44 protein-coding genes (2 of these 44 cut by a window edge) are annotated in these 57671 nt (G+C 73.0%); 19 read left to right on the forward strand and 25 right to left on the reverse strand.

The window, feature by feature from the left end; genetic code table 11:
* Nucleotides 1–438: the 3' end of a serine/threonine-protein kinase gene (locus ACWCO8_RS07900; protein ID WP_451031487.1), read on the forward strand. It extends 1203 nt beyond the left edge of the window; the window shows 438 of its 1641 coding nt (coding positions 1204–1641); the start codon falls outside the window, past its left edge; its stop codon occupies nt 436–438.
* Nucleotides 435–1067: a hypothetical protein gene (locus ACWCO8_RS07905; RefSeq protein ID WP_451031488.1), complete on the forward strand. Its 633-nt coding sequence runs from the start codon at nt 435–437 to the stop codon at nt 1065–1067. The genes ACWCO8_RS07900 and ACWCO8_RS07905 overlap by 4 nt, the downstream gene beginning before the upstream one ends.
* On the opposite strand, the gene ACWCO8_RS07910 is transcribed toward ACWCO8_RS07905, so the two are convergent.
* Both ACWCO8_RS07910 and ACWCO8_RS07915 read right to left on the reverse strand, forming a co-directional pair.
* On the reverse strand, nt 1064–2452 hold the full coding sequence (locus ACWCO8_RS07910) for a DEAD/DEAH box helicase (RefSeq protein WP_451031489.1): 1389 nt from the start codon (nt 2450–2452) through the stop codon (nt 1064–1066). The two genes, ACWCO8_RS07905 and ACWCO8_RS07910, sit on opposite strands and share 4 nt — an antisense overlap.
* A gap of 81 nt (nt 2453–2533) precedes the next feature.
* Nucleotides 2534–2737 carry a cold-shock protein gene (locus ACWCO8_RS07915; RefSeq protein ID WP_033201600.1) on the reverse strand — a complete coding sequence of 68 codons (204 nt, stop codon included), beginning with the start codon at nt 2735–2737 and terminating at the stop codon, nt 2534–2536.
* Nucleotides 2738–3161: 424 nt separating this feature from the next.
* On the opposite strand from ACWCO8_RS07915, the gene ACWCO8_RS07920 reads away from it, so the two are divergent.
* On the forward strand, nt 3162–4361 hold the full coding sequence (locus ACWCO8_RS07920; protein ID WP_451031490.1) for an MFS transporter: 1200 nt from the start codon (nt 3162–3164) through the stop codon (nt 4359–4361).
* A 49-nt stretch (nt 4362–4410) separates the two neighbouring features.
* Nucleotides 4411–5331 (forward strand): LysR family transcriptional regulator, encoded by a 921-nt coding sequence (locus ACWCO8_RS07925; RefSeq protein ID WP_451031491.1) that lies wholly within the window; start codon nt 4411–4413, stop codon nt 5329–5331.
* Between the two features lie 6 nt (nt 5332–5337).
* Here the strand turns inward: ACWCO8_RS07925 and ACWCO8_RS07930 are convergent, their stop codons facing one another.
* From ACWCO8_RS07930 to ACWCO8_RS07950, 5 genes are read right to left on the reverse strand one after another with little or no spacing between them, the layout of a single operon-like run.
* Nucleotides 5338–5988, reverse strand: coding sequence for a DUF1345 domain-containing protein (locus ACWCO8_RS07930; RefSeq protein WP_451031492.1), 651 nt, complete (start codon nt 5986–5988; stop codon nt 5338–5340).
* Entirely contained in the window at nt 5985–6803 is an 819-nt protein-coding gene (locus ACWCO8_RS07935) for a family 1 encapsulin nanocompartment shell protein (protein ID WP_451031493.1), read from the reverse strand. Before ACWCO8_RS07935 ends, ACWCO8_RS07930 begins: the two co-directional genes overlap by 4 nt.
* Nucleotides 6800–7804, reverse strand: a complete 1005-nt coding sequence (locus ACWCO8_RS07940) for a Dyp-type peroxidase (RefSeq protein ID WP_451031494.1) — start codon at nt 7802–7804, stop codon at nt 6800–6802. The genes ACWCO8_RS07935 and ACWCO8_RS07940 overlap by 4 nt, the downstream gene beginning before the upstream one ends.
* Before the next feature lie 38 nt (nt 7805–7842).
* A complete protein-coding gene (locus tag ACWCO8_RS07945; protein WP_451031495.1) occupies nt 7843–10155 on the reverse strand; it encodes an FdhF/YdeP family oxidoreductase in 2313 nt (770 codons plus the stop codon).
* Nucleotides 10152–10622, reverse strand: coding sequence for an SRPBCC family protein (locus tag ACWCO8_RS07950; RefSeq protein WP_451031496.1), 471 nt, complete (start codon nt 10620–10622; stop codon nt 10152–10154). The genes ACWCO8_RS07945 and ACWCO8_RS07950 overlap by 4 nt, the downstream gene beginning before the upstream one ends.
* 270 nt (nt 10623–10892) lie before the next feature.
* Between ACWCO8_RS07950 and ACWCO8_RS07955 the strand changes: the two genes are divergently transcribed.
* Nucleotides 10893–11987: a baeRF3 domain-containing protein gene (locus ACWCO8_RS07955; RefSeq protein ID WP_451031497.1), complete on the forward strand. Its 1095-nt coding sequence runs from the start codon at nt 10893–10895 to the stop codon at nt 11985–11987.
* A 116-nt stretch (nt 11988–12103) separates the two neighbouring features.
* Here ACWCO8_RS07955 and ACWCO8_RS07960 read toward each other — a convergent pair whose 3' ends face one another.
* Nucleotides 12104–12595 carry a DUF1269 domain-containing protein gene (locus ACWCO8_RS07960; protein ID WP_451031498.1) on the reverse strand — a complete coding sequence of 164 codons (492 nt, stop codon included), beginning with the start codon at nt 12593–12595 and terminating at the stop codon, nt 12104–12106.
* A 161-nt stretch (nt 12596–12756) separates the two neighbouring features.
* Between ACWCO8_RS07960 and glsA the strand changes: the two genes are divergently transcribed.
* Entirely contained in the window at nt 12757–13872 is a 1116-nt protein-coding gene (gene glsA / locus ACWCO8_RS07965) for a glutaminase A (protein ID WP_451031499.1), read from the forward strand.
* Nucleotides 13873–13879: 7 nt separating this feature from the next.
* Here glsA and ACWCO8_RS07970 read toward each other — a convergent pair whose 3' ends face one another.
* A complete protein-coding gene (locus ACWCO8_RS07970) occupies nt 13880–14611 on the reverse strand; it encodes a DUF6215 domain-containing protein (protein WP_451031500.1) in 732 nt (243 codons plus the stop codon).
* Nucleotides 14612–14806: 195 nt separating this feature from the next.
* Between ACWCO8_RS07970 and ACWCO8_RS07975 the strand changes: the two genes are divergently transcribed.
* On the forward strand, nt 14807–15280 hold the full coding sequence (locus ACWCO8_RS07975) for a VOC family protein (RefSeq protein WP_451031501.1): 474 nt from the start codon (nt 14807–14809) through the stop codon (nt 15278–15280).
* A 62-nt stretch (nt 15281–15342) separates the two neighbouring features.
* On the opposite strand, the gene ACWCO8_RS07980 is transcribed toward ACWCO8_RS07975, so the two are convergent.
* Nucleotides 15343–15720, reverse strand: a complete 378-nt coding sequence (locus ACWCO8_RS07980; protein WP_451031502.1) for a winged helix-turn-helix transcriptional regulator — start codon at nt 15718–15720, stop codon at nt 15343–15345.
* Nucleotides 15721–15826: 106 nt separating this feature from the next.
* On the opposite strand from ACWCO8_RS07980, the gene ACWCO8_RS07985 reads away from it, so the two are divergent.
* Nucleotides 15827–16192 (forward strand): DoxX family protein, encoded by a 366-nt coding sequence (locus ACWCO8_RS07985; protein ID WP_451031503.1) that lies wholly within the window; start codon nt 15827–15829, stop codon nt 16190–16192.
* Between the two features lie 25 nt (nt 16193–16217).
* Here the strand turns inward: ACWCO8_RS07985 and ACWCO8_RS07990 are convergent, their stop codons facing one another.
* Nucleotides 16218–16598: a winged helix-turn-helix transcriptional regulator gene (locus tag ACWCO8_RS07990; protein WP_362008362.1), complete on the reverse strand. Its 381-nt coding sequence runs from the start codon at nt 16596–16598 to the stop codon at nt 16218–16220.
* A 96-nt stretch (nt 16599–16694) separates the two neighbouring features.
* On the opposite strand from ACWCO8_RS07990, the gene ACWCO8_RS07995 reads away from it, so the two are divergent.
* Entirely contained in the window at nt 16695–17102 is a 408-nt protein-coding gene (locus tag ACWCO8_RS07995) for a RidA family protein (RefSeq protein ID WP_451031504.1), read from the forward strand.
* 55 nt (nt 17103–17157) lie between these two features.
* Here the strand turns inward: ACWCO8_RS07995 and ACWCO8_RS08000 are convergent, their stop codons facing one another.
* Complete coding sequence (locus ACWCO8_RS08000) at nt 17158–17559, reverse strand: DUF4232 domain-containing protein (protein ID WP_451031907.1); 402 nt, start codon at nt 17557–17559, stop codon at nt 17158–17160.
* Between ACWCO8_RS08000 and ACWCO8_RS08005 the strand changes: the two genes are divergently transcribed.
* The 7 genes from ACWCO8_RS08005 to ACWCO8_RS08035 all read left to right on the forward strand — a co-directional run bounded on the left by ACWCO8_RS08005 (nt 17507) and on the right by ACWCO8_RS08035 (nt 24294).
* Complete coding sequence (locus ACWCO8_RS08005) at nt 17507–17815, forward strand: hypothetical protein (RefSeq protein WP_451031505.1); 309 nt, start codon at nt 17507–17509, stop codon at nt 17813–17815. The genes ACWCO8_RS08000 and ACWCO8_RS08005 overlap by 53 nt on opposite strands.
* A 501-nt stretch (nt 17816–18316) precedes the next feature.
* Nucleotides 18317–19069 (forward strand): DUF2470 domain-containing protein, encoded by a 753-nt coding sequence (locus tag ACWCO8_RS08010; protein WP_451031506.1) that lies wholly within the window; start codon nt 18317–18319, stop codon nt 19067–19069.
* Nucleotides 19070–19226: 157 nt separating this feature from the next.
* A complete protein-coding gene (locus tag ACWCO8_RS08015; protein ID WP_362008372.1) occupies nt 19227–19895 on the forward strand; it encodes an isochorismatase family protein in 669 nt (222 codons plus the stop codon).
* Between the two features lie 76 nt (nt 19896–19971).
* Nucleotides 19972–21009: an N-acetyl-gamma-glutamyl-phosphate reductase gene (gene argC, locus ACWCO8_RS08020; protein WP_451031507.1), complete on the forward strand. Its 1038-nt coding sequence runs from the start codon at nt 19972–19974 to the stop codon at nt 21007–21009.
* Nucleotides 21006–22157, forward strand: a complete 1152-nt coding sequence (argJ, locus tag ACWCO8_RS08025; RefSeq protein WP_451031508.1) for a bifunctional glutamate N-acetyltransferase/amino-acid acetyltransferase ArgJ — start codon at nt 21006–21008, stop codon at nt 22155–22157. The genes argC and argJ overlap by 4 nt, the downstream gene beginning before the upstream one ends.
* 146 nt (nt 22158–22303) lie before the next feature.
* A complete protein-coding gene (gene argB, locus ACWCO8_RS08030; RefSeq protein WP_451031908.1) occupies nt 22304–23107 on the forward strand; it encodes an acetylglutamate kinase in 804 nt (267 codons plus the stop codon).
* The gene (locus ACWCO8_RS08035; RefSeq protein WP_451031509.1) at nt 23104–24294 is read left to right on the forward strand and encodes an acetylornithine transaminase; all 1191 of its coding nucleotides are present in this window, start codon (nt 23104–23106) and stop codon (nt 24292–24294) included. The genes argB and ACWCO8_RS08035 overlap by 4 nt, the downstream gene beginning before the upstream one ends.
* A 139-nt stretch (nt 24295–24433) precedes the next feature.
* Here the strand turns inward: ACWCO8_RS08035 and ACWCO8_RS08040 are convergent, their stop codons facing one another.
* The 7 genes from ACWCO8_RS08040 to ACWCO8_RS08070 all read right to left on the reverse strand — a co-directional run bounded on the left by ACWCO8_RS08040 (nt 24434) and on the right by ACWCO8_RS08070 (nt 30597).
* Nucleotides 24434–24931 carry a MarR family winged helix-turn-helix transcriptional regulator gene (locus tag ACWCO8_RS08040; RefSeq protein ID WP_451031510.1) on the reverse strand — a complete coding sequence of 166 codons (498 nt, stop codon included), beginning with the start codon at nt 24929–24931 and terminating at the stop codon, nt 24434–24436.
* A gap of 37 nt (nt 24932–24968) precedes the next feature.
* Nucleotides 24969–25562, reverse strand: a complete 594-nt coding sequence (locus tag ACWCO8_RS08045) for a GNAT family N-acetyltransferase (protein WP_451031511.1) — start codon at nt 25560–25562, stop codon at nt 24969–24971.
* Nucleotides 25563–25681: 119 nt separating this feature from the next.
* Nucleotides 25682–25912: a hypothetical protein gene (locus ACWCO8_RS08050; protein ID WP_451031512.1), complete on the reverse strand. Its 231-nt coding sequence runs from the start codon at nt 25910–25912 to the stop codon at nt 25682–25684.
* Nucleotides 25909–27489 (reverse strand): amidohydrolase, encoded by a 1581-nt coding sequence (locus ACWCO8_RS08055; protein WP_451031909.1) that lies wholly within the window; start codon nt 27487–27489, stop codon nt 25909–25911. The genes ACWCO8_RS08050 and ACWCO8_RS08055 overlap by 4 nt, the downstream gene beginning before the upstream one ends.
* Before the next feature lie 23 nt (nt 27490–27512).
* Nucleotides 27513–28418, reverse strand: a complete 906-nt coding sequence (locus tag ACWCO8_RS08060) for an ABC transporter ATP-binding protein (protein WP_451031513.1) — start codon at nt 28416–28418, stop codon at nt 27513–27515.
* Nucleotides 28415–29524, reverse strand: coding sequence for a FecCD family ABC transporter permease (locus ACWCO8_RS08065; RefSeq protein ID WP_451031514.1), 1110 nt, complete (start codon nt 29522–29524; stop codon nt 28415–28417). The genes ACWCO8_RS08060 and ACWCO8_RS08065 overlap by 4 nt, the downstream gene beginning before the upstream one ends.
* Nucleotides 29521–30597 carry a FecCD family ABC transporter permease gene (locus tag ACWCO8_RS08070; protein ID WP_451031515.1) on the reverse strand — a complete coding sequence of 359 codons (1077 nt, stop codon included), beginning with the start codon at nt 30595–30597 and terminating at the stop codon, nt 29521–29523. The genes ACWCO8_RS08065 and ACWCO8_RS08070 overlap by 4 nt, the downstream gene beginning before the upstream one ends.
* Nucleotides 30598–30863: 266 nt before the next feature.
* Between ACWCO8_RS08070 and ACWCO8_RS08075 the strand changes: the two genes are divergently transcribed.
* Nucleotides 30864–32561: an ABC transporter ATP-binding protein gene (locus ACWCO8_RS08075; RefSeq protein ID WP_451031516.1), complete on the forward strand. Its 1698-nt coding sequence runs from the start codon at nt 30864–30866 to the stop codon at nt 32559–32561.
* Nucleotides 32558–34426, forward strand: coding sequence for an ABC transporter ATP-binding protein (locus tag ACWCO8_RS08080; protein ID WP_451031517.1), 1869 nt, complete (start codon nt 32558–32560; stop codon nt 34424–34426). Before ACWCO8_RS08075 ends, ACWCO8_RS08080 begins: the two co-directional genes overlap by 4 nt.
* Before the next feature lie 105 nt (nt 34427–34531).
* Here ACWCO8_RS08080 and ACWCO8_RS08085 read toward each other — a convergent pair whose 3' ends face one another.
* The 3 genes from ACWCO8_RS08085 to ACWCO8_RS08095 all read right to left on the reverse strand — a co-directional run bounded on the left by ACWCO8_RS08085 (nt 34532) and on the right by ACWCO8_RS08095 (nt 41271).
* Nucleotides 34532–35176, reverse strand: a complete 645-nt coding sequence (locus tag ACWCO8_RS08085) for a LysE family translocator (RefSeq protein ID WP_451031518.1) — start codon at nt 35174–35176, stop codon at nt 34532–34534.
* A gap of 175 nt (nt 35177–35351) precedes the next feature.
* Nucleotides 35352–37067, reverse strand: a complete 1716-nt coding sequence (locus ACWCO8_RS08090) for an ABC transporter ATP-binding protein (RefSeq protein ID WP_451031910.1) — start codon at nt 37065–37067, stop codon at nt 35352–35354.
* Between the two features lie 133 nt (nt 37068–37200).
* Nucleotides 37201–41271, reverse strand: coding sequence for a hypothetical protein (locus ACWCO8_RS08095; RefSeq protein ID WP_451031519.1), 4071 nt, complete (start codon nt 41269–41271; stop codon nt 37201–37203).
* 212 nt (nt 41272–41483) lie between these two features.
* Here ACWCO8_RS08095 and ACWCO8_RS08100 point away from each other — a divergent pair, with 212 nt between their 5' ends.
* Nucleotides 41484–42020: a hypothetical protein gene (locus ACWCO8_RS08100; RefSeq protein WP_451031520.1), complete on the forward strand. Its 537-nt coding sequence runs from the start codon at nt 41484–41486 to the stop codon at nt 42018–42020.
* Nucleotides 42021–42146: 126 nt separating this feature from the next.
* Here ACWCO8_RS08100 and ACWCO8_RS08105 read toward each other — a convergent pair whose 3' ends face one another.
* From ACWCO8_RS08105 to ACWCO8_RS08115, 3 genes are all read right to left on the reverse strand, one after another.
* Nucleotides 42147–42359 (reverse strand): MbtH family protein, encoded by a 213-nt coding sequence (locus ACWCO8_RS08105; protein WP_451031521.1) that lies wholly within the window; start codon nt 42357–42359, stop codon nt 42147–42149.
* Nucleotides 42356–56620, reverse strand: coding sequence for an amino acid adenylation domain-containing protein (locus ACWCO8_RS08110; protein ID WP_451031522.1), 14265 nt, complete (start codon nt 56618–56620; stop codon nt 42356–42358). Before ACWCO8_RS08110 ends, ACWCO8_RS08105 begins: the two co-directional genes overlap by 4 nt.
* 92 nt (nt 56621–56712) lie before the next feature.
* Nucleotides 56713–57671: the 3' portion of an iron-siderophore ABC transporter substrate-binding protein gene (locus tag ACWCO8_RS08115; RefSeq protein ID WP_451031523.1), read on the reverse strand. The gene runs 88 nt beyond the window's last position; the window shows 959 of its 1047 coding nt (coding positions 89–1047); the start codon falls outside the window, past its right edge — the gene reads right to left on this strand; it ends in the stop codon at nt 56713–56715.

A 57671-nucleotide genomic window follows, 5' to 3' on the forward strand; every position in this document is an offset into this window, starting at 1 on the left:
ACACTGGTGCCCACGCCCACGCTCACCCCGACGGCCACCCTGCCGACGACGGACCCTCCGACCACACCTCCGACCACCCCGCCCACCACGCCCCCGACCACCCCGCCCACGACGCGTCCGGTCGGCGTGAAGTCGGTCGCCGTCACGGGGCTGCGTCAGACGGGCTCGAGCACGGCCGAGGCCACGTTCGAGGTCGTGGCGGACGGGACAGGACCCGTGGTTCTCGACCTCTCCTGGTTCACGACCGACGGCAAGGGCGAGGTGTCCGACGGCTCCGTGCGCGTGGAGCGGAGCGGGGCGACGCGGTACACGATCACGCTGACGCACGCCTTCCGGGGCGGCGGCTGCTACTGGGGCGTCCGGGCGACCACGGCCCCGGCCGCCGCGAGCGGCGGTTCCACCCGACAGATCCTCACCAGGCGGTGCACGATCTCATGAGCGATCGCGACACGAACGACGACTACAGCGCCACGGTCCTCGGCAGTCACTGGTTCGAAGGACCGGCGCGGGACGTGCCGCCGGACCGGGTGGAGGGCGAGGTCCTCCGCTTCGGGCCCGGGGTCACCGCCGCGCTCGGCCATCGCCCGGCCGGCGGACCGACCACCGCGCAGCTCTGGCACGCGGCTCCGCCCGAGACCCTGCCGCGCCGCCGCAGGACACTGCGCCGCTACGCGCTGCCCGCCGTGGTCCTGCTGGCCGTCCTGGCCTTTCTGGCCTGGCAGCGGCTCGGGCCCGAAGTCGCGGTACGCGGCGTTACCGTGGCCGCCCCCGCACGGCCGCCCGGCTGCGACGGCACCGCCGACGTCGTGGCCGTCCTGGAGACCGACGGGCGGCCGGGCACCGTCACGTACCGCTGGGAGCGGAGCGACGGCACCGCGTCCGGGCTGCTGACGGAACGGCTCGCCCGGCACCAGACGCAGGCACGCCTGCATCTGCTCTGGACCTTCCACGGCCCCGGCGAACACCGGGCGACGGCCCGGCTCGTCGTCGTCTCCCCCACGCGGCACACCGCCGAGACCCACTTCACGTACCGCTGCGGTGAGGCCGCGACAGGCTCTACGCCCTAGCGGCCCTTGCGGATCCGGGCGGCCTGACGGGCCTCGGCGGTCTTGCGGGCCTCGGCGGAACGACGGGACTCGTTCTTGGCGCGGCCGGGCTTCCCCGGGACCGTGCCGATCCCCCGGAAGGCCGCGCCGCCGCGCTTGGCGCGTTCGGTGCTCGGCGCGCTGCCCTCGACGGGGACGCCGGACGGCTTCCTGGCGCCGGTGATCCGGCTCAACTCGGCCTCGCCGGAACGGACCTGGGTCACCCGGACCCGGATCCCCGCGTCGGCCATGAGCCGGACGACGTCCTTGCGCTGGTCCGGTACGACCAGGGTGACGACGCTGCCGGACTCGCCCGCGCGGGCGGTCCGGCCGCCCCGGTGCAGGTAGTCCTTGTGGTCGGCGGGCGGGTCGACGTTGACGACGAGGTCCACCTGGTCGACGTGGATGCCGCGCGCGGCCACGTTGGTGGCGACGAGGACGGTGATCTCACCGCTCCTGAAACGCTCCAGGGTCCGGTTGCGCAGCGGCTGCGACTTGCCGCCGTGCAGCGCCTCGGCGCGGACGCCGCTGCCGCGCAGATGGGCGGTGAAGCGGTCGACGGAGGCCTTGGTGTCCAGGAACATGATCACGCGCCCGTCCCGGGCGGCGATCTCCGTGGCCGTGGCGTACTTGTCGGCGCCGTGCACCTGGAGGACGTGGTGCTCCATATTGGTGACGGTGGCGGCCGAGGGGTCGACCGAGTGCGTGACGGGGTCGTGCAGATAGCGCTCGACCAGCTGGTCGACGTTGTGGTCGAGGGTGGCGGAGAACAGCATCCGCTGGCCGTCGGAGTGGACGAGGTCGAGCACCTCCGTCACCTGGTCCAGGAAGCCCAGGTCGGCCATCTGGTCGGCCTCGTCCAGAACGGTGATCTCCACCCGCTCAAGGCGGATGTCCTTGCGCGCCACGAGGTCGTTCAGGCGGCCCGGCGTCGCGACGACGACCTCGGCGCCCTCGCGCAGCGCGGCGGCCTGCCGGCCTATGGAGAGGCCTCCGACGACGGTGGCCAGGCGCAGCTTCAGGACGCCGGCGTACGGCGTCAGGGCGTCGGTGACCTGCTGGGCCAACTCACGGGTGGGGACGAGGATCAGGGCGCGCGGCTTGCGCGCCTCGGCGCGGCGGCCGGCCAGGCGCACGAGCAGCGGCAGGCCGAAGGCGAGGGTCTTGCCCGATCCGGTGCGCCCGCGCCCGAGGACGTCACGTCCCGCGAGGGCGTTCGGCAGGGTCGCGGCCTGGATGGGGAAGGGCGTGTCGACACCGAGCTCGGTGAGCAGCTCCCGTACCGCGACGGGCAGATCCAGCTCGTCGAAGGCGGCGACCGGGGGAAGCGCGGGGGTGTGGGCGGCCGGCGATGCGAATTCGTTCATGAGAGACCTCGTCCGAAAATGCGACGAGCTGGGGTCCTCACCTGGTGGGTGGGGACCCCAGCTGCGTCTGAAGGCTCGGCGTCAGGCGGGGAGGATGTTCTCCGCCTGCGGGCCCTTCTGACCCTGGGTGACGTCGAAGGTCACCTTCTGGCCCTCCTGAAGCTCACGGAAGCCCGAGGTCGCGATGTTGGAGTAGTGGGCGAACACGTCCGGGCCGCCACCCTCCTGCTCGATGAAGCCGAAGCCCTTTTCCGAGTTGAACCACTTCACGGTGCCAGTAGCCATGTCATATCTCCTTCGAGGCACTACCCGAGGTCCGCACTGTGCGAATCCCGGCGTCGCCGCGATGATTGCCCCGTCCGGAAACAGCACCGAAAATACAAAAAGTGCCCGACGAAATGGATTCGTCTAAGGCACTTGAAGTCTATGGGAACCACAACTGCAACTGGTCCCGACTGTAGCACGGTGTGGTCGGCTGTGCACGGAATCTTTCGCGCGGCGCGCCCGGGGCCGTCGGCGCAGGCGGGCGGGGCTGTCGGCGCAGGCGGGCGGGGTCGCCGGCGGGGTGACGGGCGGAGGCGGGCGGGGTCCCCCGGCGGGGTGACAAGCAGCGCCTATCAGGCCATCGGAAAGTCCTCTTTGACGCGCCCCCCGGAATTGTCGGAGGCTCATTTCCCAAGCCCCCCTCGACCGAAAGGCCCGTTCCGCCATGCCCGTTTCCCGTTCCGTGCATGGCTGGATTCCGGCGGCGGCCGCGCTGTTCGCCGCCGGGTGGGGTGCGAACCAGTTCGCCCCGCTCTCGGTCGTCTACCGGACGCAGGAGCGCTGGCCCGCCGTCCCGGTCGCCGCCATGTTCACCACGTACCTCCTCGGGCTCCTGCCCGGCCTGCTGCTCGGCGGCCCGGCCGCGCGCCGGGCGGGGCGGCGGCGCGTGGTGCGCTCGGCGCTGGCGCTGTCCGCCGCAGCCAGCGTCGTCCTCGCGGCGGCGGCCGTGTCCCAGGCGGCCGTGTACGTGAGCCGGCTCGCCACGGGCCTCGCGGCCGGTCTCGTGCTGACCGCGGGGACCGCCTGGCTGCGGGAGCTGTCCGCCGGGGCGGGCCGGCCCGACGCCGGGGCGGTCCGCGCCGCGTACGCCACCGGGGGCGGCTTCGCCGCCGGGGCGCTCACGGCGGGCTCGCTCGCCGAGTGGCTGCCGGGGCCGACGGTGCTGCCCGGTCTCGTCCATGCCGCCGTGGTCCTGCTGGTGCTCGCCGCGACCGCCCGGGTGCCCGGGACCACGCCGTCGGAGACGGGCGGCGGGTGGGAGCCGCGGGTCGCGAGCCTCGGCCGGGCGGTGCTCGCGCACCCCCGCTTCCTCTGGGTCGTGCTTCCGGCGAGCCCGGCGGTGTTCGGCGCCTCCACCGTCGCGTACGTCGTCCTTCCGCCGCTGGTGGCCGACCGGATACCCGGGTACGAGCCGGTGTTCAGCGGCCTCGTCACGGCGCTGACGTTCGCCGTGGGCCTCGCCGTCCGGCCGGTGGCGGACTGGCTCGACCACGCGCACAGCGCGCGGGCCACGCTCGTGTCGATGGTCACCGTGATCGCCGGGCTGCTGGTCGGCGCCTGCGCCGCGTACGGGGACTCCGTCGTCCTCGTGGTGGTCGCCGCGGTCCTCCTGGGCGCCGGGTACGGCCTCACGCTCGCGTCGGGGCTGCGGGAGATCGAGCGGCTCGCGCCACCCGCCTCGCGGCCGTCGACCGCCTTCGTCCACCAGGGCGCCGCCTACAGCGGCTTCCTGACCCCGCTGCTGCTCGCCGTGACCGCCGGGGCCGCCCCCTACCCGGCCCTGCTGGCGGGCCTCGCCGCCGGAGGCCTGCTCTGCCTGATGGTCACGGCGCGCTTCAGCCGCCGGAACCTGCCCAGAGGGTGAGCCGGGCGCTCGATTGGCGTGGCCGAGAACCGTCGGGTAGACCCGTGACGTGCTGTTCCGCCAACTCGAGTACCTCGTCGCCCTCGCCCGTGAGCGTCATTTCGCCCGGGCCGCCCAGTCCTGCCACGTCTCCCAGCCCGCCCTTTCGGAGGCGGTCAGGAAGCTGGAGGAGGAGCTGGACGTGCCTCTGGTCCGGCGCGGCCGTACCTACGAGGGGCTGACGCCCGAGGGCGAGCGGATCGTGGTGTGGGCGCAGCGGATCCTGGCCGACCGCGACGCGCTCAAGGACGAGATCGGCGCGCTGCGCACGGGCCTGAGCGGACGGATGCGGATCGGCACGGTCCCGAACGCGTCCGGCGCCGTCTCCCTGCTGACCGCCCCGTTCTGCGCCGCGCACCCGCTGGTGACCGTCGAGGTCCTCGCGGACCTGCGGTCGGAGGAGATCCTGCGCCGGCTGCGGGACTTCGAGATCGACGCCGGGCTCATGTATCTGGGCGCGGAGCTCCCGGAGGGCTTCTCGGTCCTCCCGCTGTACGAGGAGCGGTACGTGCTGCTCACCGGTGTCGCCGACCGGACCGCGCACGGCACGACCGCGACCTGGGCCGAGGCGTCGCGGCTGCCGCTCTGTCTGCTGAGCGGTGCGATGCAGGGCCGGCGGGTGCTCGACGAGGTGTTCGACGAGGTGGGGGCGCGGCCCTCGCCCCGGGTGGAGACCGATTCGGTGGGCGCCCTCTTCTCCCATGTCCGTACGGGCCGGTGGGCCAGCGTCGTGCCGCACACCTGGCTCCATGTCTTCGGCGTCCCGCACGAGATGCGCGCGGTGCCGCTGGTCGCGCCGGAACGGACCGTTCCGGTGGGTCTCGTGGTCGCCTCGCGGGAGCCGGGCTCGGTCATGGCCCGCGCCCTGACGGCCGTGGCTCGGGAGACCGACGTGGCGGCCGCCCTGGAGCGGGTCCCGGGGGACCCGTGACCGGGGTCAGTCCGTGACGAGGCCGACGACGAGGTTGATGGCGGTGGCGAGGATGCTGGTGCCGAAGACGTACGACAGCAGGGAGTGGCGCAGGACCACGGCGCGGACGCGTGGACTGGACACGTCGGTGTCGGAGACCTGATAGGTCATGCCCAGGTTGTAGCTGAAGTAGAGGAAGTCCCGGTACGCGGGCGGCTCCTGGGAGTTGAAGTCGATCCCGCCCTCGGCGCTCGCGCCCTCGGCCGCCCCGCAGTAGAGGTACGCGTACCGCGTGGCGTACATCAGGTGGAGCGCCGCCCACGCCATGAAGACTCCGCTCAGCGCGGTCGCGGCGGCGGCGTGACCGGTGTCGGTGCCGCCGCGCAGCAGCAGGACGACGATGCTGGCGAGCCCGCACAGGGCCACGGCGACGATGACGATCTCGTCGACCGCGGGCCGGAAGTCCTCGCGGCGGGCGTCGCGCCGGGTGGTGGCCGCGTCCATGGGCCAGAGGACGAGCCACCCGGTCACCACGAACACGGTCTCGGTCGCTGCGATACCGGCGAGCGTTCCCATCCGCGGGTCGGCGAGGACGGCGACGACCACCGCGACCACCGCTCCGGCGACGAGCGACCCGGCGAGCCGGGCGACGGCGGACTGTGGCAACCACCGCGTCATGGCGTCCTGAGGGCGACGACCGCCTCGTCCGTGTACGTCAGGAACGTCAGCGTCTCCTGGAAGTACAGCTCGATGCCCTTCGCGTCGTGCCCGGTGTAGCCGATCGCCAGGTCCTGGCCGAGCAGCAGCTCGAAGTCCCCGCCCCGGGTGGAGAGGACGAACGCGCCGGTCAGCGCGGGCGCCCAGATCGGGTCGCCGCCGAGGATGCGGCCCAGGTGCGCGGCGATCGGGTAGCCGTGGTCGGAGGTCTCGCTGACCGCCGTGTACGCGTCGGCGCCGAGCAGCAGCGCGTACGGACCGTCGACCCCGGCCAGGCGCAGGGCGGTCAGGGCCCGGCTGATCGCGTCGGGGTAGTCGCGCGGCTCGGCCGGCAGGCTCAGTTCCGGGTTGGAGGAGCGGGCCCGCAGCCCCTCGATGCCGGCCGCCGCGTACCCGTCGAAGACGGCCCGGTCCTCCGCGAACGCCATGGCGCGCGCCGCGTCCTTGACCGGCTGCCAGTCGGAGTCGTGCGAGCCGCGCTCGACGTCGTCCACGGCGGAGCGGCTCACGGTGAACGGGACACGGAGGTCGACCAAGGGGCGGGCCTCGCGGAGGTGGGCGGTGACGCCGGGGGCGGGCGGGTCGATGGCGGAGAGGTGCCCGGTGCCGGTGGCGGCGAGCCCGGGACCGCCCGGGTCCGGCACGTCGACGACCCGGCGTCCGGCGACGTGCCGCCGGAAGGTGCGGCGGGCCTCCTCCTCGATCTCGGCCCAGGCGGCGGGGGTGATCGGGGCGAGTTCGCGGTGCAGGTTGCCGGTGTCGGCGGGGATCGTCATGACGCTCGGGCTCCTTTGAGGCTGCCGATGCGCAGCGAGTCGTCCCACTGGACGGCGGCGGCCGCTGCAGGCGGGGCGGGGAGGTCGTCGAGGAGATCGGCACTGGGGACGAAGAAGAGGCCCCCGGTGACGGCCGTGGAGAAGTCGAGGATGCGGTCGGTGCGGCCGGGCGGGTCGCCGAGGAACATGTTGCGCAGCATCCGCTCGGTCACCTCGGGGGTCCGTGCGTAGCCGATGAAGTACGTGCCGAACTCGCCCCGGCCGATCGTGCCGAAGGGCATGTTCTCGCGCAGGATCTGCCGTTCGGTGCCGTCCTCGTCGACGATCGTGTTGAGCGCGACGTGCGAGTCGGGCGGCTTGACGTCGTCGGGCAGTTCGACGTTGGCGGCCTTGGTGCGGCCGATGACGTGTTCCTGCTGCTCGACGGTGAGCGACTGCCAGGCCGCCATGTCGTGGACGTACTTCTGGACGACGACGTAACTGCCGCCGTGGAAGGGCGGATCGTCGTCGTCCGCGGTGACGAAGACGGCTTCGCCGGCCGCGTCGCCCTCGGGGTTCTCGCTGCCGTCGACGAAGCCGAGGAGGTCGCGCTCGTCGAAGTACGTGAAGCCGTGGGTCTCGTCGACGACGGTCACGGCGGGGCCGAGGGCCTCGACGAGGAGCCGGGCGAGTTCGAAGCAGAGGTCCATGCGCCGGGCGCGCAGATGGAAGAGGAGGTCGCCCGGTGTGGCCGGGGCCCGGTGCCGGGGCCCGGTGAGCGGCGGGAAGGGGTGGAGCTCGCGGGGGCGCGGCCCGCCGACGAGCCGGTCCCAGGCCGTGGAGCCGATGCCGACGACGCAGGTGAGTCGGTCGTCCGGCGCGCGGAAGGCCACGGACCGCGTCAGCCCGGCCAGATCGGCGAGCGCGTCCCGTACGGCGGTCTCGCCGCCGGGGTTCACCGTGACCACGAGGAACACGGCGGCCTTCGACGGCGGTACGACGACGGGCTGCGGGGTGACCATGGAACTCCCGGCGGAGGGTGGGGTGGACGGGGGCGCGGTCAGGCGGCCGGGGCGATGGTCACCCGGACGTGCTTCATGATCGGCTGGTCGCTCTGTGTGCTGTAGTCGCCGAGCGCGCACAGGACGTTCATCTCGGGCATGTATCCGGCCGCGCAGCCGCGCGGGATGTCGTACGGGATCGCCAGGTAGCCGCGCAGGTGTCGCCGGCTGCCGTCCCTTGCCGTGCTGGTGATGTCGACGGGGTCGAACTTCTCGACGCCGCGTTCGCGCATGTCGTCCTCGTTCATGAAGACGAGGGTGCGCAGGTTCTTGACCCCGCGGTAGCGGTCGTTGTCGGAGTAGATCGTGGTGTTCCACTGGTCGTGGGAGCGCATGGTGCCGAGCGCCAGGGTGCCGGGAGGCGGGACGACGTCGGGGAGTTCGGCGGTGGAGAACTCGGCGCGTCCGGACGGGGTGAGGAAGACCAGCTCGCGAGCGGGCTGCTTGATGCGGAAGCCCAGCGGCAGCCGTACCCGGCGGTTGAAGTCCTCGAAGCCGTCGAGGGCGCGGGCCATCGTGTCGCGGATGCGGTCGTAGTCCTCGACGTACCACTCCCACGGCGTCTCGCTGTCGGGCAGGGCCGCGCGGGCCATGCCGGCGACGATCGCGGGCTCGGAGAGGAGGTGCGCCGAGGCCGGGCGCTTCATCCCGGCCGAGAGGTGCACCATGCTCATCGAGTCCTCGACGGAGGTGCTCTGGAGACCCTTGCGCTGCTGGTCCTTCTCGGTGCGGCCGAGGCAGGGCAGGATCAGCGCCTGCTTGCCGTGGACGACGTGGCTGCGGTTGAGCTTGGTGCTCACCTGGACGGTCAGTTCGCAGGCGCGCAGCGCCTCGTACGTGACGGGGGTGTCGGGCGCCGCGAGGGCGAAGTTGCCGCCCATGCCGACGAAGACCTTCACCTCGCCGCGGAGCATCGCCTCGATGGTCCGTACGGTGTCCAGGCCGTGCTCGCGCGGCGGGTCGATCTTGCAGACCTCCGCGAGCCGGTCCAGGAACTCCGTGCTGGGCCGGTGGTCGATGCCGCAGGTGCGGTTGCCCTGGACGTTACTGTGGCCACGCACCGGGGAGGGCCCGGCGCCCTCCCGGCCCAGATTGCCGCGCAGCAGCAGGAGGTTGACGATCTCCCGTACGGTGTCGACGCCGTGCTCGTGCTGGGTGACGCCGAGGCACCAGCTGACGATGGAGCGGTCCGCCTCGCGGTAGACGCGGGCCGCCTTGAGGATGTCGGCGCGGCCGATCCCCGACTGGTGCTCAAGGTCCTCCCAGGACGTGGCCTCGCACAGGGCGCGGTACTCCTCGAACCCGGCGGTGTGACGCTCGATGAACTCCCGGTCCAGCGCCTTGGGGTCGGCGGAGGACTGCTCCAGGATCGCCTTGGCCATCCCCCGTACGAGCGCCATGTCGCCGCCGATGCGCGGCTGGAGGTTCAGCGTGCTCGTCCGGGTCGCGTGGAAGGTGGCCATGTCCTTGAAGTCGTGCGGGATGATCGTGCGGGTGGCGGCCGCCTCCACGAGCGGGTTGATGTGCACGACCTGGGCCCCCCGGTGGTACGCCTCCGCGAGGGCGGTCAACATCCGGGGCGCGTTGGAGGCGGCGTTGACGCCGAGGATGAACAGGGCGTCGGTCGTCTCCCAGTCCTTGAGATCGACGGTCCCCTTCCCCGTTCCCAGGGACGCCTTGAGGGCCCGGCCGCTGGCCTCGTGGCACATGTTGGAGCAGTCGGGCAGGTTGTTGGTGCCCAGCTCCCTGGCCATGAGCTGGTAGAGGAAGGTGGCCTCGTTCCCGAGCCGGCCCGAGGTGTAGTACGCGGCCCGGTGCGGGGAGTCCAGTGCGCGCAGGGTGCGTCCGACGAGCTCGAAGGCGTCCTTCCAGCTGATCGGGGTGTAGTGGTCCGTGTCGGGGTCGTAGACCATCGGTTCGGTCAGCCGGCCCTGGTTCTCCAGCTCGTAGTCGCTCCAGCCGGCCAGCTCGGTCACCGAGTGGGCGGCGAAGAAGGCGCGGTCGACGCGCTTGCGGGTCATCTCCCAGGTGACGTGCTTGATGCCGTTCTCGCAGATGTCCAGGTGCAGGCCCTTGGTGTCGTCGGGCCAGGCGCAGCCGGGGCAGTCGAAGCCGGTGTTCTCGTGGTTCATCCGCATGATCGCCCGGGGACCGTCCACGAGCGCGCCCTCGCGCATCATGAACCGGGTCACGCTGTTGGCCGCGCCCCACCCGGCGGCCGGGTGGTGATAGGGCTGGAACTCGGGCTCCGCGGTGGGCTCGGGGCCCACCCGCGCCTCGACCTGTTCCTTCTCCTCGGGAGTGGCGCTCATGCTTCCGCCCTTTCGCCGGCCGGGCTCGCGACGGTGTGTTCACGTACCGCGATCCGGGCCAGCTTCGTCAGCATCATGCCGTTGCGGACGGCCATGACGTAGTCCACGGGGAGGCCGTGCATCCGGGTGCCGGGGCCTCGGAGGGGGTGCCAGTCGAGTGTGAAGAGGGTGTTCTCGCCCCAGGGCTTCAGGTTCATGGCGATCCGGGCCGCGCCGAAGGGGTCGGCCTTCGCCTCCAGCTCGAGGCGGCGCTCCGGTTCGCAGACGCGGACGACGCAGGTGTCGTCGAGGGTCAGCGGGCCCGCGCCGACGCGCACCCGCAGCCGGGCACCGACGGCCGGCCAGTGCGGGTCCGCGGAGAGGATCTCCTGCGTCCCCGTCACCCACTCTCCGTAACGGTGACCGTCGGCCAGCAGGCGCCAGACCTCGGACGGCGAGCTGAGGATCAGACGGCGGTTCCGGGCCACGCCGATCACGCTCCTTCGGGAGGGGTCGGGCCCAGCCTCGTGCCCTACGGCCGTCCGCGCAGTCCGGCAGGACCGAACGGATGGCTCCTGGCGCGCGACGCGCCGACCCGCGAACTCGGACATATCGTTCGTAAGGATCGTGGTCTCACGGATCGCGTTCTCACGGGTCGTTTCCTCACGGTTCGTGTTCACAAGGATCGGCCGCTCCCCTTCCGCGCGCCCCCGCGATTCCCTCGCGCCCCCGCGACCGCCCCCGAAAGGTCGGCTCTCATGCATCCCGCGCTCAGCACCGAACTGCTCGCCAAACTGCGTCAGCCCCGCCCGTATCCGGCCGTGTCGCTGCTCATGCCGACGCACCGCAGGGAGCCCGACAACACCCAGGACCCCGTCCGGCTCCGCAACCTCGTGGCCAGGGCCGGGGAGGCTCTTGAGCAGGACCCCGCGGTGACCCGCGAGCGGCGCCTCGACGTGCTGAGCCAGCTGGAGCTCGCCCTCGGCGAGGTCGACCTCGTCCACGCCGAGGACGGCCTCGTGATCTACGCGGCCCCCGGCGAGCACCACGTCTGGTCCGTGGCCCGGACGGTGCCCGAGCGGGTCGTCCTCGCGGACACGTTCCTCACTCGCAACCTGGTCGCCGCGCAGGCAGCCGAGCAGCCGTTCTGGGCGCTGGCCGTGGCGGCCGACCGGGTCTCCCTCTGGGACGGCGAGGCCGAGCGGGTCGTCGAGCGCACCGGGGACGGTTTTCCGCTGACGCGGAGCCTGGAGGACCCCGACGCCGAGCGGAAGGAGCAGATCGGCGACATGCCGAGCACCTTCCAGGACGAGCAGACCCGCCAGTTCCTGCGGGAGGCGCACGAGGCGATGCGCGTCGTCCTGAGCTCCTCGCCCCGGCCGCTGTACCTGGTCGGGGACGCGCCCGCGCTCGCCCTCCTGGAGGAGCAGGGCGCGCTCGGCAAGGACGTCACCGCCGTCCCGGCCGGCGGTCTGGCCGCGGGCCCGGCGGCGGAGGTGTGGCGGACGCTCCAGCCGCTGCGGGCGGCACGCGAGCAGGCCGACACGGCGGCCGTCGTCTCCGAGCTGGACGCCGCGCAGGGCCGGCGCGAGTTCGCGGGCGGCCTCGACGAGGTCTGGGAGGCCGCGAAGGAGGGCCGGGTCCGCCTCCTTGCCGTCGAGGAGCACTACCGGGCGGTCGTCCGCGACTACGGCGACCACCTCGAACCCGCCGCGCCGGCCGACCTCGACGCGCGCGACGACATCGTGGACGAGGTCGTGGAGCAGGCCCTGGGCACGGGCGCGGGCGTGCGCTTCGTCCCCGACGACACCCTGGCCGGCTCGCGGCGCATCGCGGCAGTACTGCGGTACTGAGGCTGAGGCGCGGGGGCGGAGGCGGAGGCGCGAGAGCGGTACGGAGTCGGGGGCGGTACGGAGAGTCTCCGTACCGCCCCCGTCGTCGCCGGGCCCGCTCCGCGCCTACTCCGTGCCTACTCCGTGCCCGCGAGCTGCTCGGCGAGGGCCTTCTCGTCCTGCTCGGTGAGGGAGGTCTTCAGGAGGGTGCCGCCGAAGGGCTGCATCGCGGCGGCGAACTTGTCCTCGGTAACCTTCGAGGCCATGATCACCACGGCGGCGGAGCCGGGCTTGAGGAGCGAGTCGACCTTGCTCCGGAAGTCCTTGTCGATGCCCATCTGGCTGAGCTTGCCGATGAGGCCTCCCACCGCCGCTCCGACGACGCCGATGGCCGGGGTGAGGATGATGATCCCCAGGAACATGCCCCACAGGGCGCCGGCCGTGGCCGAGACGGCCACCTTCTCGCTCTTGGCGGGGGTGTCCACATGGGTCTCGCCGTCCGCGTCGACCGAGACGACGGCGAGTCCGTTGAGATCGACCACATGGCCGTTCTGGAGCTCCTGCACCGCCTTGAAGGCCTTCTTCGCCACGGATGTGTCCTCGTAGCCGATCACGATGAGCTCGGACATCTCATGTCTCCTTTGTCATCAAACCAGTCACTTCGTACCCTATGCGGGCCACCGGGGGTGGGGCATCAGAGGCACGGGCGGCCGGGGCGCGCCCGCTCCCGCTTCACCTGCCTGGTCTCGCGCACGTGCGGGCGGCGGGGCGCGCGGGGAGAGTGACGTTCATGCGCACCAGCGAGCCGGGCGACGGGCCGGACGACCCGCACGGACCTCCCGGCCGGGCCGTACCTCCCGAGCTGGAGCGGGGGGACACCGAGTTCGGCGACGAGCTGGGCCGCGGGGCGATCTCGACCGGCTCCCTGCCCGAGGCGGGCGCGGTGGACGCGCTGCTGCGCGAGACGCACGCCCGCTATCTGCCGTCGGTCGAGGGCCGGGTCGCCGACTACGTACCGGCGCTCGCTGCGGCGGACCCCTCCTGGTTCGCCCTGAGCCTCGCCGACACGCGCGGGCGGGTGCACGCCGTCGGCTGCGCGGACCGGTCCTTCTCCATCCAGTCGATCTCCAAGGTCTTCGTCTTCGCGCTCGTCTGCGAGCGGCTCGGCCATCGCGCCGCTTGGGAGGCCGTCGGGGTGAACAACACGGGGCTGCCCTACGACTCGGTCATGGCGCTCGAGCTGAACGGCGGCTCCCCGATGAATCCGATGTGCAACGCGGGGGCGCTGGTGACCACCAGTCTGGTGCCCGGGGACAGCGAGACGGCCAAGTGGACGTTCGTCCAGGACGGCCTGTCCGCGTTCGCGGGACGGCGGCTCGAACTCGACGTGGAGGTCTACGAGTCCGAGGCCGCGACCAACCAGCGCAACCGCGGCATCGCCCGGCTCCTGGAGAGCTACGGACGGCTGCCCTTCGATCCGCTGGAGAGCACGGACGTCTACACCCGGCAGTGCGCCCTGACCGTGACCACCCGGGATCTCGCGGTCATGGGCGCAACCTTGGCCGACGGCGGGATGAATCCGCTCACGGGTGTCCAGGTCGTGAAGCCGGGCACCTGCCGCCGCGTGCTCGCCGCCATGGCGGCCTCGGGGCTCTACGAGCGGTCCGGGGACTGGCTGTACGACATCGGGCTGCCCGGCAAGAGCGGTGTGTCGGGCGGGATCGTCGCGGTGGCGCCCGGCAAGTGCGCCCTGGCCTCCTTCTCCCCGCCGCTCGACGCGGCGGGCAACAGCGTGCGCGGGCAGCGCGCGGCGCGCCGCCTGTCCCGGACGCTCGGCCTCAACCTCTTCGCCTCCGCACCCGTGACCGGCGCACCCCGTACACCGAAGGAGCGCAAAACGCCCTGAAGGCGGGCTACCAGCCCGGGATCGTCGGCAGCACCTGCTCCGCGACCCGGAGCAGGACCGCGTCGTCGGGCACGGTGCCGTCCTCGCGCCACATCGCGAGCTCGAAGGAGCCGCCGCTGTCCTTGGCGTCCTTGGCCACGGACAGGACACGGGCCGGGGCGCCCTTGCCCGTGTGCGCGTCGCTCCCGTCGAGGCGGAAGCTGATGGCGACGGTGGACTGCGAGTACACGACCGCCGGGCGGCCGAGCACGGTCCGCGGCCGCGCGCCGTCCCAGAGGAGCCCGGCGTCGGAGCCCTTCACGGGGAGCCCGTCGTAGGTGGCCGCCAGGGACACCGTGTACGTCTCGAACTCCACCTGGGACGTGGGCGTGAAGAGGTCCCGGACGCTGCCGCCGCCCAGACTGATGGAGCCGTCGCTCCCATTGGCGGACGTCGCCATCTCCCCGGGGGTGCCGAGGAGTTGGGCGAGGTCGGGGCGGTTCAGCGCCCGGCACAGCTGCTCGCCGCTCACGCGCGGGCCCGCGTCGTCCGCCGCATCCGCGGGCGGCGGCGTCGGCGGCTTGCCGCTGTCGCCTCCCGAACAGGCGGCAGGCCGCCGTTCGGCGCCGGTGACGGGGGTGTCCGCCACCTCGCCGTAGGCCCAGAGCGCGGCGCCGAGCGCGGGTATCAGCATCAGCCCCATGATGGTCTGCCCCCACACGCCCGCGCCCTTCGGAAGCGCGTCGATGTCCTCGGCCATATCAAGATCCCCCCTGTGCGACGGGGCACCGTAACCCGTGATCAGCGGGCGGACAAGACCCGGCCGCCGCCCTTCGGGGTATCCGGGTGGGCGGCTGCCGCGCGGCGGGGGCGGTCGGCCCACCCGTACGGGATATCAGTGGTCGCAGGCGGCGGTCGGCGGCGATCGTCCCGTTCCCGGAAAGGCCGAAGCCCAGTGAGCGTCAAGCCCGTTCCCGAGGGATACCCGAACCTCACGCCGTACCTCAGTGTCGACGGGGCCGCGGCCGCGATCGACTTCTACGTCGCCGTGCTCGGCGCGACCGAGCGGATGCGGATGCCCGCGCCCGGCGGCACCATCGGCCACGCCGAGTTGGAGGTCGGCGACTCGCTCCTCATGCTCGCGGACGAGTACCCGGACATCGACTTCCGCTCCCCCAAGGCGCTGGGCGGCACGCCCCTCACGCTGCACCTGTACGTGGAGGACGTCGACGCGGTCTTCGCCAAGGCGCTCGCGCACGGCGCGCGGGAACTGAAGCCGGTCACGGACGAGTTCTACGGCGATCGCATCGGCCAGTTCATGGACCCCTTCGGCCACCGCTGGAGCGTCGCCACGCATGTGGAGGACGTGTCGGAGGAGGAGATGACCAAGCGCGCCGAGAAGGCGATGGGCTCCCCGAACGCCGGCTGATCCAGCCGGCGGGCGGTGCGCGGGGTCAGGCGGGTGGGGCGGGCGGCGTCAGGCGGACGGGGTCAGGCGGGCGGGTCTCCGTAGGCGGCCCTGCTGGCCTCGATCTCCTCGATGTGCTCGATCGCCCAGCCGGCGAGGGCGAGCGCCGGGCCGATCAGGCTCCGCCCGGTGGCGGTCAGGGCGTACTCGACCCGCGGCGGGACCTCCGGATACGACGTCCGCGACACCAGGCCGTCGCGCTCCAGGTTCCGGAGGGTCAGCGTCAGCATCCGCTGCGAGATGCCCGGGATCTGCCGGTGCAGGTCGGTGAAGCGGAGGGCGCCCCGGTCGAGCGTCGTCACCACCAGCAGCGTCCAGGTGGCGGAGATCCGGTCGAGCACGGCGCGGACCGTCCGCCCGCCGTCGCCCCGGATCAGGCACGTGTGTTCGTACGCCGTCATACCGGCTCCCTCTCCTCACGCACACCCGTGTGCCTTTTGTACGCCCCTCGACGGTCCCCCATCATGAGGCCACTTCCGTCCGGGAACCATGTGCGAGGGGGCACTCGTGAACGTCGCCTACTGGATCGTCGCCGCGCTGCTGGCGGTCTTCTACCTGTACGCCGGATCCATCAAGGTCCTCCGGAGCAGGGAGCGGCTCCAGCCCATGATGGGGTGGGTCGACCGCGTCCCCATGCCGGCCGTCAGGGCCATCGGCACGCTGGAGGTCCTCGGCGCGGTGGGCCTGATCCTGCCGCCGCTGACCGGGATAGCACCCTGGCTCGCCGTCGCCGCCGCGATCGGCTTCGTCCTGATCCAGGTCGGGGGCATCGTCGTCCATCTGTCCCGCGGCGAGGCCCGGCAGATCGGCCTCAACATCGCCCTGCTGCTGACCGCCACAGCGGCCACCTGGCTGGGCCTCGCCCGGCTCTGAACCAGGCCGCACGACCACAGCCGGGTCAGGTGCCGAAGCGGCGACGGGAGTCCTCGATGGCGCCGAGATACGTATGCGTCCAGGCGCACAGGCCGTCGATCGTCACGCGGAGGGCGAGGCCCGGCTCGGTGAGGGCGTATTCGACGCGTGGCGGGACCGTGGGGTGCACGGTGCGCTCGACCAGGCCGTTGCGCTCCAGCATGCGCAGGTTCTGCGTGAGCATCTTGTGGCTGATGCCCTCGATCCCGTCCCGCAGGGCGCTGAAGCGCAGGGTGTCCTCACCCAGGATCTCGATGATCAGGAGCGCCCATTTGTTGGCGACGTCGGAGAAGATCTCCCGGCCCAGTGAGTCCGCGCGTCGCACGTCCGCGTCCTCGGGCAGGCCGCTGAACTGCTTGGTCACCATCGGGTTCCCCAGTCACTGGAAAGTGCGTTCTTCCATGTCACGGACCACTCTCCTACGGTTCCTGGGTAACCACAAGAGAGCACGAGAGGCACCATCATGGCCATCACCTTTGTGAACCCCGCCGGCCTGCCCGAGGTCCCCGTCTACCGGCAGGTCGCGGTGGCGACGGGGTCGAAGCTGGTGTTCATCGCCGGACAGGTCGCCTGGACCCCCGACGGGGTCACCGTCGGCAAGGACGACCTGCCCGCCCAGGTCGAGCAGTGCTACGTCAACATCGCCACCGCCCTGGCCGAGGTCGGCGCGTCCTTCCAGAACGTGGCGAAGCTGACCGTCTACGTCGTCGACTGGACCCCCGACAAGATGCCGCTGCTGATGGAAGGCCTCGAGCGGGCCTCCGCACGACTGGGCTTCACCCCGGTGCCGCCGGCGACGATGATCGGCGTCGCGGCCCTCGACGTACCGGAGCACCTGGTCGAGGTGGAGGCGACCGCGGTCATCGACTGATCCGCGGAGGCGGACGACGAGCCGAGGGTGCGGCCTCGGCTCCGTCGACTGTCGGCTACTTGCCGAAGCCGTCGAACTTCACTTCCGGACCGCAGACGTTGAAGGTACCGGCCGAGCCGTTGGCCTTGGTCACCTTGACGGTGCGGCCCTCGTCGTCCGGCAGCGCGATCTCGACCGTGGAGGCCTGGATCGCGCACACCTCGCGGGCGGAGGCGCTGCCCTCGAGGTTGAGGTCGACGTAGAGGACCGTCGCCGTGGCGGAGGCGCCGGGCTTGATGTCGACGGCGTCGGTGCCGTTCGCGGAGGTGTCGGCGCTGATCGGCTCGGCCTTGCCCTGGTCGTCCTTGGCCACCAGGGTGCTGGCGCCGACGAGGGTGCAGGTCGCCTGGGAGGTGTTGGTGACCTTGACGGTCGCCGCGGCCGGCTCCTGCTCGCTTGCGTGGTGGGCGGAGGCGATGAACGCGACCGAGGTGTTCTTCGTCGTGCACGCGGACGTGGCGCCACCCGTTCCACCGCCGGTCGAGGTGCCCTTGGAGGGCGACGCGGAGGTGGTGGCGCTCGCCGAGGCGGAAGCGGAGGCCGAGGCCGAGGCCGAGGCGGAAGCCGGTCCCCGCGCCTCCCCTGTACACCTGGCCCTCGGCGTAGTACGTCGCCTTGACGTCCGCCTTCGTGTTGACGGACGTACGGGGTCAGCCCGTCGCCCCAGACGTTGAGGTCCGAGCCGCTCGGGTGGTAGTCGTCGACGCCGACGACGTCGACCCGGTCGGCAGATCGGCGAGGAGGGCCCGGTACTCAGGGGTGTTCGCCTCCCGGTCGACGACTCGGTCGAACCACGCCTGGTCGGTGGTGAGCGTCGCGACGGGGGCGGACGGGGAGCCGCCCAAGCGCTGCCCCTCGACCTGGGTGAGGACGCGGCTGAAGTCCTTCAACGCCGAGCCGGGGTACGGCTGGTGGAAGCTCGCCCCCACGATCCCCGCGGCCGCCCCGCCGTTGACGAGAGTCGCGCCCGGAGGCCCTTCATGCGCAGGCGTACGTTCATGGCCGATCGAGGAGCGAGCCAACGAACCGACTGACGGGTGAACAAGCGAGCGGGCAGATCGTAGGGGAGCCGCCACCGCGCGGCGGGGTGGACAGGACCTTCAGGAGTGACTTAGGTTAGCCTTACCTAAGCCGCATCGGATGCTCCGATGTCCGTCGCCACGCGAGGAGTTGCCTTGAGCGCCGTCACCGACACCGCCCCGTCCGACCAGGTCGCCGCGGAGCGCGTCCGCTCCATCCTGGCCCAGGCGGTCTCGCTCTCGCTCACCACCGACGGGCAGTGTTACGACCTCATCGGCATGCACACCGTGGGGCGGACCGGGCGGATCACCCTCACCACCCAGGCCGACAGCCCGCTGACCGCCCAGGTCGCCGCGGCGCCGCACGGCAGCCTGGCCGTCCTCCTCGAGTTCACCGACATCGCGCCGACCCCCCTGCGGGACCGGGTGCGTGCCCGGGTGACGATCTCGGGCTGGCTCGCCCCCGCAGGCCCGGCGGACGTGGTCGAGGAGGCGGACGGGAACGGCGGCGGCGAGGGGCTCCGGCTCGACCTCGCGCGCGTCACGCTGCGGACCGCCGCCGGGACGCAGGAGGTGAGCCTGGACGCGTACACCCTCGCGCGCCCCGACGCGCTCGCCGTGGAGGAGGCCGCGATGCTCACACATCTCGCCGACGCCCACGCGGACATGGTGGCCGACCTCGTCGTCCTCGCCGGGTCGCGTCTGCCGTACGGGGTGGTCCGGGCGCTGCCGCTGGCCGTGGACCGGTACGGCATCACGCTCCGGTGCGAGTACCGCGAGGGCCACTGCGACCTGCGCATCCCCTTCCCCGTCGAGGCCAGGGACGCGGCCGAGGCCGGTGAGCAGGTCCGGCGGATCCTCACGACGCCCTCCTGCTCCCACCGCCGGCACCCTTCGCCCCGCGCGTGACGGTAGCCCCGTCACCCCGTCGTCCCGGGCAACTCGTCGGCCCCGATGAGGGGTTGACCTGCCCGGACAGGCGTCACTTAGGTTAGGCTAAGCTAAATCACACGTCAGGGGTGGTCGGCGCGGACCCGTGCCCGCCACCCGGGGGGAGGAACCACCCATGGGCCTGCCGACCGTCGGCCCCTACCCCCTGCCCGACCGCGCCGCCCTCCCCCGCTCCTGCGTCTCCTGGTCCATCGACCCCGCGCGCGCCGCGCTCCTGGTCCTCGACATGCAGAACCACTTCGTGGAGGCGTTCCCGGCCGGGCAGAGCCCGGTCGTCGAACTCGTCGACAACATCACGGCCCTGCGCGAGCTCGCCGGCACTCTCGGGATGCCCGTCGTCTTCAGCGCCGAGCCGGCCGCCCAGCGGCCCGGCCAGCGCGGCCTGGTCGCCGACGTCTGGGGCCCCGGTATAGGGGACGAGCCCGACGCGGCCGCGATCGTCGCGCCGCTCACGCCGCGCACCGGCGAGCACCTGCTCGCCAACGTGCGACACAACGCCTTCCTCCGCAGCCATCTCGGCCGGCTGCTGCGCTCCGAGGGCCGCGACCAGCTGATCATCTGCGGGGTCTACGCCCACCTCGGCGTCCTCCTGACGGCGGCCGACGCCTTCATGAACGACATCCAGCCCTTCGTCGTCGCGGACGCCGTGGCGGACTTCTCCCCCGAGGAACACGCGATGGCGCTGCGCTGGGCCGCCCGCAGCGGCGTGGTGTGCACGACCGAATCCCTGCTGCGGGACCTCTTGCTCAGCAGGGCGCAACCTGCCGTTCGCCGGGACGCGTGACCTAGTCCCCCTGACGGCGACCTGCGGCGCCGATCCTGTGACCGCAGCCCCCCACGGACAGGGAGAAACGAAGAAGATGACCGTACGGGTCGCGGTGGCCGGTGCCAGCGGCTACGCGGGCGGGGAACTCCTGCGCCTGCTGGATTCGCATCCCGGCGTGGAGCTCGGCGCGCTCACCGGGCACAGCAGCGCGGGCCGCCCGCTCGGGTCCGTGCAGCCGCAGCTGCCCGGGCTCGCGGACCGGGTCCTGACGGAGACCTCCGCGGCCGCCCTGCGCGGCCACGACGTGGTCTTCCTCGCCCTGCCGCACGGGCAGTCGGCCGCGCTCGCGCGGGAGCTCGACGCCGACACGGTGGTCGTGGACTGCGGGGCGGACTTCCGGCTCCGCGACCCGGAGGCCTGGGAGCGGTTCTACGGCTCCGGGCACGCCGGGACCTGGCCGTACGGCCTCCCCGAACTTCCCGGCACCCGGGACGAGTTGAAGGGCGCCACCCGGATCGCGGTGCCCGGCTGCTATCCGACGGCGGTCACGCTCGCGCTGTTCCCCGCGTACGCGGCGCGGCTGGTCGAGCCGGACGCGGTGATCGTCGCGGCCAGCGGGACCTCGGGGGCCGGGCGGGCGCTCAAGCCGCACCTGCTCGGCGCCGAGGTGATGGGCTCCATGACGCCGTACGGCGTGGGCGGCGGCCACCGGCACACCCCCGAGCTGACGCAGAACCTCTCCCTGGTGGCGGGCGAGCACGTGACGGTCTCCTTCACGCCGACGCTGGCTCCCATGTCCCGGGGCATCCTCGCCACCTGCTCGGCCCGGCTGCGCCCGGAGGTCGCGAGCGGCGGCGAGGCCGCGGTGCGGTCCGTGTACGAGGCCGCCTACGCCGACGAGCCGTTCGTACGGCTCCTGCCGCCCGGGCGGTGGCCGTCGACCGCCGCCGTCCTCGGCTCCAACACCGCCCAGGTGCAGCTCGCCGTCGACCCGGAGGCCGACCGGCTGATCTGTGTGAGCGCCATCGACAACCTGGTCAAGGGCACCGCGGGTGGCGCGGTGCAGTGCATGAACCTCGCCCTCGGCCTGCCCGAGGGCCTGGGCCTGCCCACGAATGGAGTGGCTCCTTGAGCGTGACCGCTGCCCGTGGATTCCTCGCCTGCGGTGTCGCCGCCGGCATCAAGGAGTCCGGCGATCGTGACCTCGCGCTGGTGGTGAACCGGGGCCCGTCCCGCGCGGCCGCCGGCGTCTTCACCTCCAACCGCGTGCAGGCCGCGCCCGTACGCTGGACCCGTCGCGCCCTCGCCGACGGCCGGCTCGCGGCCGTCGTCCTCAACTCCGGTGGCGCCAACGCCTGTACGGGGCAGCCCGGCGCGGTCGACGCGCTGCTCATGGCCGAGCGGACGGCGCGGGCCCTGGACACCGAGCCGCACGAGGTCGCGGTGTGCTCCACCGGACTCATCGGCGTCATGCTGCCGATGGACCGGGTCACGGCCGGCATCGACACCGCCGCCGAACTGCTCCGCGAGGACGGCGGGGAGGACGCGGCCCGCGCCATCAAGACGACGGACTCGGTGCACAAGACCGCCGCCGTCACCCGGGACGGCTGGACGGTCGGCGGCATGGCCAAGGGCGCGGGGATGCTCGCCCCCGGCCTCGCCACCATGCTGGTCGTCCTCACCACCGACGCCGACGTCGACGCCGGCGCGCTCGACGCGGCGCTCCGCCGGGCGGTGCGCACCACCTTCGACCGGGTCGACTCCGACGGCTGCATGTCCACCAACGACACCGTCCTGCTGCTCGCTTCGGGCGCCTCGGGGATCGTCCCGGACGCCACGGCCTTCGACGAGGCCGTGCACGCGGTCTGTCTCGACCTGGCCGGGCAGCTGGTCGCGGACGCCGAGGGCGCGTCCAAGGAGATAGCGGTGACGGTCGTCGGCGCGGCCTCCGAGGAGGACGCCGTCGAGGTGGGCCGCTCCATCGCCCGGAACAACCTGCTCAAGTGCGCGCTGCACGGCGAGGACCCGAACTGGGGCCGGGTGCTCTCCGCGATCGGTACGACGGCGGCGGCCTTCGATCCGGACCGCCTGGACGTGGCCATCAACGACGTCTGGGTCTGCCGGAACGGCGCGGCGGGCGAGTCCAGGGAGAAGGTCGATCTGTCGGGGCGCCGGATCACCATCACGGTGGACCTGTGCGCGGGCGAGTCCTCCGCGGTGATCTGGACGAACGACCTCACCGCCGAGTACGTCCACGAGAACAGCGCGTACAGCTCATGAGCGGACAGGGAACGGTGACGGGACCGACCGCCGGGGAGGCGGCCGGGGTGACCGAGGGCCTGACCGCCGGGCTGACCGCCGCAGATCTGCCGTGGCTGGAGGAGCTCCAGGGCCGCACGGTCGTCGTCAAGTTCGGCGGCAACGCCATGGTCGACCCCGCGCTGCACCGGACGTTCGCCCAGGACGTCGTGGAGCTGTGGCACGCGGGCCTGCGCCCGGTCGTCGTGCACGGCGGCGGGCCGCAGATCAGCGCGATGCTCGACCGCCTCGATCTGGAGGTCAGGTTCGAGGCGGGTTTACGCGTCACGACGCCCGAGACGATGGATGTGGTCCGCATGGTGCTCACCGGCCAGGTCCAGCGGGACCTGGTCGGCGCGCTCAACGCCCACGGACCGTTCGCGGTGGGCATGTCGGGCGAGGACGCGCACACCATGACGGCGGTACGGCGCCCGGCGTGGGTGGACGGCCGGCCGGTGGACATCGGGCTCGTCGGCGAGGTCGTGGCCGTGGAGCCGGGCACCGTACGGACGCTGCTCGACCAGGGCCGTATCCCCGTGGTGTCGCCCGTGGCGCGAGGTGAGGACGGGGAGGTCTACAACGTCAACGCCGACCTCGCGGCCTCGGCGCTCGCCGTCGCGCTCGGCGCGGAACGGCTGGTGGTCCTCACCGACGTGGAAGGGCTGTACGCGGACTGGCCGCACAGCACCGAGGTGATCGACCGGCTCACGGCGGCCGAACTCGACACCCTGCTGCCGGGGCTCGCGAGCGGCATGCTCCCGAAGATGGAGGGCTGTCTGCGCGCGGTACGCGGGGGTGTGCGGCGCGCCCACGTCCTGGACGGCCGGGTGCCGCACGCCCTGCTGCGCGGCGTGTTCGCCGAGGAGGGCCCGGGCACGACCGTCGTCCCGGACGAGAAGCCCGGCAACGGGACAGAGGAGGACCCCAGGTGACCGCGGAGGCCGACGCCAACGCCACCCCGCTCACGCGCCGTTGGAGCGCGGTGATGATGGACACGTACGGCACTCCCCCGCTGGCCCTGGTCCGGGGCGAGGGCAGCACGGTGTGGGACGAGGCGGGCCGTGCGTACACGGACTTCACCGGCGGCATCGCGGTGAACACCCTCGGGCACGCGCACCCGGCCGTGGTTGCGGCGGTGCAGGACCAGATCGGCCGGCTCGCGCACGTCTCGAACCTGTTCGTGGCCGGGCCTCCCGTCGCGCTGGCCGAGCGGCTGCTCGGTCTCCTCGGCCGGGAGCGGGGCCGGGTGTTCTTCGCCAACTCCGGTACGGAGGCGGTGGAGGCCGCCTTCAAGATCGCCCGCAGGACGGGGCGGCCGCACCTGGTCGCGGCCCAGGGCGGCTTCCACGGGCGCACCGTCGGGGCGCTCGCGCTCACCGGACAGCCCGCGAAGCGGGAGCCGTTCCTGCCACTGCCGGGCGAGGTCACGCACGTGCCGTACGGAGACGTCGAGGCGCTGCGCGCGGCCGTGACCGAGGAGACCGCGGCGGTCGTCCTCGAACCGATCCAGGGCGAGGCGGGGGTCGTTCCGGCGCCCGAGGGCTATCTGCGGGCCGCCCGCGAGATCACCCGGGCGACGGGAACCCTGCTCGTCCTCGACGAGGTGCAGACCGGGATCGGCCGTACCGGCCACTGGTTCGCGCACCAGGCCGCCTCGGGCGTGGACCCGGACGTGGTCACGCTCGCGAAGGGCCTGGGCGGCGGGCTGCCGATCGGCGCCACGGTCGCCTTCGGCGAAGCGGCCTCGCTCCTCGGCCCCGGGACGCACGGCTCCACGTTCGGCGGCAACCCGGTCGCCTGCGCGGCCGGCCTCGCCGTCCTGGAGACCATCGAGGCGGAGGGCCTGCTCGACCGGGTGACCCGCGTGGGTGCCGCCCTGCGCCGGGGCATCGAGGACCTGGCGCACCCCCGGATCGCCGAGGTCCGCGGCGCGGGCCTCCTCCTGGGCATGGCCCTCACGGAACCGGTCGCCCCCCTCGTCCAACGGGCCGCGCAGGACGCCGGTTTCCTGATCAACGCGGCGAACCCGACCACCGTACGCCTGTCCCCGGCCCTGACCCTGACGGCCGACGAGGCCGCCCAACTCGTGAAGGCCCTCCCGGAGATCCTCTCCGCCTGAACAGCGGCGCGGATCCCGGACCACTCCGGGCAGCCGGTGGACGTGCATCACGACCACCGGCTGCCTCGACGATCCCGCTGCCGACCGCCCGACATGATCCGCCGGACAGGCGTCGGCAGCCTTGGAGGTCGATGCCCTCTCATGGCGCCGAGACAACGGCTCCCTCGACGTTGGCGATCATCGTGCGGAGCACCTTGAGGGCGGCCACGTACTCCTCGTCGCTGATGCCCTTGTGGACCTCCTCGCGCAGCTCCGTGACCAGGCCGCGCAGCCGGGCCCTGGCGGCCTCGCCGGCGTCGGTGAGGTGCAGGTGCTGGTCGGCGTCGGTCCGTAGCCAGCCGCGGTGGAGCAACTGGTCGATGACGCGAGGTATTTCGCGCTGCCCGTCGGCGAGGGGGGTCAGTTGGGCGATCACCTCGTCACGGCTGGGTGGCTTGGGCCCGCCGTTGACTCGGTTGAGGACCCAGTACTGCGGCTGCGTGACATCGATCCTGGCCATGGCGTCCCGCAGATGCCGGGTCACGGCCTCGTGGGCGAGGCCGCTCCAGTAGCCGATGGGCTGGCTCGCCAGCATGTCTTCCGTGGCGGCCGGATCGGCCGGGGCCTGGTCGGTGATGCTGTCGTTCGACGGTTTCATGATCACCGACGCTACATGTCGACCTCGGGGAGCGGACCTATAGGGCCCGGGCCAGGATGCGGGCGTTGCGGCGGGGGTCCAGGGACTGGGCCCAGGCCGGGGGTGCCAGGGTCGCGTGGGTGGGGGTGAAGCCGTGGCGGAGGAAGAGGTCGCCGCCGCCGGTCGTCGCCGTGAACAGGGTGCGCAGGGAGCGGGTCCTGGCCTTCGTCAGTGCGGCGCGCAGGAGCCGGGCCCCCGTGCCGCAGCCCTGACGGTGGCCGGCCACGCAGAAGTTGTAGAGGACGCCCGCCTTGTCGGCGGCGTACGCGCGCAGGCCGAGGCAGCCGTCGAGGGTTCCCCCGGCGGACTCCGCGACGAGGAAGTCGGACGCCTGGTCGGCGTAGAGGGAGAGCGGGCGCTCGCGGAGCGCTCCCGAGCGGACGAACGGCAAGGAGAGGGCGGCGAGCGCCTCGGCGTCCTCCGGCCGTGCCGTCCGGACGCGGGGCCCGCCGCCGGGGAGGTCGGGTACCTCTGAGACCTCGGGGAGATGCGTGAGGTCGGTGAGAGCCGGGGCGGCAGGCAGGGCGGGGAGGACGAGCGGAGCGAGTGCGCGCGGCGACAGCGGGGCCTGGCGCGGCGGGGCCGTGGTCAAGGCGTTCCTTCCTCGGTCCACCGTGCGCGCAGAGACGATCGGCTCGTCGCGCCAACCGGCGGATCAGTCGAACTAAGGTTAGCCTTACTTGAATTGACCGCCAAGTCGACTGGCCCCGCTCAGCAGGGCCGCCCCGGATAGTCGTCGCTCTCCGGCACCCCGGCCCGCCGCATCCGGCGGACGACCTCCGCCAGCTCGGCGTCCTCCACGGCGGCCGGGATGTTCAACTCCCGGTCGAAGACGATGTCCTCGCCCTCTGCCGTGTGCCAGATCACCCAGCGGGACGGCCCCTGGGCGCCCTGCCAGAGGGGCGCGTGGCGCTCCAGCGGCGAGTCCGCCTGCCCCGTCACAGCTTCTTCCCGGTCGTCGCCTCTCGCCCGTCCACGAAGGTCGCCACGACCTCGATGTCGCCGATCCGGGAGGTGTCGACGCGGCGCGGGTCGTCGCCGAGGACCACGAGGTCGGCCCGCTTGCCCGGGCTGAGGCTGCCGGCGGTGTCGTCCCAGCGGCAGGCGTACGCGCCGGCGACCGTGTACGCGTACAGCGCCTCGTCGACCGTGATCGCCTCGTCGGGGCCGATGAGCTGCCCGGACGTCGAAGCCCGCTCGACCATGAACTGGACGGCCCGCAGGGGCGATCCGTCCGTGACAGGCCGGTCGGAGCTGCCGACGAGCGTGACGCCGTGGTCGAGGAAGCCCCGGCCCCGGTACATCCAGGGGGCGCGCTCGGCGCCCATGATCGTCGCGTAGTCGTCGCCGAAGTAGCGGAGGAAGTTGGGCTGGACGACGGCGCTGAGACCGAGCCGGGCGAAGCGCGGAAGCTGGTCGGGGCGGATGAGGCCCGCGTGCTCGATGCGGTGGCGCGCGTCGGTGCGGGGCCGCAGCTCCTGCGCACGCTCCAAGGCGTCGAGCGCCAGGTCCGCGGCCCGGTCGCCGATCGCGTGGACGGCGAGCTGCCAGCCGCCCAGGTGACCGTCGACGATGAGGGAGGTGAGGTGTTCGGGGTCGGCCTGGAGCTGGCCGGTGTGGTCCGAGCCCTCGTACGGGGCGGTGAGCGCGGCCGTACGGGCCATCATGCCGCCGTCGGTGTAGATCTTCAGCGCGCCGACGGAGAGCCAGTCGTCCCCGAAGCCCGTCCGCAGGCCGAGGTCGAGCCCGCGCGGGATGCCGTCCCGCTCGTGCGCGCCGACCTGCCGCAGCGTGTCGCCGCCCGGCATGAGCTGGACCCGCAGGGGCAGCCGGCCCTGGTCGCGCAGGAGTTGGTACGCGCCGAGTTCGACGGGGCTGTGGCCGAGCAGGCCGCCGCCGATGCCGGCCTCGGCCACGGCGGTGATGCCCTCCGTGAGGCACTCGCGGGCCGCGTACTCGACGGCGTCGGCCAGCTCCTCCTGCGCGTACGGCAGCCGCAGCTTGCGCACCGCGCCCATCGCGCTCTCCACGAGGACGCCGTCCTCGTGCGGAACGTCCGCCGGGAGCAGGTCGAGGACGGCCGTGTTGACGACGCAGGCGTGGCCGGACTGGTGCATCACGAAGAGCTTGTGGCCCTGGCTGACGCGGTCGAGTTCGGTGGCCGTCAGGTGCCGCCCGAGGGCCCGCTGGTCGTAGCCGCCGACGCTCACCCACGCGCCGGGGGTGTTCTTGCGGGAGCAGGCCTCTGCCACCACGTCGAGAACGTCCTCGACGCGCGCGAGTCCGGCGAGGGACGGGGAGCTCGCCTTGAGGCCGGTCCACGCGAGGTGGACGTGGCTGTCGATGAACCCGGGCAGCACGGTGGCGCCCTGGAGGTCGATGACCTCGCGGGCGGGCAGCGAGGTCACGGCCTCGTCCAGGCCGACGATCCTGCCCTTCCAGATGCCCAGGTCGTGGGCGACCGGGTGGTCCGGGTCCATGGTGAGGACGCGGGCGTTCGTCAGCCTCGTGCAGAGCATCATGGGCGGTCCGTTCGTAGGAACTACGGGGTCTCGGCGAGGACGGCGGCCGCGTCGGATGCGTCCTCGGATGCTGGGGCGGGCGCCTGGTCGGACGGCTCGTCGACTTCCGGCTCGAAGCGGCGGGGCGCGGCGGGGATCATCAGCGGGGTGCCGGTCTCGGGGTCGTCGATGATCCGGCAGCGCAGCCCGAACACCTCCTCGACCAGTTCGGCCGTCATGACCGTGGCCGGGTCGCCCTGGGCCGCGATGACGCCGCCGGGTCGCATCACGATGAGGTGAGTGGCGTACCGGCAGGCCTGGTTGAGGTCGTGCAGGACCGCCACCACGGTCTGGCCCTTGCGGGCGTGCAGTTCGGCGCAGAGGTCGAGGACCTCGACCTGGTGGGCGATGTCGAGGAACGTGGTCGGCTCGTCCAGCAGCAGGATGGAGGTCTGCTGGGCGAGCACCATGGAGAGCCACACCCGCTGCCGCTGGCCGCCGGAGAGGTCGTCCACGGGTCGGTCGGCGAGCTCCAGGACGCCGGTCTGCCGCATCGCCTCGACGACGGCCGCCTCGTCCTCGGCGGACCACTGCTTGAGCAGCCGCTGGTGCGGGTATCGGCCGCGGGCCACAAGGTCGCCGACGGTGATGCCGCCGGGCGCGCTGGAGGACTGCGGGAGCAGGCCGAGCCGGCGGGCGACCTCGCGGGAGCGGTACGAGGCGATGGCGGCGCCGTCGAGGTAGACCTGACCGGCCTTGGGCTTGAGCATCCGGGCGAGCGCGGTGAGCAGCGTCGACTTGCCGCAGGCGTTCGGCCCGAGGATGACCGTGAAGGAGTGGTCGGGGATGTCGACGCTCAGCTCCGTCGCGACGGTCCGCTGGTCGTAGGAGAGCGTGAGGTCCTCGGCGCGCAGCCGGGGGCCGGGGGCGTTCTTCGTTCCAGTCATGCGCGGCTCTTTCGCGACTCGGTGATCAGCAGCCAGATGAGGTAGGCGCCGCCGACGGCGCCGGTCGCCGTGCCGACGGGCAGCAGCGCGGGGGCGAACAGCCGTTGGACGGCGAGGTCGCTCAGGGCGAGCAGGAAGGCGCCCATGAGGGCGGAGGACACCAGGGCGGGTCCCGAGGAACGGGTGAGGGTGCGGACCACCTGGGGCGCGGCCAGGGCGATGAAGGCGATGGGGCCGGTGACGGCGGTCGCGAACGCGGCGAGGGCGACGCTGATGACGAAGAGGATCGTGCGCGTCCGCGTCACGTTGACGCCGAGGGCCGTCGCCGTGGCGTCGCCCATCTCGACCATGGAGAGGCGGCGGGAGAGGAGCAGGGCGGGCGGCAGCAGGACCGCGAGGGCGAGTCCGATGGCGTTGGCGTGCATCCACAGCCGGTTCCCGAGGCTGCCGATCAGCCACGCCTGCGCCTCCTGGGCCTCCTGGAAGGTCGCCCGGGTGATCAGGTACGAGTTGACCGCGAGCAGCAGGGCGCTGACGCCGATGCCGATGACGACGAGCCGGAACCCCTGCAACCCGCGGCCGATCAGCAGAAGATGGACGACGAGGGCCGTGGCGAGGCCGCCGATCAGGGCGCCGATCGCGATCTGGGTCATGCTGCCGCGCAGCACGATGATCACGACGAGCGCGCCCACGGCCGAGCCGTTGGTGAAGCCGATGATGTCGGGGCTGCCGAGGGAGTTGCGGGTGAGGCTCTGCAGGATCGCGCCGCTCACGCCCAGGGCCGCGCCGACGAAGACCGCGGTCAGGATGCGCGGCATGCGCAGGGTGTTGACGACGAAGTCGGCGGCGCCGGAGCCGTTTCCGGTGAGGGCGCCGACGACCTCCCCGACGGTCAACTTGAAGTCGCCGGTGGTCAGGGTGATGCCGATGACGACGACGAGCGCGAGGAACAGCAGGGCGGTCACCGCGATCGTACGGCCCTGGAAGCGCAGCGAGAGGCCGCCCGATCCCGCGCGGACGACCCGGCCGCTGATCACGCGGGGGACGGGCTGCGGCTGCGGCGGGGTCTTGAGGGTGGAGACGTCCGTCTCCCGTACGGCGCTCACAGCATGACCAGCTTTCGACGGCGGCACAGCGCGATGAACAGGGGCGCCCCGAGGAACGCGGTGACGATGCCGACCTGCACCTCGCCCGGCGCTCCGAGCACCCGGCCCAGCACGTCCGAGCCGATGAGCAGGACCGGTGCGAGCAGCGCCGAGTACGCGAACACCCAGCGCTGGTCGGCGCCGGCGACGAACCGGGCGACGTGCGGAACGGCCAGGCCGACGAAGCCGATCGGTCCGGCCGCGGCGGTGGCCGCCCCGCAGAGCAGCATCACGGCGACGGCCGCGAGGACGCGGGTGCGGCCGACGTGGACGCCCAGGGCGCGCCCCATCTGTTCGCCCATGGCGAGGGCGTTGAGGGAGGGCGCGAGGACGAAGGCGAGGACGAGGCCGACGACGACGAACGGCAGCATGAGCAGCACGATGTCGCCGTAGCGGCCGGCGAGGGAGCCGACGGTCCAGTAGCGGAACTGGTCGAAGGCCTCCGGGTCGAAGAGCAGAACGCCCCAGTTGAAGGCGTACAGCACGGCGGTCACGGCCGCCCCGGCGACGACGAGCCGGTCGGGGGTGGCCAGTTTCCGCCCGGAGGAGCCGAGCAGGAAGACGCCCACGGACGCGGCGGCGGCGCCGGCGAGGGCGAACCACACGTAGCCGAGCGGCGCGGCCACGCCGAGGAAGGCGATGGCGACGACGACGCCCGCGGAGGCGCCCAGGTTCACGCCGAGCAGTCCTGGGTCGGCGAGCGGGTTGCGGGTCAAGGCCTGCATCAGGGCGCCGGAGAGGCCGAGGGCCATCCCGACGAGGAGGCCGAGCACGGTTCGGGGGATCCGGTAGTCGTGGACGATGACGGAGGCTTCCGAGCCGTCGGGCGACCACAGCAGCTGCCAGACGGAGGTGAACGGAATGCCTCGCGTACCGACCCAGACGCTGACGAGCGAGACGAGGACCAGCGCGCCGACCGTCACGAGGAGGCCGAGGCTCCTGAGGGCCACCGCTGCCGGACGGGCCGTGGGCACGACGGGTCCGGCGGGATCACCGGTCTCGGTTCCGGGCGCCGCCCGGGTTTCGACGGACAACGACCACTCCCCTGGCGGCGGAATCGAGCGCCCCGCGAGCCGCGCGAAGCGATGAACACGGGTGTGTGGCACGCGAGATGACACACCCTCGTATGGAACTTAGGTGAGGCTAACCGTACAGTCGGGGCGGGGTCAACGCGAGGGTACGTTCCCGATCACCCCGCACGCTGCGAAGATGACCGCGGGGGTGCCACGCACCCTTGGCACCAGCCGTGTTTAAGGTAGCCTTACCTAACTATCACACCCCCTTTCTGTGGAGGATCCGCATGCCCGCTGGAGGACCAACGGGGGGCGCCGTCCTCCGCAGAGCGCTCGCCGATCAGCGCCGCCGCGTCAGCGTGGCCTCGTTCCTCGGCATGGCGCACCAGGCGTGCGAGGCCCTCGTCCCGGTCGTCATCGGTCTGGTCATCGACCAGGCGGTGGCGACCGGTTCGTCGGGCGCGCTGCTGCGCTGGCTCCTGGTGCTCGCCGGTCTCTTCCTGATCCTGTCGACCTGCTACCGGAACTCCGCGCGGCTCGCCGAGGGCGCCGGCGAGGCCGCCGCGCACCGGATCCGGCTCGACCTCGGCGCCCGGGTCCTCGACCCGAGGGGCGGCGCCGACGCCGGCCGACTGCCCGGCGCGCTGACCGCCGTCGCCACCGGCGACGCCCGGCGCGTCGGCTCGGTCGCCGCGGCGCTCCCGTACACGCTCTCCGCGATCGCCGGTCTGGCGGTCAGCGCGGTGGCCCTGCTCCGCATCTCCGTACCCCTCGGCCTCCTCGTCCTGCTCGGTGTCCCGCCGCTGCTGTGGCTCGGCCATGTCATCAGCCGGCCGCTGGAGCGGCGCAGCGAGGCGGAGCAGGAGCACGCCGCCCACGCCTCGGGTGTCGCCGCCGACCTGGTCGGGGGCCTGCGGGTGCTGAAGGGCATCGGCGCCGAGGCGGCGGCGGTCGACCGGTACCGGGAAACGAGCCGGAGTTCGCTCGCGGCCGCGCTGCGGGCCGCGACCAGCCGGGCCTGGCACGACGGCGCGATCCTCGCCCTGACGGGCATCTTCATCGCGGCCATCGGCCTCGTCGGCGCGCACCTCGCGATGAGCGGCAGCATCACCGTGGGTGAGCTGGTGGCGGCCGTCGGCCTCGCCCAGTACCTCCTCGGCCCCTTCCAGCTCCTCACCTACGTCAACGGCGAGTTCGCCCAGGGCCGTGCCTCGGCCGACCGGATCGCCGAGGTCCTCGCCTCGCCGCCGGCCGTCGCGGCCGGGACCGCCGAGCTGCCCGAGCGGGTCGCCGGCCGGCTGCGGCTGCGCGGCGTGACCCAGGGCGCGCTGCGCGGCATCGACCTCGACATCGCCGCCGGCAGCCTCGTCGGCGTGGTGGCGCGCGACGCGGCCGCCGCCAACGACCTGCTGCTCTGCCTGGGCCGCGAACTCGACCCCGCCGAGGGCAGCGTCGAGCTGGACGGCGTACCGCTGACCGACCTCGGCCCGGCCGACGCGCGCCGCGCGATCCTGGTCGCCCACCACGACGCCGACCTGTTCGAGGACAGCCTGCTGGCCAACGTACGGGCGGGCGCGCACACGGAGGGAGTCGACGTGGGCCCGGCGCTCGCGGCCTCCGCGGCGGACGACGTCGCCCAGGCGCTGCCGGACGGCGTGGACACCGTCCTCACCGAGCGGGGCCGGTCGCTCTCCGGCGGCCAGCGCCAGCGCGTCGCCCTCGCCCGCGCGCTGGCGGCCGACCCGCCGGTGCTCGTGGTCCACGACCCGACGACGGCCGTCGACACCGTGACCGAGGCCCGCATCGCGGCCCGGCTGCGCGACCTCCGCAAGGGCCGCACGACGGTCCTCGTCACGACGAGCCCGGCGCTGCTGGCCGGCACGGACGTCGTGGTCGTCCTGGACGACGGCCGGGTCGCGGCCGAGGGCAGCCACCCGGAGCTGGTCGCCGCCCACGAGTCGTACCGCGCGGCGGTGCTGGCATGACGAGCGCCCAGGACAAGGCCCCTCAGAACACCCGTGAGACGAAGAAGGACGAAGGACGGACGATGAACGGACCCGGATCCGGACCCGGCACGCCCGAACGCGAGCTCCTGCCCACCGCCACCGGTGCGCAGACCTTCTCCGTCGTCCGTGAACTCCTGCGCCACCACCGCCTCCTCGCGGTGACGGCGGTGACCGTCCTCGTCGTCGGTACGGGCATCGGGCTGCTGACCGCGCCGCTGCTCGGCCGCATCGTGGACCTGGTCGTGGACAAGAGCGGCGCGGGCGCGCTGACCGTGCCGATGCTGCTCCTGCTCGCGGTCGCCGTCGCCCGGGGCGTCGCGACCGCGATCGGCAAGTCGCTCGTGGCCAGGCTCGGCGAGACGATCCTCGCGGATCTGCGGGAACGGTTCATCGCGCGGGCGCTGCGCCTGCCGCTCGAACGGGTCGAGCAGGCCGGTTCCGGCGACCTGACCTCGCGCGTCACGGGTGACGTCACGCTGATCGCGAAGGCGGTACGGCAGGCGCTGCCCGAGTTCGCCGGCGCGTTCCTCACGATCATCCTGACGCTGGTGGGCCTCACCGTCCTCGACTGGCGCTTCCTGCTCGCGGTGCTCGTGGCCGTCCCGGTCCACATCCTCACGGTCCGCTGGTACATCCCGCGCGCCGCGACCATCTACGCCGCCCACCGGGTGGCGACCGGCGCCCTGCAGCACCAGCTCCTCGACAGCGTCGGCGGCGTCCGTACGGTACGGGCGTTCCGGCTGAACGGCCGGCACGCCGACCTCCTGGAGCAGCGCTCGCAGGCGGCGGTCGGCCTGGCGGCGCGCGGCATGCACCTCGTCTCGGGCTTCTTCTCGCGCCTGAACATCGCCGAGTTCATCGGCATGACCTCGATCCTGCTGACCGGGTTCTTCCTCGTCGACACGGGTTCGGTGAGCATCGGTACGGCGACGGCGGCGGCGCTGTACTTCCACGGCCTGTTCAACCCGATCAACGCCGCGCTCTTCCTGATCGACGACGCGCAGTCCGCGGGCGCGAGCCTCGCGCGCCTGGTGGGCGTCTCGAGCCTCCCGGCGGAACGGGAGCCCGACAGTCAGGCCGCCGCACCGGTGGACGGCTCGGTGAAGGTCTCCGGCCTCGGCCACTCCTACGTGGACGGTCACCCCGTCCTCACCGCGGTGGACCTGGAGGTCAGGAACGGCGAACGCGTCGCCCTGGTCGGCGCGAGCGGCGCGGGCAAGACGACCCTGGCCAAGCTGATCGCGGGGGTCCACGACCCGGCGACCGGCTCGATCTCCCTGGGCGGGGTCGACGCGCGCGAGTTGGGCCCGGCCGGGGTCCGGCGGGCGGTCACCCTGATCAGCCAGGAGGTCCATGTCTTCGCGGGCCCGCTCGCCGAGGACCTGCGGCTGGCCCGGCCGAGGGCGACGGACGAGGAGCTGCGCGCCGCGCTGACCCACGTCGACGCCCTGGAGTGGGTCGACGGCCTGCCCGACGGCCTCGCCACGGTCGTGGGCGAGGGCGGCCACCGCCTGACGGTGACCCAGGCCCAACACCTGGCCCTGGCCCGCCTCGTCCTCACCGACCCGCCCATCGCGATCCTCGACGAGGCCACCGCCGACGCGGGCAGCGCGGGCGCCCGCGTCCTGGAGACCGCCGCCCTCCGCGCCCTGGAGGGCCGCACGGGCCTGATGGTCGCCCACCGCCTCCCCCAGGCGGCGACGGCCGACCGCGTGGTCGTCCTGGACCAGGGCCGCGTCGTCGAAACCGGCACCCACGACGAACTGGTGGCGGCAGGCGGCCGCTACGCCGAACTCTGGTCGGCCTGGTCCGACAGCCGCCGAGAGCCGGCGGTCCCTGCGTAACGCGTAGAGCCCACGAAGTCCCCGTTCCACTCCGGTGAGTGGAACGGGGACTTCGGCGTTACGGGGCGGCACATTCCCTTACGTGACCGCTGACGCGCGCATGGCTCAGGCCGAGGCAGGCCCACGGGTCAGGGCCGTGCGCAGCGCGAAGACACCGAGCAGGCCCCCTGCCGCGAACCGCTGAGCGGTCATCACGCGGGGCCGGGCAGCCAGGAACCCCGACACCCGTGCCGCGCCCAGCATGATCAGAGCGTTCACAGAGAGCCCCACGATGATCTGCACACCACCCAGCTGGAGCAGTTGCGCCCAGGCCGGACCCGCCTGCGGATCCATGAACTGGGGCAGCAGGGCGGCGTACATGAGAGCGATCTTGGGGTTGAGCAGGTTGGTCAGGAGCCCCATCGAGAAGAGGCGGGCGTCCGAGACGGGAGGCAGGTCCTCGGCGGGAGCGAACGGTGAGCGGCCACCGGGCTTGAGCATGTCCCAGGCCAGGTACGCCAGGTAGGCGGCCCCGGCGAGCTTGACCACCGTGAACGCCAGCGGTACGGCGGCGAACAACGCGGACAGGCCGGCGGCCGCGGCCACCAGGTAGCACACGAATCCCACGGCGGTCCCGCTCAGACTCACCAGGCCCGCCCTGCGGCCTTGGGTGATCGCGCGGGAGGCGAGGTGGATCATGTTCGGTCCGGGAGTCAGGGCCATGCCCAGTTCGACCAGGGCCACTCCCCCCACTGCGGCCAGGCTGATCACTGTCGGCTCCCCCTCGTTCCCCGTGCACCCGGTACCCGGCGTGGGCGAGCCCGGCCGCGACGGACGGCTGCGACGCGCATCGGCAGTGCCCACATCGCGTGCTTCAGGATACGGCCCTGCCGTTCGGCACCTCCGAGCACCTCACGCCAGGCGCCAACGGCCCCGGCCGTGGCGGTCAGGTGTCGGCCGTGGCCAGGAATTGGGTGGTGGCCAGTTCGGCGTAGAGGGGGTCGGTGGTGACGAGTTCGCCGTGGGTGCCCACGGCGCGTACGCGGCCCGTGTCCATGACGATGATGCGGTCGGCCATGGTGACCGTGGAGAGGCGGTGGGCCACCACCAGGACGGTCGTCGTGCGGGCGACGTCGGCGACGGTGTCGCGCAGCGCGGCCTCGTTGACGGCGTCGAGTTGGCTCGTGGCCTCGTCGAGGAGGAGCAGGCGGGGACGGCGGAGGAGGGCGCGGGCGATCGCCACGCGCTGGCGTTCGCCGCCGGAGAGCTTCGTGCCGCGGTGGCCCACCAGGGTGTCCAGGCCCTTCGGGAGTCGCTCGACCAGACCGTCGAGGCGGGTGGTGCCGACGACGCGGTGCAGGTCCTCCTCCCGCGCGTCCGGGTTGCCGAGGAGGAGGTTGTCGCGGAGGGTGCCCGAGAGGACGGGTGCGTCCTGCTCGACGTAGCCGATGGACGAGCGGAGGTGGGATATCTCCCAGGTGGCCAGGTCGCGGCCGTCGAACGTGATGCCGCCCGCTTCCGCGTCGTAGAACCGCTCGATGAGGGAGAAGACCGTGGTCTTGCCCGCCCCGGACGGGCCGACGAAGGCGGTCATGCCGCGCGGCGGTACGGAGAAGCTCACCCCGTGGTGGACGTACGGCAGATCCTCCGCGTACCGGAACCGGACGTCCTCGAAGGCCAGCGCCGCCGGCTCGGCGTCGGGTTCCGGCAGCGGCGCGGGCTCGGCCGGTGGTTCGGCCGGCAGCCGCAGCGCCTCGCGGATCCGGGCGAGGGCGGCGGCGCCCGCCTGGTACTGGGTGACCGCGCCGACGACCTGCTGGATCGGGGACATCAGGTAGAAGACGTAGAGGAGGAAGGCGACCAGGGTTCCTACGTCGATCGCGTCCGTCGCCACCCGGGCGCCGCCCACCGCAAGGACGGTGATGAACGCGATCTGCATGGACAGGCCGGCCGTGTTCCCCGCCAGGGCCGACCACTTGGCGGCCCGTACGCTCTGCCGCCAGGACTCCTCGGCCGCCGCGTGCACGGCCTGCTCCTCGCGGTGCTCGGCGCCGGACGCCTTGATGGTGCGCAGGGCGCCGAGGGTGCGTTCCAGGGACGCGCCCATCGCCCCGACCGCGTCCTGTGCCTGCCGGCTGGCCCTGTTGATGTGGGGCACGATCACGCCGATCACCGTGCCCGCGGCAAGCACCACGCCCAGCGTGACCGCGAGCAGGACCGGGTCGACCAGGCCCATCATCACCAGCGTCGCGACGAGCGTCAGGCCACCGGTGCCGAAACCCACGAGCGAGTCGGTGGTGACCTCGCGCAGCAGGGTCGTGTCGGAGGTGACGCGGGCCATCAGGTCGCCGGGTTCGGTGCGGTCCACGGCGGAGATGCGCAGCCTCAGCAGGTACGACGACAGGGTGCGCCGCGCGCCCAGGACGACCGACTCGGCTGTGCGGCGCAGGACGTACCCGCCCAGCGCGCCGATGCCCGCGTTCGCGACGACCAGCACCGACATCAGCAACAGGGCGCCCGTGATGGGACGGTCGTCCGAGAGCGCGTCGATGAGGTACTTGGCCACCAGCGGCAGCGCGAGCCCGGTGGCCCCGGTGACCAGCGACAGCACCGCCCCGCCGAGCAGCGTCCAGCGGTGCGGCCGGACGTACCCGAGGAGCATGCGCCACGGCGGCGGGTCGGTGTCGGGTTCCTTGAGTGCGGTGGGCGGCTCTGTCGTGGTGGCCACGCTTGCTCCCTCTGGTTCGGTGCGGCGCAACATCAGACGCGTCGGTGGGGTCGATGGTTGACGGTCGTCAGGCCCTGCGGCCCGCCCACGCCCGCTCGAACAGTGTGGGCAGGGGGCCCGAGGGCACCGCGGCCAGGTGGGACGTCGACCGGTGCTCCCTCGCCAGCGGCAGCAGGCCGAGCTTCGCCACCTCGATCGGGAGGCGCGGCGGCTTCCGCTCCTGCCAGGCGCCCGGCAGGAAGAGGGAGCGGCCCGCTCGCGCCCGCACCGCGCGCAGCACGCGGCCAGAGGAGCCCAGTTCGGCCTCGGCCGCCTTGAACCGGGTCGGCTTCCACCCCGTCCACGCCTTGACGTTGCGGTCCGACGGGTCCGGCAGGGCGAGCAGCATCAGGTGGAGCGCCGCCGCGTCCTCGCTCAGTCCGTAGGACGTAGCGCACTCCTCCACGAGATGCGGCGCCGAGAGTGCCGGGTTCTGCTCCCAGCCCGGGGCCCGCTCCCCTTCGCCGGTGAGGTGCTCCCCCAGCGCGGCGAAGTCGTCGCTCAGCAGGAGCCGCAGGTCCGCGAGGGCGGGCAGCCCGGACAGGGCGGGCAGCCACTGGGAGGGCAGTACGGAGTCGAGGTACGCGTCCAGCGTGTCCAGGAGGGGATCGTCGGCCCCCTTGAGCGCGGCCGGGTCCACCCGGATGTGGCGTACGTCGTACACCGGGTCGGCCTCCTCCGTGACCGCCGGATGCGCGGCGAGCGCCTCGGTCGAAGGGGGCGGACCCATCAGGTAGTTGCTCTGGAGGGAGAAGACGGTGAGCGGTCCCGTGGCCGACGCCAACTCCTCGCGCAGGCGGGAGATCGCCGCGCCCACCACGGGGCGCAGCGGATCGCCGGCCTGGGTGCGGTAGGCGATCCAGGCGGCCGTCCTCGGGAGCGCCAGGACCTGGGGCTCACCCAGCAGGGCCGACCGGTGGGTGTCGAGACAGTGCGCCCCGGTCGCGAGGCGGCCGAGCAGGGCGGGCAGTCGCAGGTGGGGCCACCAGGCCCGGGAGTCCCGGCTGTGCACGCGGTGGAGGGCACGCTCGCCCTTGGGCAGGAGGGTCTCTTTGGTGGCGGAGAGCAGCAGCGCCGGGGGTACGGGCAGGGGCGCGCCCAGCTCGTGCGCCCACCACCCGGCCGCGCGGTCGACGTCGGGGCCGGTGGTCCACAGCTGCTCGGGGTCGTCGGGGAGGAGCTTGTCGTAGAGCGTCGTGACGAACCTGGGGGCGAGTGCGGACGCCAGTGCGCCGGCGGCCTCGTCCGCTTCCTGCCGCCGAATGTTCCAGGGCTCCATGTCGGCGCTGGGGTGACGGGAGAGGAAGCCGTCCTCGTCGTCGAGTTGGTGCGGCGCGCAGGGGACGTGCGCCATCAGCAGCACGGTGGCCTCCGCCACGGTGAGGCCGAGCCGCGCGGCGAAGGCCGCCGCGAGCTCGGGGCGGGCGGGCGCCGGACCACGCTCGCGGAACAGCTCGGCGAAGCGCGCGAACCAGGCGCCGGGACGGACCGGCTCCAGCACATGGGCGCGCGTGAGCTTCAACCCCGCGGGGGCCAGTGGACCGTCCTCGGAGAAGGAGCCGTCGGGGGCGTACTCCCACAGCATCCGGTGGGACTTGCCACCGCCCAGGACGACGGAGGCGGACGTCGCCGTGCGGAAGACCTTCCCGGGGAGGGGCAGCTGGACGTCCGTACCGTCCTCGGGCGCCTCGCAGCGACCGATCCGCCAGCGGCCCGGTTCCCCGGCGAGGAGGGGGTGGGCGGCGTACGCCCGCAGCGACCGGTCCGTCCGGCCGCCGACCCTGGCGGAGACGGCGCTCAGGGCGAGCGGCGCGGCGCAGGCGTGCGTGTGACGGAAACTGTTGTCACGGGGAAGGTTGTCGAACGTGGCGTCGGGCAGCGCCGGATCGCCTCCCCAGACCGTGGTGCCGTGCTCGGCGAGCCGCACCAGCCGACGGCTCATCCGGACGTCCGGATCGTCCGACTCCGCCTCGGGCGAGGGCGACTGCTCGGACGTCGGACGGTCCTCCTCCGGGGTGAAGCGCCGGACCAGCCGCTGGAGCCCGTCACGGCAGTTCGCGGCCATGACCAGGGAGCGGGCGGCCAGGCTGTGGATCGGTTCGCCCAGCTGCGGCAGTGCTTCCAGGATCGGTCCGCGATTGACCCCTCGTACGCCCTCGTCGTCGACGTGGTACGGCTCGAGCCTGGCCACCAGCTCCTCCACCTGCTCACGTGTGACGGTGTCGGGCAGTTCGGCCATCAGCAGCGGCATGACGTCCACCGCCGCGAACTCCGCGGCGGCGTCCGCGTCCTTGAGGAGCAGGTCCGTCGCCACGCCCACGTGCGCGTAGCGGCCCAGCAGCAGGATCAGCTCCTCGAAGTCGACCCCGGCGCGCAGCCTCGCCCGCTCACGGTCGGACCAGGCGCGGATCTCCTCGTGCCCGATCGCGTTGTCGAAGAGCGGCGGGATCTGCTCCCAGCCCTTGGTGGCCTGCGGCTGGTACCACCTGTTGGTCGCCTGGCTCCCGGTGGTCATCTCCAGGTCGGCCCGCACCCGCGCCCGCAGTTCGCGGGCGAAGCGCGCGTCGGCCCGCAGGTGCTCCAGCTTCGGCCGGCGGTCGAGGTGGAGGTGGTAGAGCTCCGAAGGGCCGAGGAGCGCCGGCGGGTCGGCGACCGGGGCGCCGTGCTCGAGGAGCAGGTCGATGAGGTCGAGAGGGGTCCTTCTGTCGGTCCGCCGGGCGAAGGTGTCGTACGAGAACTCCACGGGGACACCGTCGGCGGCCAGCCTCGGCGCGATCCTCTCGGCGATCTCGTACATGACCCGCCAGGGACCGTTCCGCTGACTGTTCACATCGACGCACTCGGACAGCCAGGCGGCGGCCTCGCCCGCAGGCAGCCCGTCGGCCTCACCACTGAGCAGGGCCAGCGCACCGCTGCGTTCGAGCAGTTCCCGCCACAGTTTGGCGTTCTCGCTGAACCACCTGGGCCGCAGCTTCAGCACCTGACGCACCGCCTCGGGGGCGTGATCGCCGACGAGGTCCATGGCCGAGCCCTTGAAGCAGTCGGCCCAGAACTTGTCGTCGCTCAGCGAGATGGCGCCGACCGCGCACACCTCTCCCAGCAGCGTGGCCAGTTCCCGCTCTGGTTCGAGACCGGCGGCCCTGGCGATCTTGCGTACGTCGGCGGCCAGCTGCGGGTACAGCTCCCCCGAGGCCTGGACGCGGCGGACGACCACGTGGCGGAAGCCGGCGAGGTCCGCCCCGGTCGCCACGCCCTTGACGGCCAGGTCGCGAGCCCAGGCACGCAGAACGGTGGCGGAGAGGGCCTTGCCCTCGGCGTAGGCGAGGTAGCGGCCCGCCAGCCACTCCCGGTCGACCTTGTGCGCCTGCGTCCGCTCGGCCGTGCGGGCGCGCCCGAACCAGGCGGTGGCCGTCTGCTGCTCGCCCTTCTCCAGGGCCAGGTCGGCCAACTCGTCGAGGAAGGTGACCATCAGCGCGGGAGCCGACTCCTCCAGCTCACGCAGGATCACGTCGACGTCATACTTGAAGAGGAACCTCCACCCGCTCGTGCGGTCCTGCAGGGCGATGAGCTTCTGGGCGGCCAGCTCCTCGTATCCCGGGTGCGCGGCGACGACCCGCTCGGGGAAGGGCAGTTCCCCGTCGGAGGGGTCCGGAACGCCCGTGGAGAAGCAGCCGTCCGGCTCCCAGCCCTCCTCGCGCATCAAGCGGTCGCGGTACGGGACGAGTTGTTCGGGAAGCAGCAGGGTGAGCGTGCGGCCGTCGAACCCGGTGTACGTACGCGCCCACAGGCCGCCGTCGCCCAGTGCGTCGTCAAAGTCGACGGCCTCGGACTCCAGGGCCTCCCGCCAGAGCGGATCGGCATCGGCCAGTGCACGCGGGACACGAGCCCCGGCCTGCGCCCATGCGCGCGCCTGCTGCCGGCACGCCTCACGCTGCTTCTTCAGCTGCGTCCAGGTCTTGAGCATCAGGCCGAGTTCCGGCGTTCCGGAGAGGGGTTCGGGGACGTTCTTCACCTTCCGCCCCTGCGGATTGCGGTAGACGACCTCCAGGTCGTCCGTCAGTTCCGCGGTGTAGCCGCCGTTCTCGACACGCGTGCCCATGCGCCGGTCTCCCCCGTGCTGTTGATCGATACCCCCAACGCTACGCGGCGTCACTGACATCGCCGCCCGCCCCCTCTCGCTCACCTCCCCGCACCTCTCGCTCCCCTGCCCGGAGGGGAACTTCCCAGGTCGTTCGCGCGTTGCGGAGGGCGTTCCGATTGTTTGGTGTACGTGACAACGACGGCATGGTCGTCGGGGGAAGTGAGCAACCGATGGCCATGGTGGGCCTGTTCTGGATCGCCGAAGGCGATGTGTACGTGGGCGCGAAGCCGGCCGGTCTGGCTCCCGGGGTGCGGCTGACCCCCGAGGGCGTGCTGGCCCTCGGGGACGGGCAGTCGCGCCTTTTCCTGTGGGAGGACGTGCGGGCCCTGACGATGTCGGCCGTCCCCGTGAAGACCCTGAAGCGGCAGATCGGCGCGGTCACGGAGATGGCGCTCGACACGGTGGTGAACCTCGCGATGCCGGGAGGCCCCGGGCCGTCCAACAGCGGCCCGGCGCTGATGACGCTGCGGCTGGAATCACAGGACGGCGAGGAAGAGCTCCCGGTGTACGCGGCCGCCGCCGTCGGCTACTCCGCGGCGGAGGCCGACCTCTCCCAGGCGCTCCTGTCCCGCCTCACCGACGGCGCCGCGACGATGGCCACCACGCTGGCCGCGATGGCCGAGTGGGGTCGCACATGGGACGAGGGGTCGTCGCCCCGCGTGGCGCAGCGGGAGGAGCTGCTCCGGAACTGGGTGGACACCCTCTAGGACCCCGTCCTCCTAGGAGCCCGTCCTCAAGAATCCTCTAGGACCCCGTCCTCAAGAAACGCCGCCGCCCGTGGAGAGTGCTCCACGGGCGGCGGCGTCTCTGTGTCCCGGGGGTCCGGGGTCCGGTCAGCCCTGCTGGGCGGTGGCGAGGCTCGCCGGGCGCAGGTCCTTCCAGTTCTCCTCGACGTACGCGAGGCACGCCTCTCGGGTGTCCTCACCGAAGACGGTCCGCCAGCCGGCGGGGACCTCGGCGAACGAGGGCCAGATCGAGTGCTGGTTCTCGTCGTTGACCAGGACCAGGAAGCTGCCCTGCGGGTCCTCGAACGGGTTGGTGCTCATGCGTGGTCACTCCTTGTGGACATGGTGGTGAAAAGCTCCGAGAGCGGCTGTTCGGGGTCGGCTGCCACACTACGCAGCAGCCTCTGCAGTTCGTCGGCGAGCCTCCGCGCCTTCGCGGTGCCGATCAGGTCGGTGGCGTGGATCAGGCCGCAGTGGACGGGCCCGTCGCCCTGCGGTTCGTAGAAGCTGAGGGTCAGATCGGCGCGGGTGGAGCCGGTCGGTACGGCGTCGAGGGAGCCGATGCCGCCCTCCAGCCGCTCCAGGTCCGCCTGCTCGTGGTGGATGACCATGACCTGCGGGCCCTTCGGCGGCAGTCCGGTCGCACGGACGACCTCCTCGAACGGGACGTCCTGCCGGTCGAGGGCGCTGAGCGTGGTCTCCCGTACGCGGGACAGCAGCTCCGCGAAGGTCGGGTCGCCCCCGGTGTCCGTGCGCAGCACGACCGTGTTGAAGAAGCAGCCCACCAGGTCGGCCAGCTGGTCGTCCGTACGGCCCGCGACCATCGTGCCGATGGGCAGGTCCGTGCCCGCGCCATGGGCGGTGAGGACCGCGGCAAGGGCGGAGTGGAGCACCATGAACATGCTGGTGCCGGTCGCCCGGGCCAGCTCGTCCACGCCCGCGTGCAGCTCTTCGTCGAGGACGAAGCCGACGTGGTCCGCGCCGGGCGCGCCCGCGCGGCGCGGGCCGTCCGCCGGGAGGGCGATCCTGAGCGGGACGTCCTCCAGCGCCTTGGTCCAGTAGCCGAGTTGGCGGCCGCCCAGGCTCTCCGGGTCGCTCAGGTCGCCGAGGACCTCGTGGGCCCAGTGGGCGTAGTCCCGGTACGAGACCGGCAGCGGCTGCCACGCGGGGGCCCGGCCTTCCGTGCGGGCCTGGTAGGCCGACGTCAGGTCGCGGAAGAGCGGTACGACCGACCATTCGTCGACGACCAGGTACTGCATGGTGAGCAGCAGGGCCTGCTCCCCCGTGCCGGCGGTCAGGAGGTGGGCACCGAGCGGTGCCTCGCGGTCGGCTCGGGGCGCGCCGGCCGCCAGTTCGGCGAGGCGTGCCTCCAGGGCCTCCGGGTCGTCGCACGTCTCGGTCCGCAGGGCCAGGGGCTTCGCCCGAAGCTGGTACAGCGTGCCCTTGTCCTCGCGGTACCGGGTGCGCAGCGGTTCGTGGCGCTCGGCCACGTCGGTGAGCGCGGCGGACAGCGCGGCGGCGTCCAGACCACCGGGCGAGCGCAGCACCAGCGCGTGGTCGAAGGCCGCCGAGCGCTCGCGACCGTAGTGGGCGTCCCACTGCCAGCGCTGCACCGGTGCCGCCTCGGCGAGCCGCTCGGGGCGGTACGCCCCGGTCCGCAGCGCCGGGCGGGCCGTGGCCGCGCCCTTGAGCTTGGCCTCGATGCCGGCGACGGTCAGCGCGTCGAAGACGTCGCGGATGCTCAGCTCCACGCCGAACTCGGCGCGGATCCGGCCGAGGAGCCGCATCGAGGCCATGGAGTGGCCGCCGAGCGCGAAGAAGTTGTCGTGGACGCCGACCTTCTCCAGCTTGAGGATCTCGCCGAACAGTTCGGCGAGGTGGGCCTGTGTCGCGTTGGCGGGCTGCGCGTCGCCGGTCATCGCCGCCCAGTCCGGTACGGGCAGCGCCTTGCGGTCCAGCTTGCCGTTGGGGGTCAGCGGCAGCGGTCCGTCGAGCGCGATCACGAGTGCCGGGACCATGTACTCGGGCAGCTGCCCGGCCACATGGGCGCGCAGGTCCTGCGGATCCACCTCCCCCGCTTCCGGCACCGCGTAGCCGACCAGGCGGACGATGTCGCCGTCGCGGTCGGGAACCACGGCGGCCTGGGCGACCGAGGGGTGTCCGGCGAGCGCGGCCTCGATCTCGCCCAGCTCGATGCGGAAGCCGCGGACCTTCACCTGGGTGTCGACGCGCCCGAGGAAGTCGAGGTTGCCGTCCGCGCGCCAGCGGGCGCGGTCGCCGGTGCGGTACATCCGGCTGCCGGGGGCACCGAACGGGTCGGCGACGAACCGCTCGGAGGTCAGCGGGGCCTTGCCGAGGTAGCCGCGGGCGAGGCCGCGGCCTGCCACGTACAGCTCGCCGACGACGCCCGGCGGGACGGGCCGCAGGTGGTCGTCCAGGACATAGCAACGGGTGTTGGGGTCCGGACGGCCGATGGGCACCCGGCCGGACGGGCGGCCGCCGTGCTCCCGGGAGGCCCACAGCGTGGAGTTGACCGTAGCCTCGGTGAGTCCGTAGGCGCAGATCAGGTGGGCCGTGGCGCCGAACCGCTCGAACACGTCCGGCGGCACCGTCTCCGTACCGACCAGGACGGTCGATCCGTCGGGCAGGGCGCAGCCGGGCGGCAGCGCGGAGACCAGGGACGGCGGCAGGATCATGTGGCTGATCGCGTGCTCGGCCAGGAAGTCGGTGAGCGCGGGGCCCGCGACCCGGGCCTCGTCCGTGATGAGGACGAGCCGGCCGCCGTGGCAGAGCGCCATCGACAGTTCGAAGGCGAAGACGTCGAAGCCGATCGAGGCGAACTGCAGGACGTGGCTGTCGTGTTCCAGGCCCATGCGGTCGACCGCCGTGGCCACAAGGCTCGCGATGCCCTCGTGGGGGACGACGACGCCCTTGGGGCGACCGGTCGAGCCGGAGGTGTAGATGACGTACGCGGCCTGGTCGAGGTGGACCGGCGCCGTCTCGACGGCGCTCTCGGGCCGGCCGGCCAGTTCGGCGGCGACCGACGGCTCGTCGAGCAGCACCACCGGTACGCCCACCACCTGCGGGATCTTGCCCGCGACCGGCTCGGTGCCGACCACGAGCGCGGCCCGCGAGTCCTCGATCATGTACGTCAGCCGGTCGGCCGGGTGGACCAGGTCGAGCGGCAGGAACGCGGCGCCCAGCTTCAGCGCGGCGAGCACCGTGGCGACCATGTCGACCGAGCGGGGCACGGCGACACCGACCACGCTCTCGGGCCCTGCGCCACGCGCCGCGAGCAGCCGGGCGAGCCGGTTGGCGCGGGCGTCGAGCTCCGCGTACGTGACGGTCCGGTCGCGGTCCACGACGGCGACCGCGTCGGGGCGCTCGGCAAGCCGCGCCGCGAACAGGGCCGGGAACGTTTCCTCGTCGACCTCGCGGGCGGTGCCGTTGAAGCCCTCCAGGACCAGGTGCCGTTCGTCGCCGGCCAGGATCTCGGCCCGCGACACGGGCTCCTCGGGTGCGGCGACGAGGGCCGCGACGAGCGCCCGCAGGCGCGCCCCGAGGCGCTCGACGGTCTCGTGGTCGAACAGCTCGGTGGCGAACTCCAGGCGGCAGGCCAGGGAGCCGGTGGAACCGTCGGCCGGGGTGTGCTCGGTGAAGCTGAACACCAGGTCGAACTTGGCGGACCGGATGCGGAACGGCACGTAGTCGGCGCTCAGGCCGGGCAGTTCGAGGCCGTCGCCGGTACGGGCGTGGTAGCCGACCATCACCTGGAACAGCGGGTTCCGGGAGAGCGAGCGGGTCGGGTTGAGCTTCTCCACGACCGACTCGAACGGCACGTCCGCGTGCGAGAACGCGGCGAGGTCGGTCTCCCGGACCCGGGCGAGCAGCTCGGTGAAGGACGGGTCGCCGCTCAGATCGGTACGGAGCACGAGGGTGTTGACGAAGAAGCCGACCAGGTCGTCGAGGGCCTCGTCGCCGCGCCCCGCGATGGGCGAGCCGAGCGGAATGTCCGTACCGGCGCCCATGCGGTGCAGCAGCGCGGCCACGGCGGCGTGGACGACCATGAACATGCTGGCGCCGGTCTCGCGGGCGAGCCGCTTCAGGCCCTCGTGGACGTCGGCGTCGAAGGCGATGTCCAGTTCGGCGCCGGAGAACGCCGGGCGGGCGGGCCTGGGCCGGTCCGTGGGCAGCTCCAGCTCCTCGGGGGCGCCGTCCAGGGTCGTACGCCAGTACTCCAGTTGGCGGGCGGCCAGGCTGTCGGCGTCCGCCGGGTCGCCGAGCAGACGCTGCTGCCAGAGGGCGTAGTCGGCGTACTGGACGGGCAGCGGCTCCCACTCCGGTGCCGCGCCGGCGAGGCGGGCCGCGTAGGCGGTGGCGAGGTCGCGGAGGAACGGGCGGTCCGACCACTCGTCGGTGGTGATGTGGTGGAGCAGAAGGACGACGACGTGGTCCTCGGGGGCGAGGCCGATCACCGTGGTGCGCACGGGCAGTTCGGTGGCGAGGTCGAACGGCCGGTTGACGAGCGTCTCCACGAGGTCGGGGACCTGGTCCTCGGTGACGTCGTGGATGCGCTCCACGGGCTGCCAGGCCCGGTCGGCGGGCAGCACCCGCTGGAACGCCTGGCCGTCGCGCTGCGTGAAGACCGTACGGAGGGCTTCGTGGCGGGCGGTCACATCGCCGAGCGCCCTGGCCCACGCGTCGGCGTCGAAGGCGCCGCGCAGCCTCATGACCAGCGGGAAGTTGTACGCGGCCGAGGTGCACTCGATCTGCTGGATGACCCAGAGCCGCTGTTGCGCGTGGGAGAGCGGCAGTTCGTCGGGCCGCTCCCCCGCGGTCAGGGCCGGCCGGGCGGCACTGCCGGCGCGGTCCGCGCGCTCGACGAGCTCGGCGACCGTGGGCGCCTCGAACAGGTCGCGGATGGCGAGTTCGGTGTCGAGGGCGGTCCGGGCGCGGCTGACGAGCCGGGTGGCGAGCAGCGAGTGGCCGCCGAGCTCGAAGAAGTCGCTGTCGATGCCGACGCTGCCCTCGGGCAGGCCGAGGATCTCGGCGAAGAGGGCGCAGAGCGTCTCCTCGCGCGGGGTGCGCGGGGCGCGGCTGGTGCCCGAGCCCGCGAAGTCCGGGGCGGGCAGGGCCCGTACGTCCAGCTTGCCGTTGACGGTGAGCGGCAGCGTCTCCACCGGGACGAGCGCGGAGGGGACCATGTAGTCGGGCAGCCCGGCCTTCAGGTGCTCGCGCAGCCGCTGGATCAGCTCCTCGCCGGGCTCCGTGCCGGCCTCGGGCGCGAAGTAGCCGACGAGGCGCTTGGTGCCGGTGCTCTCGTTGACGACGACGGCGGCGTGGGCGACCTCGGGGTGCGAGGACAGGGCCGTGGAGATCTCGCCGAGCTCGATGCGGTAGCCGCGGATCTTGACCTGGTCGTCGGTGCGGCCGAGGAAGTCGAGGAGGCCGTCGTAGCGCTCCCGTACGAGGTCGCCGGTGCGGTACATCCGCTCCCCGGGCTCGCCGAAGGGGTCGGCGACGAACCGTTCGGCGGTCAGGCCGGGGCGGTCGTGGTAGCCGCGGGCCAGGCCGGTGCCGGCGATGTACAGCTCGCCGGGGCAGCCGGGCGGGACCGGGCGCAGCATCGCGTCCAGGACGTAGGCGCGGGTGTTGCGGATGGGCCTGCCGACCGTGGGGGTACGGCTGTCGGTCGTCGAGCCGCCGAGCGTGTTGATGGTGTACTCGGTGGGCCCGTACAGGTTGTAGCCGTACGTGTCCGGGGTGCGGGCCAGCGTCGACCACACGGTGTCGGAGACGGCCTCGCCGCCGAGCAGGACGAGGGCGGGCCGGTGGTGCCCGGGGCCCGACTCCTCGTCCTGGAGCAGGCCCTCCTCGATGAGCAGCTGGGCGTACGTGGGCGTCACGTTGACCACGTCGATCTCGTACCGGTCGCAGTAGGCGACCAGGGCCTCGGCGTCGCGGCGCAGCTCCTCGTCGCAGACGTGGACCTCGTGGCCCTCGACGAGCCAGAGCAGCTCCTCCCACGACATGTCGAAGGCGAAGGAGACGGTGTGGGCGATGCGCAGGCGCCGCCCGCCGGCCGAGGCGATGGCCGGGTCGAAGATCTCCTTCTGGTGGTTGAGCTGCATGTTCGTCAGGCCCCGGTAGGGGGTGACGACGCCCTTGGGCCGGCCGGTGGAGCCGGAGGTGTAGATGACGTACGCCGGGTGCTCGAGCCGGTCGGTGATGTCATGGGCGAAGGCGGGCCGCTCGGCGTCGGTGATCTCCCCACCGGGAAGGGCCGCCAGCTCGGCGGCCACGGCCGGGTCGTCCAGGAGGAGTTCGGGCGCTCCGCCGGGTCCCCGCAGGGTCGGCGCGACGGCCTCGGTGGAGACCACGCACAGCGGTCCGGTGTCCTCGATCATCAGCCGCAGCCGGTCGGCCGGGTGGTCCAGGTCGAGCGGCAGGTAGGCGGCGCCGGTCCGCAGGACGGCGAAGAGGGCGGCGACCATGTCGATGGACCGGGGCAGCGCGAGCGCCACGGCCTTCTCCGGGCCCGCGCCCCGGGCGAGGAGCAGGCGGGCGATCCGGTTGATGTGCGCGTCGAGTTCGGCGTACGTGAGGGACCGCTCACCGAAGACCAGGGCCACCGCGTGCGGGGTGCGGGCGACCTGGGCCGTCAGCATGTCGGCGATGGTCTCGTTCGGCACGGGCTCCCGGCTGCCGGCCCACTCGGCCGTCAGCGTGGCGCGCTCCTTCGGCAGCAGCAGGTCCACGGCGACCGTACGAGCGGTCCGGGCGTCCGGGGCGGCGAGCAGCTCGCCGATCCGCTCCAGGACGGCCGTGAACCGGGCCAGGATGGTGGCGGACGCCTCCACGTCGAAGAGGTCGGGCCGGGCGGCGAGGGTGACCCGGAGCCGGGTCTCGGGGGTGACGATCAGGGTGAGCGGGAAGTGGGTGCCGTCGACGTTCGACACGTCGGTGATGCCGTGGCGCTGCCGGAGCGCGGCGGCCCGGTCCTCGCCGTCGGCGGAGCGGAGCACGAAGAGCGTGTCGAAGAGACGGCGGTGCCCGGTCTCCTGCTGGAGCGTGCCGAGGCCGACGTACTCGTACGGCATGACGGCGGCGCGCTCGGACTGCATGCGGCGCAGCAGGTCGAGCAGCGGCTCGTCCGGGGCGAACGCGACCCGGGCCGGGATGGTGTTGAGGAACATGCCGATGATGCCGGCGACCTCGGGCACCTCCGCGGGCCGTCCCGCGACCGCCGTGCCGAAGGCGACGTCGGAGCGGCCGGTCATGGCCGAGAGGACCAGGCCCCAGGCGGCGTTGAGAACCGTGTTGAGGGTGAGGCCGTGCTGCCGCGCGAGGCTGCGCAGCCGGTCGCTCGCCTCCCGGGACAGGACGGCGTCGAGGTCGGCCGGGAGGACCGGGCCCGCGTCGCGGCCGGTCGGGGCGACCAGGGTCGGCTCGTCGAAGCCGGCGAGCGCGTCGCGCCAGGCGCCGAGGGCCCGGGTGGTGTCCTGCTGGTCAAGCCAGGCCAGGTAGTCGCGGTACGAGCCGGGGGCGGGCAGCCCGGTGGTGTCGCCGGCCCGCTCGTAGAGCGTGAACAGCTCCTCCAGGAACAGCCACGCGGACCAGCCGTCCCAGAGGATGAGGTGGTGGGTGACGACGAGCCGGTCGTGGCCGTCGCCGAGCCGGATGAGGTGCAGGCGGCAGAGCGGCGGCGCCGACAGGTCGAAGCGCTGCCTGCGGTCGGCGGCGAGCAGCTCGTCCATCCGGACGGTCCGCTGCTGGGGCGAGAGTCCGCCGAGGTCGGTGACCGTCAGCGGGATCTCGGCGCCGTCGGCGATGAACTGCACGGGCCGGGGCAGGCCGTCGCTGGTGAAGCCGGCGCGCAGGCTCGCGTTGCGCTCCAGGAGCGCCCGGCCGGCGGCGCGCAGCCGGTCGGCGTCCAGCGCGGTGTCGAAGTCCAGGGTCTCCTGCGAGAGGTAGACGTCGAGGGCGTCACCGGTGTCGTACGTGGCGTGGAAGTACATGCCCTCCTGAAGCGGGGAGAGCGGCCAGACGTCGGCAACCGGGAGCCCGGCCACGGCCTCGACGCGGGCGGTCTCCTCCTCGGTCAGTTCGAGGCCGCCGAGCGGCGCGGGGGCCTCGGGCTCCGCCGGAGCACCGGCGGTCAGCTGGTCGAGCAGCGCCTTCAGGGCCGGGTCGACGGCGGCGCCGGACTGGGCCTGCGCGGCGAGCATCGCCTGCAGGGCGGCGGCGGCCTGCCCGGCGTCGGCGGCGGACACGGTCACCGCGGCCGCGGGCGCCTCGGGGGCGGTCTCGGCGGCGGGCTCGTCCGGCATCTGCGCGGCCGTCGCGGCGAGCGCGGCGGGCGTACGGTGCTCGAACACATCGCGCGGGCTGATGGTCAGTCCCCTTTCACGGGCCCGGGTGGCGACGGAGATGGAGCTGAGGCTGTCGCCGCCGAGCATGAAGAAGTCGTCGTCGGCACCGATCCCCGGGAGGCCGAGGACGTCGGTGAAGATCTCGCACAGGGCGCGCTCCCGCTCGTCGCGGGGCGCGCGTCCACCGGCCCGGGGGGCGACGGACGGCGAGGGCAGGGCGTTCTGGTCGAGCTTGCCGCTGGGCGAGAGCGGCAGCTCGGCGAGGGTGATGACGGCCGTCGGGACCATCGCCGCGGGCAGCGCCTCGGCGAGCGCCCGCTGGAGCGCCTCGGCGTCCGGGGCGGCGCCGGGAGCCGGCACCGCGTAGCCGAGGAGGGCGCCGTCGCGGACGATCACCGCGGCGCGGGCGACGCCCGGGAGGGCGGCCAACGCGGCCTCGATCTCGCCCAGTTCGATCCGGTTGCCGCGCACCTTGACCTGCCGGTCGGTCCGACCGAGGTACTCGACGGCTCCGTCCGCGCGCCGGCCGACCAGGTCGCCGGTGCGGTACATCCGGGCGCCGGGCTCGCCGAACGGGTCGGCGACGAACCGCTCGGCGGTCAGGCCGTGCCGGTCGTGGTAGCCGCGGGCCAGCTGGACGCCGGCGAGGTACAGCTCGCCGGGGACGCCGTCAGGGACGGGGCGCAGGAAGGAGTCGAGGACGTACAGGCGGGTGTTCCAGACGGGCCGGCCGATCGGTACGGCGAGCTCGGTGCCGCCCTCGTACGGGAAGTACGTGACGTCGACGGCCGCCTCGGTGGGTCCGTACAGGTTGTGCAGCGGCACGGAACCCGTGCCGCGCCGGGCGGTCAGCTCCGACCAGCGTCGGGCGTCGGGGCCGGTGAGGGCCTCGCCGCTGCAGAAGACGCGGCGCAGGCTCGCGGCCCACTCCGGTGCGCCGGGGGCGGCCTCCATGACCTGGACGTACGCGGCGAGCATCGACGGCACGAAGTGCAGGGTCGTGATCCGCTCGGCACGGATCAGTTCGGCGAGGTACGCCGGGTCGCGGTGGCCGTCGGGGCGGGCGAGGACGACGGTCGCGCCCTCGATCAGCGCCCAGAAGAACTCCCAGACGGAGACGTCGAAGCTGGACGGGGTCTTCTGGAGCACCCGGTCGTCGGCGTCGAGCCCGTACGCGTCCTGCATCCAGGCGAGCCGGTTGACGATCGCCCGGTGGGTGACCGCGACGCCCTTGGGACGGCCGGTGGAGCCGGAGGTGTAGATCAGGTACGCGGGGTGGTCGGGCCGGGCGTGGACGACGTCGGTGTCGGGGACCTCCTCGGCCGGCCCATCCACCAGGACGTGTTCCAGGTCCGCGGCCGCGCCGGGCAGCCGGCCGGACGCCTCGGCGGTGGTGAGGACCGTACGGGCGCCGGAGTCGGCGAGCATGAACGCGACCCGGTCGGCGGGGTAGTCGAGGTCGACGGGCAGGTAGGCGGCGCCCGCCTTGTGCACGGCGAGCAGCGCGACCATCAGCTCCGCGGAGCGGGGCACGGCGACGGCGACGAACCGCTCGGGGCCCGCGCCGCGCGCCCGCAGCCGCCGGGCCAGGGCCTCGGCGCGCCGGTCGAGTTCGGCGTACGACAGGGTCGTGCCCTCGAAGACGACGGCGGGCGCGGCGGGCGTCCTGGCCGCCTGCGCGGCGAAGAGGGAGGCGAGGGTGGCGTCCGCGTCCGGCAGCGGGCGCGTGGTGGCGTTGAGCGCGGCGAGGCGCTCGGTCTCGCGCTCGGAGAGCAGCCCGACGCGGGCGACCGGGCGGTCGGCGTCGGCCACCAGGGTCCGAAGCAGTGCCTCGAAGCGGTGGGCGATCACGGCCACGGCGAGCTGGTCGAGGCGGGCCGCGTCGTACTTGAAGCGCAGCGCGAGCCCGTCGCCGCCCTGCTCGACGATGAGCGCCAGTGGGTAGTGCACGGCGTCGAAGACCTCGGCGCCGATGAGGCGGAGCGCCTCCGGGTCGGCGTCGGTGGCGAGGTCGCCGGTCGGGTAGTTCTCGAACACGACGAGGGTGTCGAAGAGTTCGCCGCCGCCGGCGCCGCCCGCGATCCGCTGGATCTCGGCGAGGCCGAGGTGCTGGTGGTCCAGGAGCCCGGCGTGCTCGTCCTGCACGCGCAGCAGCAGCTCGGCGAGCGACTCGTCGGCGCGCAGGGTGACCCGGGCCGGCACGGTGTTGATGAACAGGCCGACGGCCGCGTCCAGGCCCTCGACCTCGGTGGTGCGGCCGGAGACGGTGGTGCCGAAGACGACGTCCTGGCTGCCGGTGAGACCGCCGAGGAGCAGCGCCCAGGTCCCGTTGACGACGGTCGAGAGGGTCAGTCCGTGGCTGCGGGCGCGGGCCGTGAGGTCGGCGGTGAGCGACTCGGGGAGCCGGACGTCGACGTGCTCGGGCAGCGCGACGGGCGCGCCTGCCTGGTCGCCGGTGGCGAGGGCGGGCAGCCGGGTCGGGCCGTCCAGACCGGCCAGGGCGTGCCGCCAGGCCTCGCGGGCGGCGTCCAGGTCCCGGCCCGCGAGCCAGGCCAGGTACGGCTGCGGCGCGGGCGGCTCGGGCAGGGTCTCACCCCGGTAGGCGGCGGTGAGTTCGCGAAGCAGGACGGAGACGGACCAGCCGTCGGCGATGACGTGGTGCAGGGTGAGCAGCAGCCGGTGGCGCTGCCCGTCGCGGATCAGGGTGGCCCGCATCAGCGGCGGGCGGGCGAGGTCGAAGCCCTCGGCGCGGTCCTGCCGCAGCACCTCCGCGAGCTCGGTGCGGGCGGTGTCGGCCTCGCTCCACGGCAGTTCGGCGTGGTCGGCGAGGCGCTGGACGACCTGGCCGCCGGGAAGCTGGCGGAACGCGGCGCGCAGCAGCGGGTGCCGGTCGAGGAGCAGCTGGAGCGCTGCCTTGAGCCGGGCCGGGTCGACGGTGCCGCCGAGGTCGAGGAGCTCCTGGACGACGTAGAGGTCGGCGACGTCCCGGTCGAACTCCGCGTGGAAGAAGAAACCTTCCTGGAGCGGGGAGACGGGCAGCGCGTCCTCGTCGAGAGCGGGCACGACGGCCCGGGAGGAGGCCGCGGGGGCCGCGGCCGAGTCGGCGGTCCGGGCGAGCGCCGACACGGTCCGCTGGCGGAAGATGTCGCGCGGGGTGATCGCGAGCCCGGCCTCGCGGGCGCGGTTGACCAGCTGGATGGCGACGATGCTGTCGCCGCCCAGCTCGAAGAAGCTGTCGTGGACGCCGACCGCCGGCAGCCGCAGCACCTCGGCGAAGAGCGCGGCGAGCGCGGTCTCGGCGGGCGTCGTGGGCGCGTCGCCGCCCGCCGTCGCGGTCCACCGGGGCTCGGGCAGGGCCCGGCCGTCCAGCTTCCCGTTGGGCGTCAGGGGCAGCGGTCCGTCGAGGCGTACGACGGCGGAGGGGACCATGTAGTCGGGCAGGGCCTCGGCGATCCGGGTGCGCGCGGCGGCGACGGCGGCCTCGGGGTCCGTACCGGCCTCGGCGACCAGGTAGGCGACGAGCCGCTTGGCGCTGCGGTGGTCCTCGCGGACCAGGACGGCGGCCTGGGCGATGCCCTCGCAGGCCATGAAGGCGCTCTCGATCTCTCCGGGTTCGATGCGGTGGCCGCGGATCTTGATCTGGCCGTCGGAGCGGCCGAGGAACTCCAGGTTGCCGTCGGCGCCCCAGCGGACGCGGTCGCCCGTGCGGTACATCCGCGCGCCGGGCTCGTCGGCGTACGGGTCGGCGACGAAGCGCTCGGAGGTGAGGCCGGGCCGGCCGAGGTAGCCGCGGGCGAGGCCGCGCCCGGCGACGTACAGCTCGCCCTCGGCGCCGACCGGAACGACCCGCAGCGCGGAGTCGAGGACGTAGGCACGGGTGTTGGGGTCGGGTTCGCCGATGGGCGCCGGGCCGGGCCGGTCGGTGGTGGCGACCCAGAGCGTGGAGTTGACGGTTGCCTCGGTGAGGCCGTACGCGACGACGACCTGGAGCCGTCCGTGCCAGCGGGCGATGAGCTCGCTGGGCACCGCTTCCGTGCCGACGATCAGGACGGCGCCGTCGGGCAGCTCGCACTCCTGCGGCAGGGCCGAGACGAGGGACGGCGGGAGGATCATGTGGGTGGCGCGGTGCCGGCCGATGTACTCGGTGAGGGCGGACCCGGCGACGCGGCGCTCGGTGGGGACGACGATGATCCGGCCGCCCACGCAGAGCGACATGATGAGGTCCCAGACCGTCACGTCGAAGCCGACGGAGGCGAACTGGACGACGCGGCTCTCGGCGGTGATGCCGATGCGTTCGGTGGCGGTGGCGACGAGGCTGCCGACGCCGTCGTGGGAGACGACGACACCCTTGGGCCGGCCGGTGGAGCCCGAGGTGTAGATGACGTACGCGGCCTGGTCGAGCGCGATCGCCAGGTTCAGGTCCGAGGCGTCGAGCGCGGCGCACTCGGCGGCGACCGACGGCTCGTCGAGCAGCAGGTGGGTGACGCCGGGGGCGTCCGGCAGGGCGGCGGACAGCTCGTGGGTGGTGACGACCGTACGGGCGCCCGCGTCCGCGAGCATGTACGCGATCCGGTCCTGCGGGTGGTCGGCGTCCAGCGGCAGGTAGGCGGCGCCGGTCTTCATCACGGCGAGCAGCGAGACGACGAGTTCGGCGGAGCGCGGGACGGCGACGGCGACGACGTCCTCGGCGACGACGCCCCGGGTCAGCAGGAGCCGGGCCAGTCGGTTGGCCCGCGCGTCGAGTTCGGCGTACGTCAGCTCCACGTCCTCGCAGACGAGGGCGACGGCGTCGGGAGTGCGGCGGACCTGCTGCTCGAAGGCCTCGGGCCAGGTCAGCTCGGGCGAGTCGCAGGGGGCGACGCCGAACTCGCCGAGGATCCGGGACCGTTCGGCGGGCGAGGTGAGCTCGATGTGGCCGACCGGCCGGTCGAGGTCCTCGGTGAAGGCGTCGAGGAGGGCGAGGAAGCGGGTCTCGTGGCCCCGGAGGGTCTCCTCGTCGCAGACGGCGGCGTCGGCGTCGAGGTGGACGCGCAGGCCCCGCCCGCCGTCGCACTCGGCGAAGCTGAGGGCCAGGTCGCTGACGGGGCCGAGCCAGACCGGTTCGAGTTCGGTCGCGTGGTCGCCGAAGCGGAGGTCCTCGGGGCGGGGCAGGACGTTGACGGTGGGGCCGACGAGTTCGTTGACGCCGTCGGGCAGGCCCAGCTCCCTGGCCAGGTCCTCGGCGCGGTAGCGGCCGTGGGCGACCGCCTCGCCGACCGTGTGCCGTACGGCGGTGAGGAGTTCGGTGCCGGTCGTGCCGGGGCGGACGGCCAGGCGGAGCGGCACGATGTTGGAGACCATGCCGGGGACCTCGGCGGACGCGGCGTCCTGGCGGGCCGCGATCGGCAGGCCGAGGACGAGGTCCTGCTCGCCGCTGACCCGGTGCAGGTAGGCGGCCACGGCGGCGACGAGGACCCGGGAGACGCGGGTGCCGGCGCGCTCGGCGGCGGCGTTCAGGCGGTCGGTCCGCTCGGCCGACAGCTCCGACGTACGGCGGAGCCGCCGGGTCATGGGCAGCGGGGCGCGCTCGACGAGGCGGACGGGTTCGGCACGGCCGGCCATCCGGTCCAGCCAGTAGGCGCGGTCGTCCTGGTGGGCGGCCGAGGCCCGGTAGGCGCGGTCGGCGTCGACGAGGCGGGAGAGCGCCCAGTCGCGGGGCGCGGGGGCCAGGTCGCCGTCGGTGTAGAGCTCACCGGCGCGGCGGGTGACGAGGGCGACGCCCATGCCGTCGGTGACGATGTGGTGGTACCGCTGGTGCCAGAGGACGTGGTCGTCGGCGAGGCGCAGCAGGGCGTGGCCGAAGAGGGGGCCACCGGCCAGGTCCACCGGTCGCTCGCGGTCGGCGGCCATCCAGTCGGCGGCCTCGCGCGCGGGGTCCGCGGCGCCGCGCAGGTCGACGACGGGAAGGTCGAAGGGGGCGGGGGCGGGCGTCTGACGGGGGACGCCGTCCTCGGCCGTGACGCGCACGTGCAGGTTCTCGGCCTCGCCGACGGACTGCCGCACGGCGGCGGCGAGACGGTCGAGGTCGACGTCGCCGCGCAGGTCCAGGGCGAACACGATGTTGTAGGCGGAGCTGTCCGGGTCGATCTGCTGGGCCAGCCAGATGCCGGATTGCCCGCCCGTGACGGGTGTTCCGGAAGCGGACGTCCGGTCCGACGCGACGTCAAACATCGTTCGAATGGGCCTTTCCCTGGTGGTACGTCAGTGAGGCCCGCCCGTCCGCGAGAGCTCGGCGGACGGGCGGGATGCCGGTGTGACGGCTCTTACTTGATGGCCGCGATCAGCGGCTCGACCTGGTCGATGGCGTACGGGATCGACAGGACGGTGTTGAAGGAGAACGCGGCGCCGATGTCCGGGTCCTGGTAGGGCACGAACAGGTCGCGCTTCTCCGAATTGACCTTGAGCTTCTTGTAGAGCGGCTCGGCCTTGATGCGCTCGTTGGCCTCGGTGCTGGAGGTGACCCAGACCAGGCGGTCGACGTCGAGGACGTTCAGCTTCTCGGCGCTCAGCTCGGCGACGTTCCAGCCCGGCTTGGCCAGGGTGTCGATCTCGGGCTTCAGCTTGAAGCCGAGCTCGTTGAAGAAGATCGCCTTCGGGTCGGTCTTCGTGAAGGCCGAGTACTTGCCGGCCTCGAAGCTATCGGCGACGGCGATGGTCTTCGTCGCGAACTCGGGGTGCTTGTCACGGACGGCCTTGAAGCGGGCGTCGATGTCGGTGATCAGCTTCTCGGTCTCGGCGGTCTTGCCGAGGGACTTGCCGATCTGCCGCGTCATGACCTGCCAGGAGGCTCCGTAGTCGGGGAGGTCCTTGGGCTGGGCGACGACCTTGGTGAACTTGGAGAGCGTGTCGTACTGCTCCTTCTTCATGCCCGAGTACTGGGCGATCACCAGGTCGGGCTTGAGCGCCGCGATCTTCTCGATGTTGTACTCGTCGCGCTCGCCGACGATCTCCGGCTTCGTGGACCCCCACTTGTCCTTCGTCCACGGCCACTTGCCGTACGGCGTCTCCTTGAACCAGTCCACCGCCCCGACCGGCTTGATCCCGAGCGCCAGAACCGCGTCCTGGTCCGACAGGCCCAGGGTGACGACCTTCTTCGGCTCCGCGTCGATGGTCGTGCTGCCGTACTTGTGCTCCACGGTCACCGGGAAGGCGGTGGACGCGGAGGGCTTCGCCTCGCCCGAGGGCTTGGACTCCGCCTTCTCGCTGCCGCCCCCACAGGCGG

It is taken from the genome of Streptomyces sp. NPDC001927 (assembly GCF_053594455.1).

Bases quoted from the DNA above. Each gene is read 5' to 3' on its own strand.
- ACWCO8_RS07980 (WP_451031502.1), bottom strand. From the start codon at position 15,720: ATGACGGCGTACGAACACACGTGCCTGATCCGGGGCGACGGCGGGCGG.
- ACWCO8_RS08060 (WP_451031513.1), bottom strand. From the start codon at position 28,418: ATGACTGGAACGAAGAACGCCCCCGGCCCCCGGCTGCGCGCCGAGGAC.
- ACWCO8_RS08055 (WP_451031909.1), bottom strand. From the start codon at position 27,489: ATGCTCTGCACGAGGCTGACGAACGCCCGCGTCCTCACCATGGACCCG.
- ACWCO8_RS07930 (WP_451031492.1), bottom strand. From the start codon at position 5,988: ATGACGCGGTGGTTGCCACAGTCCGCCGTCGCCCGGCTCGCCGGGTCG.
- ACWCO8_RS07905 (WP_451031488.1), top strand. From the start codon at position 435: ATGAGCGATCGCGACACGAACGACGACTACAGCGCCACGGTCCTCGGC.
- ACWCO8_RS08100 (WP_451031520.1), top strand. From the start codon at position 41,484: ATGGCCATGGTGGGCCTGTTCTGGATCGCCGAAGGCGATGTGTACGTG.
- glsA (WP_451031499.1), top strand. From the start codon at position 12,757: ATGCGCACCAGCGAGCCGGGCGACGGGCCGGACGACCCGCACGGACCT.
- ACWCO8_RS08075 (WP_451031516.1), top strand. From the start codon at position 30,864: ATGCCCGCTGGAGGACCAACGGGGGGCGCCGTCCTCCGCAGAGCGCTC.
- ACWCO8_RS07995 (WP_451031504.1), top strand. From the start codon at position 16,695: ATGGCCATCACCTTTGTGAACCCCGCCGGCCTGCCCGAGGTCCCCGTC.
- argB (WP_451031908.1), top strand. From the start codon at position 22,304: ATGGTCGACCCCGCGCTGCACCGGACGTTCGCCCAGGACGTCGTGGAG.
- ACWCO8_RS07945 (WP_451031495.1), bottom strand. From the start codon at position 10,155: ATGAGCGCCACTCCCGAGGAGAAGGAACAGGTCGAGGCGCGGGTGGGC.
- ACWCO8_RS07915 (WP_033201600.1), bottom strand. From the start codon at position 2,737: ATGGCTACTGGCACCGTGAAGTGGTTCAACTCGGAAAAGGGCTTCGGC.
- ACWCO8_RS07990 (WP_362008362.1), bottom strand. From the start codon at position 16,598: ATGGTGACCAAGCAGTTCAGCGGCCTGCCCGAGGACGCGGACGTGCGA.
- ACWCO8_RS08040 (WP_451031510.1), bottom strand. From the start codon at position 24,931: ATGAAACCGTCGAACGACAGCATCACCGACCAGGCCCCGGCCGATCCG.
- argC (WP_451031507.1), top strand. From the start codon at position 19,972: ATGACCGTACGGGTCGCGGTGGCCGGTGCCAGCGGCTACGCGGGCGGG.
- ACWCO8_RS07970 (WP_451031500.1), bottom strand. From the start codon at position 14,611: ATGGCCGAGGACATCGACGCGCTTCCGAAGGGCGCGGGCGTGTGGGGG.
- ACWCO8_RS07955 (WP_451031497.1), top strand. From the start codon at position 10,893: ATGCATCCCGCGCTCAGCACCGAACTGCTCGCCAAACTGCGTCAGCCC.
- ACWCO8_RS08015 (WP_362008372.1), top strand. From the start codon at position 19,227: ATGGGCCTGCCGACCGTCGGCCCCTACCCCCTGCCCGACCGCGCCGCC.
- ACWCO8_RS07920 (WP_451031490.1), top strand. From the start codon at position 3,162: ATGCCCGTTTCCCGTTCCGTGCATGGCTGGATTCCGGCGGCGGCCGCG.
- ACWCO8_RS07940 (WP_451031494.1), bottom strand. From the start codon at position 7,804: ATGGTCACCCCGCAGCCCGTCGTCGTACCGCCGTCGAAGGCCGCCGTG.
- ACWCO8_RS08090 (WP_451031910.1), bottom strand. From the start codon at position 37,067: ATGCTCCTCGGGTACGTCCGGCCGCACCGCTGGACGCTGCTCGGCGGG.
- ACWCO8_RS08095 (WP_451031519.1), bottom strand. From the start codon at position 41,271: ATGGGCACGCGTGTCGAGAACGGCGGCTACACCGCGGAACTGACGGAC.
- ACWCO8_RS08080 (WP_451031517.1), top strand. From the start codon at position 32,558: ATGACGAGCGCCCAGGACAAGGCCCCTCAGAACACCCGTGAGACGAAG.
- ACWCO8_RS07935 (WP_451031493.1), bottom strand. From the start codon at position 6,803: ATGACGATCCCCGCCGACACCGGCAACCTGCACCGCGAACTCGCCCCG.
- ACWCO8_RS08105 (WP_451031521.1), bottom strand. From the start codon at position 42,359: ATGAGCACCAACCCGTTCGAGGACCCGCAGGGCAGCTTCCTGGTCCTG.
- ACWCO8_RS07960 (WP_451031498.1), bottom strand. From the start codon at position 12,595: ATGTCCGAGCTCATCGTGATCGGCTACGAGGACACATCCGTGGCGAAG.
- ACWCO8_RS07910 (WP_451031489.1), bottom strand. From the start codon at position 2,452: ATGAACGAATTCGCATCGCCGGCCGCCCACACCCCCGCGCTTCCCCCG.
- ACWCO8_RS08110 (WP_451031522.1), bottom strand. From the start codon at position 56,620: ATGTTTGACGTCGCGTCGGACCGGACGTCCGCTTCCGGAACACCCGTC.